Genomic DNA, 53,817 nt, shown 5'->3' with positions numbered 1-53,817 from the left:
ACTGATCGTGCACCCGGACAACAAGATCGAATCCGTCTCCTACGAACCGCGCCCGACACGCCGCCGGGTAGAGGCCCCGGAAACCACCCCCGAGACTGTCGCTCCGACCGTCATCTATACGGTCCCTGTTGCTGCTCCTGAACCAGTACCCGTCCCCGCACAGCCCATCGCTGCGGCAGCGGTGGACCGCCAGCCATGGCCGCCCAACCCCGTCGAGACCGAGCCAGCAACCGAGACTCCTGAGCCTGCCCAGCCGTCGGCCACCGCCGAAGAACCGCCCACCGCAACCGCCCCGGAAGCACCGCTGACCCGGCGCAGCCTGAAGGAGACCTCGTTCCTGGTCAGCGCTCCGGTTTTAGAACCGGCAACACAGGGATGGCGGGGAACGCTCACGCGACTCGGATTCCGGATGGACCCCTCAGCGGAAGAACTCTCTGAGCGGGAGGATATTCGCACGGTCAGCCAGCACTGGCCCGGCCCGCGCACCATCGCGGTGGTGAACCGCAAGGGCGGGGCGAACAAGACCCCCACGGTGGTCATGCTCTCGGCCATCCTTGCCCGCTACAGCGGCGCGGCCACGGTCGCGTGGGACAACAACGAATCCCAGGGCACCTTGGGCTGGCGCACGGAGAAGGGTGCCCACGACCGGAGCGTCCTGGATCTGATCGACTCGTCCCAGTCGCTGCTCTCGCCGTCCACGAACGCGGCCGAAATCGCGAAGTTCGTCCATCATCAGACCGGTGACAAGTTCGATGTCCTGCGCTCAGACGAGAACGAAGAAGGCGACCACGAAGTTACCGCCGAAGAAGTCGATATCGCCCACCAGGTCCTTACCCGCTATTACCGGCTGGTAGTCATGGATTCCGGTAACACCGCCCGGGCAGCGAACTGGCGCCGGATGATCGACCACACCAACCAGCTCGTCGTGCCTGTGACGGCCATCGAGGACCGCGCCGAAGCCGCACGGCTGACGTTGCAGACCCTCGAATCCCGTGGTGGCCACGACGCCGAGCTGGCCCGCAACGCCGTCGTGATCGTCTCCGAATCCACGGACGCCAAGCGAATCATGACCGGAGATGCGCTGAAGCGGGCCAAAGATGAGGCGCAGCGGATCGCGGACGGCTTTGAGCCGTTCGTCCGGGCGGTCGTCAGGATTCCTTACGATCCAGCCTTAGTCAACGGTCCCATCCGCTATGAAGCCCTCCAACCCGCCACGCAGCGGGCATGGCTGGCCGCAGCGGCCGCCGTCGCTGACGGCTTCTAAGCCCCCCCGTCAACGGACCTTGAAAGGAGGAGCCATGCAACAGTCCTTGAACCCCTGGATCACTAGCCCCGCCGCCGACAGCGCTGAAGAGGAAGCGACGGATGCGCACGTGCCGCCTGCGGCAGTGATCAGTGCGCCTCTGAGGGGAATGGTTGAACCGGACGCAGCAGACCGCCTGGGTCGCCGCACTTTGTCAGGTTCTGCAGCGCTGTGGATTACCGGCGCCCACGGGGGAGCCGGTGAAAGCCGAATCGCTGATCTTCTCGACGGGGCACGCGTCACCGATCACTGCTGGCCTGTCCTGCAGGACGGAAGCACACCACGGGTGCTGCTGGTCTGCCGGGCAGACATGCGCGGCCTAACCGCCGCCAGGAGCGCACTGACCCAATGGGCATCAGGGGCCGCACCGGAGCTGGATCTGCTCGGCCTCGCGGTCCTTGCAGACGCGCCAGGGAAGACTCCCAAAGCGCTCCGTGACTTCGCCGCAATCGTCGGCGGGGGAGCGCCCCGGCTCTGGATCCTGCCCTGGGTAGAGGCCTGGCGGCTTGGGGATTCCACGACACCGCCGCCGGCCCGCGAGTACCAACGCTTCATCACTGACTTGGCCGTCCTGGCCACCGACGCCACACCAAGCACCACCAACTGAAAGGTCTCAGGTCTCACCATGAACTCCTTCTCCGCACTTGTAGCAAGCGTCATTCCCAACCCCACCCCGGTCGTCCCGGAGCAGGCCGGCGGGCTGCTTACGATCCTGAACTGGGCCGCGGGTATTGGCCTGGTCCTGGGCGTCCTTGGCGTCATCATCGTCGGCATCAAGCTCGTCATCTCGCTCCAGCGCGGCGAGGGCGGCCAGACCCTCGCCAGTCTCGGCTGGGTCCTAATGGGCTGCATCATCATCACCGGTGCTTCCGGCATCGTCCGCGCCTTCGTCTAACCAGCACCAACAACGGGAGGTTCACCATGAGCCAGTCAACAGAGAGCACCACCGAAAGCAATCCGTTCACCAAACCCGGTTTCATCATTGCTGCCGCGCTGGTGGTCGCGCTGATCGCAGCAGCCATCGTCATCTTCCTGCTCCCCAAAGGACAGGACAACGCCCAACCGGCCCCTGCCTCATCGCCGGACAGCGCCTCCGCAGCCCCTACGAAGTCAGCAGACGCGGCTGGAAAGAGCATCTGCGGACTGCCCTCAAGCACGGAGACAGCCCTGGGAACAGCGCCGAAGTCCAAGTGGGAACTCGTTGGAAAAATGGCCGTACCCACCGATTCCAAGACTTCCGGCCCGGGACTGACCGACGCAGACGGATTCCGGTCTTGCTTTGCGCATTCACCGACCGGGGCGCTCTATTCCGCCATGAACGTTGGCGCACTGGGTTCGGCGGGTTCGCCGCAACTTGAGGTGAAGCTGGCGGACAAGCTCCTCGTTCCGGGCATGGGACGCGACGCTGCTATGAAGGAGGCCGCGAGCTCGAGTGCCTCCAGTGGATCCGACACAACCATCCAGGTCAAGGGCTTCTCCATCAAGTCCTACACGGCCTCGGAGGCCAATGTGGACCTTGCTTTTGAGACAAACAAGGGAGTCCTGGTCCATACGATCCTGTCGATGCGTTGGATGGACGGTGACTGGAAAGTGAAGCCGGCAGACGACGGGGTAACTTTCAGCGGCGTCTCCCAGCTCAGCGACCTCAGCGGTTTCATTCTCTGGTCAGGCGTCTGAGATGGCTGAGTGCAAATGGGGGGAGCTGACATGCGTCGCGGGGAACATCGCAGCCGGAGCAGTTGACGACGCCATAACAAACCTGGCGAAGTCGATCATGGAGGGCATGAGCCAGATGGTGACAACTCTGTCGACCTTCTGGGTGTCCATGCCAACGGTGAACCTTGCCAGCGAGGACGGGGCCACGCCAAGCCCCGTTGTTTCTGCGGTCAATAGCGAATTGTTGCCCTGGACGCTGGTGCTGGCGGTCCTGGCGGTGATTATCGGTGGCATCCGGATGATCTGGGAACAACGCGGAGCACCGCTGAAAGACCTTCTGCGGTCCCTGGTCACTCTGACCTTGGTGTCGGGTCTGGGGCTGGGTGTCCTCTCGATCCTGGTGATCGCCGCAGATGCTTTCTCGGCCGCCGTCATCGACCGCTCCACGGATGGTAAGGGCTTCGCCGATGCAATGAACATCCTCGTGATGACCAACCAGACGGGGGTCGGAGTGTTTATCCTCATCGTCCTGGGATTGATCGGTCTGATTGCCTCCCTCGTCCAGATCGTTCTGATGGTCGTGCGAAGCGGCATGTTGGTAATCCTGGCGGGCATCTTGCCCACAACGGCCGCTTTCACGAACACGGAGATGGGGAATCAGTGGTTCCAGAAGGCTGTCGGCTGGACCATTGCCTTCATCCTCTATAAACCAGCGGCGGCCATCGTGTACTCGGTCGCGTTCCTCCTCATGGGCAACAGCAGCGGGCAGGACGGATTGATCACGTCCATCACGGGCTTCACGCTGATGATCGTTGCCCTGTTCGCCTTGCCTGCGCTGATGCGGTTCGTGACGCCGATGGTCGGTGCCGTTGCTTCCGGCAGCGGCGCAGGGGCAGGTGCAGCGGTTGGGGCGATGGCCACAGGTGCTGTCTCCCTGGGCCGCAGCGGCAGCGGCAAAGGCAATGCCGCACCGACGCCAGCCAGCACGCAAAGCAGCCAGGCAGGCACGTCTCCGAAGGGCAGTGACGGCACGTCGGGTCCCAGGGGAAGCGGCGGCCAGCCGACGCCAGGGTCAACCGGTCCTGGAGGTCCTGGTGGAGCTACCAGCACCGCGGCCGCCGGCAAGGCAGGAACAGGGGCCGGCGCAGGAGCAACAGCAGGGGCAGCAACGGGAGCCAGCGGGGCAGCAGCAGCCGGGCCGGCTGGCATGGCCGTAGCTGCAGGCGCCCAAGTGGCGTCCAAGACGTCACAGGCAATACAAAGGACCGCGCAGGATTCAACCGGGGAGGGCCCCAGTGGCAGCAATTAATACCGAATACAAGGAACCGTCCTACGGCAACTGGCGCGTCCCGCGCTCAGCGGGACTGGGCAACCTCGGCGCTATCGGCACCGGGATTGTCATGGCCGGGCTGTTGCTGGGCATCATCAGTTTCGCCATCTGGGGTCTGTTCCCGGGCCTCGCTGTCCTGGCCGTGGCCGGGGCCAGTGCCCTCCTGCTGACCGTCAAGGACAAGCACGGCCAGTCGGTCGTCGACCGCTTCGGGACCCGGATGAGCTTCCGGCTCTCCAAGTCCTCCGGGACGAATCTCTACCGTTCCGGCCCCCTGGGTGTGACGGCGTGGGGCATGTACCAGCTGCCGGGTCTTGCAGCGAAGTCGACCCTGTACGAGTTCACTGACTCCTACAAGCGGCCTTTCGCGCTGCTGCACGTGCCGACCACCAGCCACTTCACCGTGATTTTCTCCACCGAACCCGACGGTGCCTCGCTGGTGGACCCGGAGCAGGTTGATACCTGGGTGGCGAACTGGGGCGGCTGGCTCGCCGGGCTTGCGGATGAGGCTGGCCTGGACGCCGCGGCCGTGACGGTCGAGACCGCCCCTGACTCCGGGTACCGGTTGCGGAACGAAGTTGAAATGAACATCGACCCGAACGCGCCGGCCTTTGCTCAGGCGATTCTGCGCGAGGTCGTGGGCACTTACCCGGAAGGATCGGCCACGGTCCGGGCCTGGGTGTCCCTGACCTTCAACGCCTCCCTCCGGGCCGGGTCAAAGAAGCGCACACCGGAAGATGTGGCCCGGGACCTCGCCTCCCGCATCCCGGGCCTCTCGGCCCGGCTGCAGTCCACCGGTGCCGGTATTGCCCGTCCGATGTCGGCACAGGAACTCTGCGAGGTGGTGCGGATCGCCTACGATCCTCCGGCAGCACTGATCATTGATGAAGCCCACGCCGCGGGCTCCCCGGTGTCGCTGACCTGGGGTGAGGTCGGCCCCACCGCCACGCAGTCCGGCTGGGATGACTACCGGCACGACAGCGCGTTCTCTGCCTCTTGGACGATGACCGGTGCACCCCGGGGGTCCGTGAATTCCTCGGTCCTGTCCCGGCTGCTGGCCCCGCACGGGGACATTGACCGTAAGCGGATTTCGCTGCTGTACCGGCCGATGGACTCCGCCCGGGCCGCTGCCGTGGTCGAGCGGGACCAGAACAACGCCAACGTCCGCATCACCTCCGGGACCCGGCCGTCCGCCCGCGCCCTGGTCGATGCCCGCTCCGCTGTGCAGACCGCACAGGAGGAAGCTCAGGGCGCCGGGCTGGTGAACTTCGGGATGGTCGTCACGGCCACCGTGACCGATAAGGAACGCCTGGCTGATGCGGTCGCGGCCATCGAACAGACCTCTGGTACTGCCCGGGTGCTGCTGCGCCGCGCTTACGGCGCGCAGGACACCGCGTTCGCGGCATCCCTGCCGCTGGGGCTGGTCCTGCCCAAGCACAGCCTGCTGCCTTCCGAAATCAAGGATGCCCTGTAATGGCCCTCATGAAACTCTTTACTCGTTCGTCCAGGAAGGCAGCTGAGCCGGTAACGGCTGCACCGACGAAGGCTGAGCGCCAGCCACGCGAGGCCGGTCCGGGCTCCCGTGGGTGGGCCGGACGCGGCGGCGGCATAGCCGCCCTCGTCCCGTCCGTGACGGAATACCGGGGAACCACAGTCCAGGTCTGCGGCCTGTGGCCGTTTTCCTCCGGGGCGTCCTCACCCATGATCGGCGTTCCACTCGGACGCCATGAGGAAACCCAGGCCACGGTCTGCTGTGACCCGATCAGCTGGTTCCAGCGGGCACGGCTCATTTCCAACCCCTCCGCCTTCATTCTGGGCCTTCCCGGATTGGGTAAGTCCACGCTGGTGCGACGCATGTTCATTGGTCTCTCCGCTCAGGGCGTCCACCCTCTAATCCTGGGGGACCTGAAAGGCGAGCACGTCAAAGCGGTGCAGGCACTCGGCGGCCAGGTCATCAAGCTCGGCCGTGGCGTTGGGTACCTGAACATCCTTGATCCCGGCCAGGCGGTCGAGGTCGCGCAGCTCCTTGAAGACAGCGGCCACCATGAGGACGCCGCCCGCGTCCGCGCTGACGCACACGGCCGCCGCCTGACAATGGTCGTCTCCCTCATCACCATCAGCCGGAACAACCCGCCCACCGATCAGGAGCAGACGATCCTGGACCGGGCGCTCCGTGTCCTCGATGACCGGTTCGAGGGCATCCCGGTCCTCAAAGACCTGCTGGACGTCATCGTGTCCGCCCCGAATGAGCTGCGCCAGGTCGCACTGGACCGCGGCGACATGGCCGTCTACCTGCAGGAAACCCGCGCATTGGAAGCAACCCTGCTGGGCCTGACCGGTGGCGGGAAGCTGGGAGAAATCTTCTCCCGGCACACCACCAACCCCATGATGCGGGACCGCGCCGTGGTCTTCGACGTCTCCAGCATCGACGAGACCGAGACGGACCTCCAAGCTGCAATTCTGCTCGCGTGCTGGTCCTACGGCTTCGGCACCGTCAACGTCGCCAACGCCCTCGCGGACGCCGGTCTGGAACCGCGCCGGAACTACTTCGTCGTCCTGGACGAGCTGTGGCGGGCGCTGCGCGCCGGCAAGGGCATGGTGGACCGGGTGGACGCCCTGACCCGTTTGAACCGCTCCGTGGGTGTTGGGCAGATCATGATTTCCCACACCATGTCCGACCTGCTCGCGCTGCCGGCAGAAGAAGACCGGATGAAAGCCCGCGGCTTCGTCGAACGCTCCGGCATGGTGATCTGCGGCGGCCTCCCGGCCTCTGAAATGCCGTTGCTGACCTCCGCTATTCCGTTGTCCCGGCAGGAGCAGCAGAAGCTCATCTCCTGGCAGGACCCGCCCGCGTGGGACTCACGTGGGCTCGACGTCGAACCTCCCGGACGTGGGAAGTTCCTGATCAAGGTCGGCGGCCGACCCGGGATCCCGGTCCAGGTTGGACTGACCTCCATTGAGCAGGCCGAGGGATTGAACGACACCAACACCCGCTGGCACGCGCCAGCTGAAACGCTCATGAACCCGGCAGCACCTGCGCTGCCCACCGAAGGAGGAACACCGTGAGCGCACCGAACCGTAAAGGAATGGGCCTCGGGGATGCCCTGCTGGTCTGGCTGGCCATTGGCTTTATCGTCGTCTTTGGCGGGGGGACCTACGCGGCCGCCCACCTCGGCTCCTGGATGGCCGGCATTGACGCGCCCCCTGCCCATCCGATTGATTTGGTTGCTGGGCTGGTCAAGGGCCGGGTGCCCTGGCCAACCCAGTCCACCGTCGCCGCCGCCCTCATGGCCGGCCTAATTTTGTTCCTGGCCGTCGTGGTGCTGGTGGCCTGGAGGAAAGGCGCGTCCAAGCGTGCCCGGGTCGATAAGGCCGCACAGTACCTGGGGCGCGGGAAGTCCCTCGCCGCATTCTCCGAGAAGGGCGCAAAAGCCACGGCCGAGCGGCTGGGCGTGAAGGACACCCCGGGCATCGTGGTGGGCAAGGTGGTCTCCACCGGCCAGAAGTTCATTCAGTCCTGGGAAGACCTCAGCATCGACATCTGGGGACCCCGGACAGGTAAGTCGACCTCACGGGTCATGCCCGCGATCCTGGATGCACCTGGTGCTGTCGTCTCAACCTCGAACAAGCGCGACGTGGTGGACGGCACCCGTGGCGTCCGGGTCCTGACCGCCCCGGTGTGGGTGTTCGATCCGCAGAAGATCGCCCAGAAGGAACCGGACTGGTGGTGGAACCCCCTCTCCTACGTCACGGACGAAGAGAAGGCCTACAAACTCACCCAGCACTTCTCGGTCGGTTCGCGCCTTCCGGGGTCCAAACCGGACGCCTACTTCGACCCGAAAGCCGAAGACATCCTCTCTTCCTACTTCCTCGCGGCCGCGCTGGGGGAGCTGCCCATCACCCAGGTCTACCTGTGGGTGACGGAGCAGGTCAGCCAGGAACCCATCGAGATCCTGAAAGAGCACGACTACGAGCTGCAGTACAAGGGCCTGGAGTCCACGCTGAAGCTGGCCGACAAGCAGCGCGACGGTATCTTCGGCACGGCCGAGAAGATGATCCAGTGCCTCAAGAGCAGAAACACACTGCGCTGGGTCGCCCCGGCCCACGGCGCGTCCGTGACCACGGATCCCCGCCGCCAGTTCAACCCCCACGATTTCGCTGCCTCACAGGAGACGATCTACATCCTCTCTAAGGAAGGGGCCGGCTCGGCCGCCCCACTCACGACGGCACTGACGGTGGCCATTGCCGAGGCCATGGAGGAACGGGCCGAACGCAGCGGCGGCCGCCTGCCGCTTCCCGCGCTGTTCGCCCTGGACGAATTGGCCAACGTCGTCCGTTGGGCCGGCCTGCCGGATCAGTTCAGCCACTACGGCTCCAAGGGCCTGATCGTCATGGCCATCCTGCAGTCCTGGTCACAGGGAGTTGAACTGTGGGGAGAGGCGAACATGCGAAAAATCTGGTCCGCCGCCAACGTCAAGGTCTACGGCGGCGGCGTGGCCGAAGAAGGCTTCCTCCGGGCACTCTCGGACCTCATCGGGGATTACAGCTACACCAACGTCTCTGTTTCCTCGGGAAAGTCGGGTTCCAGCCGTTCCCGGCAGGAGGGCAAGGAGCGCATCTTCGATGTTTCCAACCTCGCTGAGCTGGACCGTGGCCGCGCCGTGGTCCTCGCTTCTGGCGCACCAGCCACCCTGGTCCGGACGCTGCCCTGGTACACGGGCCCGCACAAAGACGCTGTAGAGGCGTCCATCAAGAAATACAGCCCACAACCGGAAGAAGAACGAGTGCCGGTGGCTGCCGCACCTTCCGCCAATCCCTGGGTCACTGGATAGGAGACTCTGAAATGACCATCGCGATCGGCCGATTCAGCGACGCACCCGACACCGACATCGAAGAACCGGGCCCCAAGCCTGGGGAAGAGCAGAAGCCACCGGAACTGGTCTACGGCTCAGCCGAGGAGTTCCTGCACGAGCAGCTGCTACCGACCTACGTCCGCGACGTCGACGGCCGCGCCGCGAAATGGTGCATCGAGTGGTACTTCCATCCTGAAGCTGTCTCTCGTGTGGAAGCGCTGTGGAGGGCCTGGGAACACCTCAGACTCGACGGGGCCACCGGCATCAGCGTGTGGTTCAAAGACCACGCAGACCACCACATGAGCGTACTTCTGGACCCACGAGGGCCGTTCTATAAATGCGACATGCAAAAGCACCGCGACCCCGCGCACCTGGAACCTAAAAAGGCCCCCGATGGCTGGTTCCCAGACGTGCGGACGCTACCTGTATAGAAGGGACAGCAACGATGATGGGGAGGAGGCATCGTATTGGCGCACCTCGAAGTGGGCAGTCCACAGTTGGGGTCAATCCGGGTTATCCACGGCTGGTATTTGGGAGCCGTTGGGGTAGCTCCCTCGGCAGCAGTAGCGGTGGATAACCCATCAGTATTGTCCCCGGCTGCCGGCAGCGGGCCCTACCTTCACCCCAGACACCCACGCGAAGCACCCTCGGCCGGCATGCTCCTTTCCGCGGCAGCCCTCTGTCCGGTTTGAATCTAAGACTCTGCAGCGGGGAATGTGCGGGTGCTGCCTTCCGATCCTATTCTGACGGTGTTTGCCTGGCTGCCTGACGTCAGCTTGGGGTGTGCGCTTTTCTGGAAGTGAACGACATGAGCGGAATATGCTGAAACGCGCCTATGCACGGTTGTGGACATGACTGAGCCGGGGCAGGCGGCGTCGTGCGTGCGTTCCCCCGACCGGTTCTACTGGCGGTGTTGCGGTAAGAAAGAACCATTTCTTGATGGTATTTCCACAGGTTTTGCAACTCCCCGTTTTCGGTGTGATGCAACGACCGCTAGAACTCGCCAGAGACGGGCATTCTGGGTTTAAAATGCCGCGGAGGCCCCAAACTCCACCGGTGGATTCAGGCTAAGGCCGGGTGGTGGCCCCAAGTGCTTTTCGCAGGATATCGATGTCCTCTTGAGTGGTGCCGCCGGAGATCCCTACTCCGACTTTTTCGCCTTTTGTGAGGTTGGTTGGTGCGCCACCACCGAAGGCAATGAGTTTGCTTCCTGAGTTCACGGCGAGTCCGTAGAGCGGCTGGCCGGGCTGTACCTGGTCGGTGAGTTCCTCGGTTGCCACGTCGAAGGAGGCCGCTGTGTAGGCTTTGCGGAATGCCATGTCCAGGGAGTGAAGGGGTGCCCCGTCCATTCTGTGCAGGAGGACCGGGTTTCCGTGGGTGTCAACGATGCTGATGACAATACTCAGGCCTGCATCTTTGGCAGCCTTTTCAGCGGCAGCGGCAATTTTTTGCGCTTCTTCGATCATTTGAGTTCCTTTTGAACGGGGGCGGCTTCTACGTGTAGGCAGGAGTGGGGAGATCGGGGTCCAGCAGACCGTCGGCGGTCAGCTGGTTCCAGAGCTCAGCGGGTATGTCCTGCTCGAGCCATGAATAGTTTTGGTTCTGTTGTTCGATGCTGCCTGCTCCCATGCAGACGTTGGTGATGGCCGGGTGGGCGGCGGCGAATTGGACGGCCACGGCTCCTAGGGGAACGTTGTAGCTGCGGCATACGTCTTCGATGGGCCGTACCTTCGCGATGACTTCGGCGCTGGCGGCAGCGTAGTTGAAGCGGGCGTTGGGTTGGTTTCCCGTGGCCAGGATGCCGGATCCGAAGATCCGACCATTGATGACTGCAATACCTCGATTTTGGCACAGGGGGAGGAGCTCACTATCGGCCTGCTGATCCAGGAGGTTATATGTTCCGGCGATGAGTACGCAGTCGATGTCCGCCGCGTTGGCCGCTTCAATGCAGACGTCGGTCTCGTTGACCCCGATTCCTATAGCGGAGACGATTTTCTGTTCGCGCAGCGACTCGAGTGCTTTGAATGCACCGTTCACTGCTTCGTGGAACCGTTGGAGGTATTGGTCTCCGTGGGTCCATCGGTCGGTGTCGTGGACGAGTAAGACGTCGAAGTGGTCTGTGCCCATTCTCTGCAGGCTGTCTTCGACCTGTCTCATGACACCGTCATAGGAGTAGTCGTATTCCATCCGCATGGATGGTGTTTGCAGCCAGGGTCCAGTGTCGAAGGTCCCTTTGGGAGCGGGGTGAAGAGTGCGCCCGACCTTGGTAATCAGCGTGTAGTCTTCCCGGTCCCGGTCCATGAGGTCGTCGGCAAGCCGATACTCGGCGAGCCCGTGCCCGTACATCGGTGCGGTGTCGAACAGGCGCACTCCGGAATCCCACGCGTGCCGAACCAGGGAGCGTGCCGTGTCCGTGGTCATTACCTTTCCCATGTTCCCGAGGGCCACGGACCCGAAACCGGCAAGGGAGGTGGACCAGCCGGAGCCCCCAAATTTGCGTTGTTCGGTGACATGGAATGGACCCAAGGTCTTTCCTCTCGGGGGCGTAAAGTCAGGGATTTAGCTGTAGACAAAGATCGGGTCCGGAGGCGGTGACGCTTTAATGGGGCCACCCGCGTCTATGGTCAGGACGCGGGTGGCCCCGGGTGGTGATTTAGCGTGCTGCGCCGGTCAGTTGTTCGTTGGCCTTTGTCTGAGCGGCGGAGGAGCGTTCAACCAAGGCTGCGAATTCGTCGCTGGACATCACGTCGGCGTACTGTGCCTGGATGTTGCGCAGGGATTCCCAGTACTGGCCGTAGCCTTCGGGTGTTTCGTGATCGAATTCCGGGTTGCGGCCGTGCGAGTTGACCGGGATGGCCGTCCCGGCGTCGGCAACGACGATGACCTTGTAGCCACGGTCGAAACCGTCGCGGGCGGTGGTGGGGACGCAATTGGCCGTTGAGGACCCGATGATGACCAGGTATTCCGCGTGGTCCTGCATCAGGTACTCGTTGAAGGCGGTTCCGTAGAAGCTGCTGTTGCGGTGCTTCTGGAAGACGGTTTCGCCCTTTTGGGGTTCGAATCCGTCTACGAGCGCCCCGTTCCAGGTGCCGTGGTTGAAGGGGGAATCCGGTTCCTTCCATGACGGGTACTTCAGCCCCCAGATACCGAGGTCGGCGCCGTCAGGGTTCATGCCCCAGAGCGACCAGTTGACCTTCATGCCCTTTTCCCGGGCGAGTTCCAGAATCTTCTTTGCAGGCCCGAGGGATTCCTGGCCGGAGGGAGCGCCCCCGACGCTTTCGATGTAGTCGGCGCCCTTGGGGTCCAGGCAGAGGTTCTGGATGTCCAGGGCGTGAACTACTGTCTTGCTGAGGTCGATGGTGTCCGGGATGAAGCGGTTGGAACGGTCAACGTACTTGTTGAGCTTGTCTTCGAAGGCGGTCATTGTCTTCTTTCCTCTCGATTTGTTTTCAGATGGTCCAGCGCCGGCTTTGAAGTGCCGGATACGGGGTCGTTTGGTTGTCTGCGACGGTCACTGACCGCCCTGCTCCTGTTTGGAGGTGTGGTCCTGGCTGTGTTTGAGGCCGGGGACCAAGTCTTCCCAGTCGTACTCCTGGACGAAGAACTCGGCGGTGCTGTAAGTGCCGTCCATGGTGTCTTTCAGGTTCTTTGGCCCGACGAAACCGACTGTTTTCCAGCCCATCTGGTCCTTATTCCCTCCGTACACGGGGTCGCCGTAGAAGCCTTGGCGGACGTGGAGGCAGAGGGTGTCGAAAAAACTCTTGCCTTCGTCAGTGTTGCCCTGGAGGCGTGAGTAGTAGACCTCCATGGATGTCAGCGACACGGGGACCGGTTTGGGTGCACCGCTTATCTGCTCGAGCACCTCATCCTGGATCTGCTCGGACGCCTCTTTGAAGGAGGGGGCACGCAGTTCGCGTGCCTTCTTGTCCAGTTCATGGATTCCGTCCCTGTATAGGCGTTGCATGTTGGCGTTCCTGGCCCGGGCCGCGTGCGCATCCTTATCCGCCAGTTGCAGGAAACCGCTTCCGTCGGCTGCAGCGTAGAGGTAATCGATGCCGGACAGGTACCTGTCGATGAAGACGATGACGCGCGCTTCTCGGGCCCCCGGATCACGGTCGGTGGGCATGATCCTTGCCGCTGCTGCTTCGATTGTGTCCCATTGGTGGTCGGTGAAGAATAGCTTTTCGGTCGTATCAGGATCGATGTGGATGGGAGCGATTTCCCAGTCAGCTTTTGACACCATTTGTTCTCCTCCTTCTAGGATTTCTTGATCGGGGACAGGGTCAGCCGTTCGGAGCGGCCCTTCATGTAGGTGTTGGCGATGTAGTCAGCGCACCGCCAGGAATGGGCCATGATGGTGAGCGTGGGGTTTACGCCGAGCGCGGTGGGGAAGCCCGCGCCGTCCAGGACGAAAAGGTTTTCGACGGAGTGCGCCTGGCCCCATTCGTTCAGCACCGATGTGGCAGGGTCGGTTCCCATCCGCACGGTGCCCTGTTGGTGGCAGGCGTTTCCGGTGAATTCGTCCCCGAGGTAGACGGGAATCGTCTTTTTCGCCCCGGCCGCCTGGAGGATCTCCTGGTTCTTGTCGATCTGCCACCTGCTCATCGCTATGTCATTTGCATGTGGTTTGTTGGTGATGCGCGCGACCGGCATGCCCCAGGCGTCTTTCACGTTGGGGTCCAGGTCGACCCTGTTGGTCTCCTGGGGCATGTCCTGGAGGATGAAGCCGATCTTCATGGAGTAGTCGAAGTAGTCACGGTCGGCATCCTTCATCGCCTGTCCCCAGGTGGGGCGCCCGGGCATGATGGCGTTGATGGCCTGGCCGATCTGGGTGGTGGCGATGATCCCGCCGCCGATGTGCCCGCGGCTCTCGTCCGTTTCGTAGAAGTGCGTGGATCCGCCGCTTTGGTAGTTTCCGGTCCACCCATGCAGCGGGTCTTCCATGTCCCTGTCGAAGAGTCCAACAGCGAAGATGTATTCGTGGAAGGTGGCGTTCTTTCCTACCAGTCCCGAGTCATTCGCCAGCCCGTCGGGGAACTTGTTTGAGGAGGACAGCAGCATAAGGCGGGCCGATTCGATGGCGCCAAGGGCGAGGATCACCACCCGTGCGTCCTGTTCGATTTCCACGCCGTCCGGGTCGATGTAGATGACTCCTGTTGCTTTTCCGTCCTTGCCGACCTTTACTTCCCGGACGAAGCTGTCGGCCCGGACTTCAAAGTTCCCGGTGGCCAGAGCTTCGGGAATGTAGGTCGTCGCCACGCTGGAACGGGTCTGTGTCGGGTCTCCGTACTGGTTCCAGAAGCTGGTCCGGTTTACCGCCGGCCGGCCGAGAGCGTTACCTTCGGTCAGGTGCGACATCGGCAGCGGGAAGGAATTGATACCAAGCTTGTTGGAGCCTTCATAGAATTTCTTGCCGAAGCTGGTGGGCGGCAGGGGTGCGCTGGGGTAGGCCTTGCTGCGGAAGCCTTCGCCTTTGTCCGCGCCCGTGAGACCGGAGATGCCGTAGCTCCACTCGACTTTTGTCAGGTAGGGCTCCAGATGTTCGTAACGGTAGGGCCAGTCTGCCAGGCTTGCTCCCTCAAGGTCTCCGTGGAGGGAGTGGAAGATGAAGTCAGACACGCGCGGGCGGGGCATCCATCCAGCCATATGGCTGGTCCCGCCTCCCACGTTGGAAGGGACCGGGGAGAAATTGAAGATACGGGCCTCGGAGTTCGCGTCACTGCGCACGGTGCGTGGCATGAGGTTTACATCCGGCCACAGGTAGCTGCGGTTCTGGAACTTGAGCTCGTCACCGGAGTAGTGCTCTTCAGGCCGCAGCCAGGGTCCCTTATCGAATCCGACAACTTTGTATCCGGCTTCACTGAGCACTTTGGCTGCCGGACCGCCGCCGGCTCCCAGCCCTACGATTATGATGTCTACCGGGTCCATTTTTCGCTTCATCGCACGAACCTTTCTTTCATTTAAGTTGGGAAAAGCGGTGAGGTGCTTCGGGTCCCGGTCCGGCCGTGGCGGCCGGACCGGGACGAGGGTCTGTCAGTATTTGCCGGGGCCAGCGAGCACGTTCTTGAGAACGCCCTCGTGCCATTCCGCGTTGGACTTGTCAACGACGCCGGTGGGGATGCGGATGAACTGGCTGATTTCCTGGTTCAGGAACTCGTGGGCGAAGAGGCTTTCAATCATCCGGCTGCCCATCTCGGCACTGTTGACGTCCACCGTCGCGGTGAGTTTGCCGGCCTTGATGGCCTCCATGCCGGAGACCAGGCCGTCGGCGCCGATGGTGATGATCCCGGACGTGCCGTCCCAGTGCTTGAGGCCCCGGGCGTCGATGGCCTGGGAAGCGCCCAGCGCCATGTCTTCATTCTCGCCGTAGATGGCCTTCACGTCCGGGAATTTGGTCAGCAGGTCCTGGGCGGCCGTGAGGCCCTTATCCCTGACGTATCCGCCGTCGGCTTCACCGACGATCTTGAGTCCGGGGTGTTCGGCGATGGCTTTCTTGAATCCCTGTTGGCGCAATTTCGTCCAGTCCGAACCGGACGGTCCCATGATTTGGATGATGGAACCTTCGCCTTTGAGCTGCTCGGCGATGTACTTTCCGGCGAGGTACCCTGACTGCCAGCGGTCGTCGTAGCCGATGTTCGCTACGGTGGACAGGCCTCCGGTGGGGTCTTCGGCCTGGGAGGGGTTGGCCAGTTCCTCGGTAGAGTTGAACTGGTAGAAGTCGATGCCTTTCTCGGATCCCTGCTTGTACAGGGTCTGCATCGTTGCCGCGTTCGCTGCCGAGCAGACAAACACCGCGTCGAACTCCCGGGCGATATAGCCTTGGACAATTCCGAGGGTCTCGGTGCCGGAGTGGGCGTCGTTAAGGGCGCCTTGACGTTCCCACTTCCATTTGACGCCGAACCGGTCCTCGTATTCCTTCATCTTGTTGTGCGCGGCCTTTTCCACCTGTGTGTAAAACTCCGAGAGGATCGGGGGTGCAAAACCGACTTTGATCTCGCGGCCGTTGACGATCTTCTTGATCGCTTCGTCGGGGAGGTAGTCGGTCCCGCCGCCGCCGGCGGCGGCGTTGGAACCTCCGGCGGGCGCGTTCACTGTCGTGCAACCCGTCAGCAGCAGTGCAGCTGCCGTGGCGGTGGAGATAAACGCCAGGCGGGCCTTGCCATAACCGCGACGGCCCGTCTGCGGATTCAGAGTGCGTGAGCTCATCTTTGATGCTTCCTTCACTTGTGATGGTGTCGTTCGAATGCCAAACGGTCGATTGGCAGGTTCATGCTGTAAATTCCTACGCAGGGATCCCTTCCAGGACCATTGCTTTCCTCTGGCGTACCTTGCCGCTGACGACCGCGCTGATGCGGTTGGCCAGGACTGCCGCGACGAGGATGCCGCCGATGACGATCTTCTGATAGCTGGAAGGGACGCCGACGAGGTTAATCAGGTTGACAGCGGCAGCCAGCGTGATTGCTCCGAGGATGGCGCCCAGGATGCGGCCACGTCCGCCTGAGAGTGCGGCACCACCGATGACGGCTGCGGCGATGGCCTGAATCTCGTAGCCGTTGCCCAGGTCGGCAGGGACGTTGGTGTTGCGTCCTGCCATGATGATGCCGGCAACAGCGGCGGCCAGACCGCTGACGATGTATGCCTGCATGCGCACCCGCTCGACGCGTACGCCTGACTGCATGGCTCCGGTCTTGCTGCTTCCCACGGCGAAGAAATGGGTGCCGAGGCGGGTGAATCCCAGGATCCCTCCGAGCACCAGAGCGACGAGGAGAGCGATGACCATCGGCAGTGTAAGCGGGCCCGCCAGGGGGGTCAGGCCGCCGACGATGTAAAACTCCGGGACCATGTAGCCGATGATCGGCACACCCTTGGTCCAGATGTATAGAACGCCGCTGGCGAAACCCAGCATTGCAAGAGTGGCGATGAAGTCCGGCAGCCCGAGTCGGGTGATCAGCAGACCGTTGCCGAGGCCGACCAGAGCCCCCATGGCCAGGGCTGCCAGGAGCGCCGCGAACAGCGGCAGTCCAAAGTTCATGGCGGCTGCGGTGACACCGGCGCAGAGCGCCATCGTCGTCCCGATTGAGAGATCGATGCCTCCCGAGACCAGCACGACCGTCATGCCCATTGCCAGGATCATGACCACCAGGCTGTTATTGACGAGGTTGTAGAGGTTTGAGCCGTTGAGAAAAACCGGTAGGGTGAACGCGGCCAGTAGGCAGATGAGCACCAGCAGGGCAAGCACCCCAAGTGTCGGGTCAACGAGCAGACGGGTGACGACACGGTCGACGATAGTCTGGTTCTTCTGCGATGAGGTCGTTTCCATTTCTCAGTCCTGCTTCCCTGTGCCGAGCAAGTGTGTTTCCTGGAGCTTTACCGGCGCCGGAGGTGTCGGGCCGCCTTTGGCGCGTTTCCTGAAGCTGCCCAGCGCCAACTGCTGGATTCTGCGGTCGAAGACAACGCCGGCAACAATGCAGAGTCCCGTCACGATGCTGAAGTAGACCGGGTCTACGCCGTTGAGCCGCAGGCCTTGCTGAAGAGTGGCGAGCATGAGCCCGCCGGCCACGGCAGCCCAGACTGAACCTCTGCCTCCGGCGAGGCTCACGCCGCCCAGGACTGCCCCAGCGATGGCAATGAATTCGTACCCGTTGCCAAGGAAGGCCTGAACGGCCCCGAGGCGCGAGGCCAGCAGGACTCCTGCTGCGCCGGCGAGCAGCCCGGAGAGAACGAAGGTTCCGAGCCTGACGCGGTTTACATTCACGCCCGCGACATTTGCGGCGCCAGGTGCGATGCCTATGGCAAAGATGCGGCGTCCGAAGACGGTCCTGATGAGGAAGAACTGCATCAGAGCAAATATGACCGCTGCTATCCAGAATCCGGTGGGAACTCCGAGGAAGTTCCCGTATACCAGGTCCGAGAATCCGGGGGTGGTGACTCCCTGGAGTGGTACCTGTTCCGTCAGGACAATGAGCAGTCCGCCGGCTATGTTCAGCGTCGCCAAAGTAACGATGAAGTCGTTGATCCCGAACACGGTGATCATCAGCCCGTTGAATAGACCGAAGACCAGCCCGGTGGCCACGCCGACCAGCACGGCGGTCCACGTCGGTGCGCCGGAGACAAGAGCCCACATGGTTGTACCGGCACTCAGCCCGGCGACGGTACCCACGGACAGATCGATGCCGCCGGCGACAATCACGATTGCCACTCCGACGGTGAGGAGGAGGATCGGGATGGCGTTATTGATGTAGTCGCGGACACTGCCCGGGGTCAGGAATACGGGCGAGATGATCTGAAAGATGACCACGACGAGCACCAGGGCGATGGCGATCGGGACACCGCTGGTGGAAAGAGCGCGGGACGCCGCCCGTGGGAAGTTCATGATTCGGTCCTGCCTGCAGACATTGCGAGGATACGGTTTTTAACGGCTTCGAACTGGCCCGAGACGAGAGCGTGCGGCACATTATCGACAGAGCCAACGAGCCGCCCCTTTTTCATGATGACGACGCGGTGGCTCAGCTCAACGAGCTCCCCGATCTCCGAAGCGATGACGATGGCGGCGCCACCATTTGCCACGAACTCACGGATCAGGTTGTGGACCTCGACTTTCGCGGAAACATCAATGCCCTGGGTGGGCTCGTCGAAAATCAGCAAATCGGGGTTGGTGTTAAGGCAGCGGGCAACAATGGCCTTCTGCTGGTTTCCACCGCTGAGGTTCCTGATTTTTTCCCTCACGTCGGCGGTCTTGATGCCAAGACGTTGCCGGTAGCTTTCCGCCTGCGACACCTCGTCGCGGCTTTTCAGAACGAAGCCCAGCCGTGAGACCCGGTCGAGGCTGGAGATCGAGATGTTTTCCGAGACAGACAATTCCGGCAGGATGCCAAGCTGTTTCCGATCCTCAGGCAGCATCGCCAGGCCCTTTCGGTACGCTGCACTGGAGCCGGAGAATTTCACGGGGTTGCCGTTCCAATGCACCGTCCCGCTGCTGATCTTGTCGATGCCCATAATCGCCCGGGCAAGCTCAGTCCGGCCTGCGCCTGCCAGCCCTGCGATCCCCAGGATTTCTCCCTGGCGGACCGTAAGTGAGATATCACGCAGCACGTAGCTGCGGTTGACGTCCGTGAGGCGAAGAACTTCTTCCCGCGATTCCACTTCAACTTCAGCAAGGGCTGGCGCGCTGCTGGTAGAGCCAAACTCACCGGCAGCGATACCGAACATCATGCCCAGCAGATCATCCACAGTGGTGTCAGAGACGTTGACAGTGCCGACGCGGCGACCGTCACGGAAGACCGTGGCGCTGTCGGCGAGTCCGTAGAGTTCCTCAAGGTGATGGGTGACCCAGATAAGGGATACACCCTTTTCCCGCAACCGGCGCATGTGCTCGAAGAGATTCAGGCGCTCTTCCTCTTCCAGGCCGGATGTTGGCTCGTCGAGAATGAGGAGCCGCGTGTCAAAGGCCAAGGCCTTAACGATTTCGACAACGCGCTTCTTAAGCGCCCCGAATTCGCCGACGGGCAGCTTCAGATCCTCTTGTGACAGTCCGAACTCGGCTGCCAAGGCCCGGACACGCTCTTCCATCCGGCGGCGGTCAAGCTTCACGTTCATGCCAAGGAAGCGGGCATTGACCTCCCTGCCAAGAAAAATGTTGTCCAAGGTAGTCAGGGCAGGGACAAGCGAAAGCTCCTGGTGGATCGTGTTGATTCCGTGCCCAAGAGCGTCACTGGCCCGACGCAGGTCCAGCTGATGGCCGGAGAGCGTAATGGTTCCGCCATCCGGCAAAGTCAGGCCGGACAGGATATTGATCAGCGTCGACTTACCGGCGCCGTTTCCGCCGAGCAGTGCATGGATTTCGGCGGGACGGACCTGGAGCCCGACGTCATCCAGGGCGGTGACGCCCTCATAGTGTTTGCTGATTCCGTCGACGTTGAGCAGTAAACCATCAGCACCAAGGGCTGGGCGTTCTGTCACACGATCGCTCCTTCTCATCGTTGAAAATAGCGTTGAACTGAGATTCCTCAGATGTGACCGCAGTCACCTGAAACCAATATAGTGATATAAAACAACAAATGCAAGGGTGTCTTTTACTGCTCTTGTGAGGCTTGGCAATATCCCGTAGCGGGGCGCCCAAATGGGCCCTATGCACCGCTAGGGCGTTTAGATTGGCCGAATCCCATCTTCTCTCGAGGGCTTTTACCACCCGGCGTGCCAGTGATGGCGCGGGTAAGCGGTGCCTGACCCGGGGAATAAGTTGAGAGGAACGACAGGGTGGGTGCGGCTTAGTCCGAAACTTGTGCACTCTTGCGCGGGGCGTTGTCACTCTCGGGAAGGCCATGAGGCTGACGCAGCGTTCCGTGAGACGGTCTTTGCCAATAAGCGTGGCGCTGAGACCGGCCGCTGTGATTCAGCGTGTGCTGAACCGGAAACAGCTGGTGTGACGGTACTCCTGGCCTGGTGAGAGAACGATGGAGGGGAACCCGGGCAGGGCCGCTGAATCGGGAACGTGCTGGGGCTCCAGGCAAATGGCGTGTCCGGCGGAAAAGGGGATTCCGCTTCGCCCGGTGAGGTTCGGCAACCTGTTGGCACTGTAGACCTGAAGGGTGGGTTCTGTCGTCAGCAACTCCATATGGCGGCCGCTTTCCGGATCAAAGAGACTAGCGGCCAGCTTGAGGTTTTCGTCGGCGCTATCCAGGAGGTAGGTGTGGTCCAGTCCCGGCCATGGCTCACCTCCGTTCTCCGGGAGCAGATCTCCAATACGGCGCTGCCGGCGATAGTCCAGGGCAGTGCCCGCAACGGACTGGGAGGCTCCCGTGGGAATGAGGCCAGGTCCTGTCCGCAGTACTTCCTGCGCGGCAATCATTAGATGGTGGCCGGTCACGGCCGTGCTTCCACCGGCGAGGTTCCAGTAGCTGTGGTTAGTCAGGTTCACCGGTGTGGCTTGGTCGCTCACGGCGTGGAAGACGGTCCAGAGCTCGTTCTTGTCGGAGAGAATGTATTCTGCCCGGGCATGAAGGTTTCCCGGATAGCCCTCCTCCAGGTGGGGGCTGAGGTATTCGAACGTGATGCCGGTTCCACGGGAAGACTCGGTTTTTGCCGCGGACCAGTCAACACGGTCAAAGCCGCGTGATCCGCCGCCGTGGAGGTGATTGTCCCCCTCGTTACGGTCTAGCTGAAGCTCCAGGCCTCGCGAGGCGAATCTTCCGCCCGCAATCCGCCCGGCGACCCGGCCGATCGTGGCACCGAGGTACAAATTGGTCTGCAGTTTGTAGGATTCCAGAGCATCAAAGCCCAGGACCACATTTCCGGCATGCCCGCCCTTGTCCGGGACCTGTAATTCGACGAGGCGTGCACCGAAGCTGCTGACGGTCATGGAGAGACCCTGACCGTTGCTGACCGTTAGCTCATCGTTGCCCATTGGATGCCTTCTTTTCCGGGTCGCTCTTCCACTGGCTGGCGGGCCTCCTGCCCGGCCGATCCGGCCGGGTCGGCCAGGATCTGGGCAAAGGCAAGTTCCGCTGCCCCCACCATGAGGATGTTGGCCCCCAATTCGGGCCTCGAAATAGTCACATCGTTCCAGGACACTGGGAGCGCGTGGCGTGAAACGACTTTATGCAGCCGGTCCGGGTCGAGGGCATAGAGCGATCCCAGGAACCCGCCAAGGATGATCAGCCGGGGATTGAGTATGTTAATCGCGCCACCCAAGGCGACGCCAAGATAATCAAGTTGCCGGTTCACCTCTGAGTGCACCGCGAGGGACTGTGCGGCCAGCAGGGACTGTTCCAGTTCCTCCGTGTCGGCTGAGGAAAGACCGAGGATGTGCAGAAGCGCTTCTCTGCTGACTTCCGCCTCGAGAGTACCGCGGACGCCGGCACTGTCGGCCCGGCCATCGCTGCGGACACGCGTGTGGCCCAGTTCTCCGGCGTAACCGCTGGTTCCGCCAAGCGCCACGCCGCCGGAGATGACTCCTCCGCCAACGCCGCTGGCACCCCCGTTGAGATAGATCATGTCGTCGATGCCCCTGCCCGCTCCAAAGGTTCTTTCAGCGAGGGCGCCAAGGCTTGCATCATTGGCCGCCGCGGTGGGATACCCGGTTGCTTCGGCCAGCATCTCCGTCAGGGGCGCGTCCTGCCACCCCAAATGCGGCGCCAGCCGGACGATTCCCTCGCTTCGGGAAACAAGTCCGGGGACGGCGATCCCGATACCAGCAATCCGCGTGTCCGTTTGGAAGCCCCCCTGGATACCCTCAATGATCGCGGCAGTGATGTTCACCGCTTCCCGGACCGTGGGCGGCTTCTCCGTGGCATACCGAATACGGTTTTGGACGACTCCTCCCAGGCTGACGACGCCGACAGTGACGGCATCGACTTCGGGATTCACGGTGATTGCTACGGTGCGCGGATCAGTTCGCACGATGGAACTCGGACGCCCAACCTGGCTGGTTACTTCCGCGGCCGCCTCCGTGACCAGCCGGAGTTCCATAAGCTCGCCAACGAGCGCGGCGATGGTGGACCGGTTCAGGCCCGTCCTGCGCGTCAGTTCCGTTCGGGGAATGCTTCCGGCGTGATGGACCAGTGTGAGGATCGTCGACAAGTTGTGCTGCCGCACGCTGTCCAGATTGTTCCCCATCCTGCCCGACGTCGGTAGCGCACGCGGCCCACGCGGCACGGGAAGGTTACTCATCGGCACGGCATCTCCAAGCATCTTGCTGCGGAATCCCCAACTGGACACCGTTCCTTCCTAGGGTGAGCGGTAGACAACGAGTCTGTCCACCTCAACCCGCCGCTTCCGAACAAATTAATATGTGGTTTCCTTGAACAAATTGAGGGTTACGTCGTATTCTCTATCTATGACTTCCCTCACATCCGGTCCGATTGCAGGGCGCCCCATCCGCACGGGAGTGCTGGGTTACGGCCTCGCAGGTAAAGTATTTCACTGCCCGTTCATCGGCGCCAGTTCCGACTTTTCACTGGATTTTATTGCAACAAATAATCCAGAGCGCAGAAGGCAGGCGCAACTGGATCATCCCGGGGCCACGATTGTTGCTGATAGCGACGAAATGCTGGCGCATGCATCCGAGCTGGACCTCGTTGTTCTGGCCACGCCGCCGGCCGTACATCTGGCGCAGGGCCTTTCGTACCTGGACCGCGGCGTCGCGTTGGTCGTGGACAAACCCTTTGCGGCTTCCGTGGCCGACGCCGAGCGGCTCATCGCGAGAGCCGAAGAGGTGGACAGGCCGCTGATGGTATTTCAGAACAGGCGGTGGGACGGAGATTTCCTCACCGTGAGGAAAGTCCTGAGCACCGGTGAACTGGGGCAGGTCTACCAGTTTGAATCCAGTTTTGAGCACTGGGCGCCCCAAGCTGAGTCCAAGTGGCAGGATGCCACGCCTGCGGTGCTCGGCGGCGGTGTGGCATTTGATCTGGGCAGCCATCTGATTGACCAGGCTCTCGTGCTGTTTGGCCCCGTCTCCGATGTGCGGGCGGACCTCCGGACCGTCCGGGAGGGTGGTGGTAACGATGATGTCAGTTACATCGATCTTTACCACGATTCCGGGGTCTGTTCCCGGCTGTACATGAGCAGGGTCGGGGCGCAGCCGGGCCCTCGGTTCCGTGTTCTGGGTACGGAAGGGGCTTATGTCTCCTACGGGCTGGACGGCCAGGAGCCTGCGCTGGCAGGCGGCATGCTGCCCACCGACGACAGGTTCGGCAACGAGCCCGAGGAAACGTGGGGAACGCTCGGGGTATCTGCACCCGGTTACCCAACTCCAGTTAAGGTTCCCACCGAGCGGGGTGATTACCCGGCCTTCTATCACGGTGTGGCTGCCGCCCTGCGCGGGACAGGGCCGGTACCCGTCGCGGCACGTGACGCCTTGGAAGTTGTCCGGATCCTGGAACGCATCCACGAGGCTCACAGTGCCCGCGAGGTCCGGTGACTCACGATCACCGGTCGCAGGCCAACACGGCCGAATTCATGGCCTGCGACGTCGGCTGAAGGATCCCGTCCGGGTCCCTTCAGCAACAAGAAGCAAGCGAAACCGAATTTAACCCAACTAGCCCAAGAAGGTGCTACACCATGACAGCACAACCCACACCTGAAGACCGATTTACCTTTGGCCTCTGGACCGTCGGCTGGACGGGCGGGGACCCTTTCGGCGTCGCGACCAGAGCTCCGTTGGACCCCCTGGAGGCCGTACGAAAACTCGCTGACAGCGGCGCCTACGGCATTACTTTTCATGACAACGATCTCGTACCCTTTGAGGCGTCAGCGTCCGAACGTGACCTGATCCTGAAGAACTTCAAGACGGTCCTCGCCGAAACAGGACTCAAGGTCCCGATGGTGACCACGAACCTGTTCAGCCACCCGGTGTTCAAGGACGGCGGATTTACCTCCAATGACCGCGCGGTCCGCCGGTATGCCCTGAGTAAGGTGCTGAGGAACATAGATTTGGCCGCCGAGTTGGGTGCTGAGACCTTCGTCATGTGGGGAGGACGCGAAGGCAGCGAATACGACGGCTCGAAGGATCTGTCAGCGGCCTTGGACCGGATGAAAGAGGGAGTAGACACCGCAGCCGGCTACATCAAGGAAAAAGGCTACGGAATGCGGATCGCCTTGGAACCCAAACCCAACGAACCCCGCGGTGACATTTTCCTGCCGACTGTGGGCCACGGCCTGGCCTTCATTGCCCAGCTCGAACACGGCGACATCGTCGGATTGAACCCCGAGACCGGCCACGAACAGATGGCCGGGCTGAACTTCACACACGGCATCGCCCAGGCCCTGTGGTCCGGAAAGCTTTTCCACATCGACCTCAACGGCCAGCGCGGCATCAAATACGACCAGGACCTCGTGTTCGGTCATGGTGACCTCACCAGCGCTTTCTTTACAGTTGACCTTCTGGAGAACGGCTTCCCCAACGGCGGCCCCAAGTACGACGGTCCCCGGCACTTCGACTACAAGCCCTCCCGCACCGACGGTTACGACGGGGTGTGGGACTCAGCCAAGGCAAACATGTCCATGTACCTCATGCTCAAGGAACGCGCCCTGGCCTTCCGGGCAGACCCCGAGGTCCAAGAGGCACTGAAGACCTCGGGCGTCTTCGAACTCGGCGAGCCCACCCTCTCCGCCGGTGAGAGCACCGCGGACCTGCTCGCCGACAAGTCCTCGTTCGAGGACTTCGACGCCAACAAGGCAGGGGAGCGCTCCTTCGCGTTCATCCGCCTGAACCAGCTCGCTATAGAGCACCTGCTCGGCGCACGCTAAGCGTCAAAGCATCACGAACCGCCGTCGGGCCCGGTCATCGGGCCCGACGGCACCCCACACGTTCCGCGTACATCCGAAGCCTCCTGAAAGAGCCCAGCCATGCCATTGGTCGCCGGAGTGGACAGTTCCACCCAATCCTGCAAAGTCGTCATCCGGGATGCCGAAACCGGCGCCCTCCTCCGACAAGGGTCGGCACGACACCCCGAGGGCACGGAGATTGACCCGGAGCTATGGTGGGCCGCCCTACAGAAGGCCATCGATACAGCCGGTGGACTGGAGGACGTGGCCGCCGTCTCAGTGGGTGGCCAGCAGCACGGCATGGTCTGCCTGGATGCGGACGGGGCGGTAGTCCGTCCCGCGCTGCTCTGGAACGACACCCGGTCGGCCCCCGCGGCGCAGGAACTCATTGAGGAAACCGGTGGCCCCGGATACTGGGCCGAGGCCACCGGAACCGTCCCGGTGGCCTCGATCACGGCCACCAAGCTGCGCTGGCTGGCCGAAAACGAACCGGAAAACGCCGCACGTACCGCCGCCGTTTGTCTGCCGCACGACTGGCTAAGCTGGCGGTTGGCCGGTTTCGGCCCCGGAAGCGGCGCGAAGGGGCTAGCCGCCCTGCGCACTGACCGCTCAGACGCTTCCGGCACCGGCTACTGGTCGCCGACCACCGGCCGCTACCTCCCCGACATCCTGGAACGCACCCTCGGGCACGTCCCGACCTTGCCTCACGTGCTCGGACCATTGGAATCAGATCTGAAGACCCCTTTAGGCGCCCTGATCGGAGCCGGTGCAGGCGACAACGCTGCGGCAGCCCTAGGCGTGAACGCTGGCGTAGGTGACGTCGTCATATCAGTAGGCACCTCCGGTACGGTGTTCGCTGTCTCCGGCACATCAACGGCTGATAAGTCAGGACAGGTGGCAGGATTTGCCGATGCGACAGGAAACTTTCTGCCGCTGGTCTGCACGCTGAACGCTTCACGTGTACTTGACGCAACAGCCCGTTTGCTCTCCATTGACCTTGCTGAACTGTCCCGCCTTGCCCTGTCAGCACCCGCGGGGGCCGGTGGATTAGTCCTCGTTCCTTACTTCGAAGGGGAACGGACCCCAAATCTGCCAGACGCAACCGGTTCCCTTCATGGGATCACACTGGCCAACTTCACTCCAGGCAACGTCGCACGCGCGGCTGTCGAAGGGGTCGTGTGCTCCCTTGCCGACGGACTTGCGGCGCTCACCGATCAGGGAGTGACCGTCCAGCGCCTCATTCTCATAGGCGGAGGCGCCCGCTCCCAGGCCCTGCAAGAAATAACTTCCGCGGTCTTCGGCCTTCCCGTCCATGTGCCCGAACCGGGAGAATACGTAGCAGATGGCGCCGCACGGCAAGCCGCCGGACTCCTGAACGGCCAGCTCCCCAATTGGGCCACCGGGCCGGCGCAAGAAATAGCCGTCGAACCAACACGCGAACTCATTAGGCGTTACCGCGCGGCCGCAGGCCTCGCCGCCCCGGCGCGGACGTAACGTCCGCTGTCGGCCCTTCCGCATGGCCGGGGGAGGAGTCGTTCTCTGCCTTGGAACGGGCCGTCGTCCAGTCAGGCCTTCACTGGGAATCTCAGGTTCAAGGACGCATAACGGACCGAAGCTTCGATGGGCCTCTCCCAGTTGGACCGCTTCCCGCCAGATCTTGGTATCTTTGCCGGCCTGGGGCAGCATTCCGAATGAAACTTCTCATCACCGGCCTTGGCCATTCACCACTGGAAGTACAGTGCGCCGTACGCGCCTGGGCCGCTTGCTGGAGGGCGTTCCGCACGAGCTCCCGGAGCTTTGATCCAGTCATCGAGTTTGCTTATCTCTAGAAGGAATGCCGTGAACAATCTTCTGACGGAACGCAACTGGGCCGGGAACCACATTTTCGAGGCCCCAGTCATCGCCCACCCTGCCAGCGTGGAGGACTTGCAGGAACTGGTTGCCGGCGCTAACCGCGTCAGGGCGCTGGGCTCCCGCCATTCGTTTAATAGCCTTGCAGACTCCTCCGGTACCTTGGCTGTACTTGACCGATTTGAACCCAACGTCATCGTCGACGCACAGGCAATGACGGCAACAGTCAGTGGCGGCACTAGGTACGGCGTCTTGGCTGCCGAGTTGCAGCGCCAAGGCTTTGCGCTGCATAACCTGGCATCCCTTCCCACACATTTCAGTGGCCGGGGCCGTAGCCACCGCAACCCATGGGTCCGGGGACGGCAACCGCAACCTGGCGGCTGCCGTCACAGCCCTGGAAATGGTCACCTCCGACGGCACGATCCTCTCCGCCGGCCGTGGTGACCCTTTCTTTTGAGGGCATGGTGGTGGGCTTGGGCGCCTTGGGCATCGTTACCCGTTTGACCCTCGACTTGGAGCCGAGCTACCACGTCAGCCAAACCGTGTACGAGAACCTGGACTGGGATCTTGTGCTGGGATCTTGTGCTGGAGAATTTCGACAACGTCACCTCTGCCGCCTACAGTGTCAGCCTGTTCACCGACTGGAGCGGACCAAAAATTGACCAGGCGTGGCTCAAACGCAAGACCAGGGCACTCTGTTCCAGAGGCCGAATTCTTCGGGGGGCGGCCAGCCGATCCGTCTCAATTTATCTGGCCTTTTCCCACGTCAAGGTGGCCAACTAAATTGAGACAGGACACCAAAGGTCAGGGTTTCCAAGTTGCAAGGTGGTCTGCGAACCGTTAAGAATCGGAACAATCGACGTAGAAGTCGTCGCCGTCGACATCGAAGTGGACTTGCCGGCCGACAAAGGCGAAGCCCGGACCCAGTTCACGTAGTGTGTCGGTGATCCGGCTAGTCAGGGCCAGTTCCAGTTCGCGCTCAGCCACTTCACCGGAGAGGTCGAGGAATTCGAAGTTGTAGGGGTCTTTAGCCACCTGCTGGGCGAGCTCTGAATCTGGTGCCTCAAGCCGTTGCACAAAGTTCGACGGCGCAGCGCCGGTCCGCTCCATAGACTTGTTCATCATCATGTTCAGGAGGACGTTCCGTGACCAGCCGTACTCTACGGCGGCAGCGGCGTACCAAGAACGCCGGTCCGGAGTCTCCCCCTTATCCAGCAGGACGGTGACGTGGCCCCAGGGCAATTGTGCAACAGGCTGTTGCACAATTGACTCCGGCCAGGCGGCAGCGAACCCTCGCATGTAGAAGAGGTTGCGGCGCGACAGTCCCTTCATCTCCGGGAACTCTGCCCGCAGGTCTTCGGCCAGCCGGCCGATAACACCGCTCCCCCACTGCTCGACCTCTTGACGTTCCAGGATGGTCTTTCCGATGGACCACAGTACAGGTCGATGAGCTGGGTGATAACAGTCCTTATCGCCGCGGTGCGTGCAGCCCGTACCCGGTTTTTGAGCTCACTGAGAAGGTCGGTGTAGCCGGAGGGAAGAGCGAGGTCACGGGCATCAGTCATGAACTTGATCCTATCGACCAAGGCCCATCCGGCATGCCAACTCCCCCCAACAGTCAGGTGCTTAGCGGCTGGGACCGCTCTTGGTGCGTTCTGCGCCGGCCGATATCCCTGTGCGTGACTTTCTGGCCTTTGCGGCGCCCTTGCCCACGGTTACCGCCGCGCTGGGGTGTGTGCCCTCGCTGCGCGCTGCGGCGAGGCGTCCACGAATCTGGGTTTCATTCGCGCCGGTGCTTGCCAGGGAATCTGCGAATTTCTCGTGGTGTTCGGCTGAGCCGTAGTCGGCGGCCGCCGCGCTCTCTGCACCGGAAGCAGGGATCTTCAACTGAGAGCACCGGTGTCCTTCCACCGCGGGCTGTGAGACGAACTCTGAGACTGGGCCACTACCAGATAGCCTTGATAAATGGCCTCATATGAAAGAGAAGCTGCCCCGCGGAGCGCGAGGATGGTCGATGTGGCGAGGCTCGCTGGCGTGTCCCAGCAGACCGTCTCGAGGGTCTTGAACGGGAGCACGAATGTTGGGCCGGAGATCCGCCAGAGTGTGGAGGACGCCGTTCGGAAGTTGAGGTATCGCCGTAACACCGCTGCCCGTGCATTGGTGACGAGCAAGAGCATGACCTTGGGGATCATTTCCTTCGGTCTGGATTATTACGGCCCTTCACTGGCGCTTTTGGGTATTGAGGAATCCGCACGAAGAGCGGGTTACACCATCACCCTCGTCACTGTTTCGGATACTCAACTGACCAGTATGAGTGCAGCCATGAGCCACCTCATCGTCAACGGGGTTGATGGCGTAATAGTTTTCGCGCCGATTAAAGGCGTCCAAGGCGTAATAGCGGCTTTCTCTGATGGCGTACCTGTCGTGAGTTTCGAGCCAGCTGCGGAACACGGTATTTCAAGCGTAGCCCTCGACGAAGAGCTCGGTGCGCGACTTCTAACCCGACACCTGCTGGAACTGGGCCACGAGACGGTGTGGCAGGTCTGTGGTGATCCGGCTTGGGTCGGCACGGACGCTCGAATCCGTGGGTGGCAGTCCGAGCTCGCCGCAGCGAAAAGGGTGGCGCCGCAGCCGATTTTGGGGGACTGGACTTCCGCGTCGGGCTATGCCGCTGGACTGGAGATCGTCAAGAATCCGGATATCACTGCCGTCTTCGTGGCGAACGACCATATGGCAATGGGTGTTCTGAGCGCTTTACGGGAAGAGGGCGTCAGCTGTCCCGCTGAAGTCAGCATCGCGGGCTTCGATGATGTTCCCGATAGCCGTTACTACCAGCCAGCACTGACGACTGTCCGGATGGACTTCCGTGAAGTTGGCCGCAATTGTGTGGAGCGTATTTTGAGCCTCATCGGCGGGACCGAATCGTCTGAGCCGGCAAAGATTCAGCCTGAACTCGTCGTGCGTGACAGTACGGCCCCGCCGCCGCGGAGCGGTCGTCGACCTTAGCCGAAAAGGTCAGGGTTGTCGCCCGTCCGCGCCCCGGTTTCGAGGTTCCTTATGGTTTTGTGATCGTCCTCGTCGAGTGTGAAGTCGAAGACGTTAAGATTTTCCTTCATCCTCTCCGGAGTTACGGATTTGGGGATAACCACATTTCCGAGTTCGACGTGCCAGCGGATCACGATCTGGGCGACACTTCTGGAATGTTTCTGCGCAATCTTGATCAGGTCCGCGTTTTCGAAAACCCGCCCCCGACCAAGGGGCGACCACGCCTGGGTGAGGATGCCCTGCTGGGCATTAAACTCGCGGACGGCCTCATTCTGAAAACCGGGATGCAGTTCGATCTGGTTGACCACGGGCCGGATCTCAGTGTCCGCAATGAGACGCTCCAAGTGGTGTGGCTGGAAGTTGGAGACGCCGATCGATTTGGCCCGGCCATCTCTGAGAATTCTCTCCAGGGCACGCCACGTTTCAACGTACCTGTCCTTTGCGGGCAGCGGCCAGTGGATGAGGTAGAGGTCGACGTACTCCAGCCCCAAGGAGCTGAGGCTGCGGTCGAACGCCGCCAACGCCTCGTCATAGCCATGGTCATCGCCCCAGACCTTGGTGGTGACATGGACCTCCTCACGGGGTAGGCCGGAGCGCCGGAGACCTTCTCCGACTCCCGCTTCGTTCAAGTAGAACGCGGCAGTGTCGATGCTTCTGTACCCGGTCGCCAGGGCGTTGACTACCGCGTCGGCAGCCACGTCGTCGTCCGGGCCGTAGATGCCGAGTCCGATCTGTGGTATCGGTAATCCGTCGTTCTGTACGAGGACCGGGGGGTGGAGCGTGGTTGGCATGGTTTGTCCTTTGCAGCTCTGGTCTAGTTTTCGAAGCCGTCGCGGCCTACTGCGGCCAGCGGCTCCAGCTGGGCCCAGACGCTCTCGGGAATTTCCCATTCTGCGAACCGGACGGTTTGGGCGATGCGTTCGGGCGCGGACATCCCCACGATCGTGGATGCGATGCGTGGTTCGCGGAGTGAAAACTGGAGTGCGGCGGCGGCCAGAGGAATGTCGTGCGGGGCAAGGATCTGCTGCATCTGGCGGACTCGTTCCTTGGTGGCTTCGCTTGCCGGCGCGTAGCAATAGTTGGGGTGCTCGTCCGGGCCTTTGACGAGCATCCCGCCGCCGTAGGGGGCGCCGTTTACGAAGGCGATTCCGCGGCGGTCGGCTTCGTCGATCAGGGGCAGAGCGGACTGGTCCACGAGCGTGTAGCGGTTGTGGCTGATCACTGCTTCGAATTCGTCGGTGGACAGGTAGTTCAGCATGAGATCGATGGGGCCGCCTGCGACGCCGAGGTGCCGGATGACTCCCTCATCGCGAAGTTTGACCAGGGCCTGAAGCGGCCCGCCGGGTGCGATGCCTTCTTCGAAGCTGATTTTTTCCGGATCGTGCAGGTACACGAGTTCGAGCCGGTCCAGTCCCAGCCGTTCTAGGCTCTCCTTCACGGAGGCTCGGACTCTCTCTTCGGAGAAGTCTGTGGTGCCCGGAAGCGGGTCCATTTTTGTGGCGAGCAGGTACCCGTCGGGTAGGCCGCCCGCTCTTTCGGTGGCCATTCCGATCCTGCGTTCACTTTCGCCGCCGCCGTACTCGTTGGAGGTGTCGATGAAGTTGAACGGTCCGCGGAAGACCTCCAGCATGGTCGCGATGGCCTGGTCGGTGCTCACTTCGTAGCCGTATTGAGCCGGGAAGCTGCCCAGGGGGCTGGTGCCCACACAGATCGGTGAGACGGTAAGCCCTGTCTTGCCAAAGGGGCGGTTTTTCATTTTTCGTTCCTCACGTGTTTGTTGTTATTGCTCCCGAGGGAGATGCTGATGCTGCGTCCCACTGAGGGGGACGCAGTACTGGACCTGTGAACGAGTTCGGGCTGCAGCCATGGAACGGGATCTAGCGCCGAACCTTTTATCAGGTCCAGGATCCGCTCGACGCACATCCTGCCCACCTCGCTAAAGTTCAGGCGGATGGTGGTCAGGCCGGGGGCGTAAAACCGCGATTCGGGAACATCATCGAATCCGACGATGCTGATGTCTTCAGGAACACGCCTGCCTTCCTCTTTGAGGGCGCTGAGAACGCCGAGAGCCATCTGATCGTTGGCCGCAAAGACGGCGGTGATGTCCGGGTTCGCCGCGATTTTCCTGCCCGCCAGGTAGCCGGATTCAGCGCTCCAGTCGCCTTCATATTCGACGTGGGCGACACGGCCAGCTGAGGCAAGCTCCGCCCGCCATCCGCGGATGCGGGCCTCGGCACCCAGCCAGCTTGGTGGACCGCTGACGTGCCAGACAGTCTCGTGACCGAGATCCAGCAAGTGCCGTGTCGCCAGGCGCGCGCCGAGTACCTCGTCCACAGCTACGTTGGTTAGGCCCTCGTCCACGCCCGGAGCAAACACCACGAGCGGCACGGCAGTGGGCAGTGCGCTCAATGCTGTCAATGCACTCTGGACGGGTGCCAGGACAATGATGCCGTCAACAGAATCCGCGACGAGATGGTCCAGCCCCCTGCTGATGTTCTCCACCCCCGCCTCCTCGAGGGTGACGAGGCTGGTGGCGTAACCGGCCTTCCGTGCTGCATCGGCGATGCCGAACAGTGCCACGGACGGCCCATATTGGGACAGACCAAAGCTTATGACCCCCAGATTCATGGTCCGATTGGTGGCCAGGGCACGCGCCGCGGTGTTGCGCCGGTATTGAAGCTGCCGGATGGCATCTTCCACGCGCTCACGAATTTGGGGACGCATGTTCGTGTCACCGTTGACCAGCCGGGAGACCGTCTGCTGGGACACGCCGGCGAGCCGGGCGACGTCGATCATTCTCGGGTTGCGGGGCGGCGTGGGTGAGACCTCACTGGACATGGTTGCTGTTCGTTCTCTCTTAGGCTGACGTCGTCTGGTGGCGCCCAAATGCCTTGCTTAGGGCCGCCGAGATACGTTGCACTCCGCCTGCGCTGGAGAGGAACACGGCGATCACCACAACTGCGCCCTTAATAACCAGCTGCGGTTCCGAGGAGATGCCGACCAGGTTCATGATGTTGATAATCGTCGCCAGAATGAAGACGCCGATCACGGCGCTGATCGGGTCCCCCTTGCCGCCCATCAGTGACGCCCCGCCGACTACGACCGCTGCGATCGCGTCCAGCTCGTAGCCCGTTCCGATGAGAGAACTTCCCTGCAGCAGCTGGGCGGCCGCAATGAGACCGGCGAGGCCGGCCAACAGCCCGGAAACGGTGTAGGTGATAAGGAGGTCGCGGTGCACAGGCAAGCCGGATAGCCGGGCCGCCTCGGGATTGCCGCCGATGGCGTACAGTCGGCGCCCCATGGTGGTGAATTTGGTGACGAAGGCTGCAACGAGCGTGACAAGGATGAAGATGAGAACTGGGTTTCGGAGCCCCAGGGTCACGCCGCTGGAAAAGGCGGAGATGAACGAAGTATCCGAAATCTGGATCAAGCTGGTGGACTGGATGATGTAGCTGAATCCCTTAACTATGCTGAGCATCGCCAGCGTGGCAATAAACGGCGGGATCCTGAGCCACACAACCATCAGTCCGTTGAGAAAGCCGGCCAGTGCGCAGACGCCCAGCGTTATCGCGACCGACAATCCCGCGGACATGCCCGTTTGAAGTGTGAGGGCAGAGACCACAGTGGACATCGCCAGGATGGATCCTACGGACAGATCAATTCCGCCTGTCAGGATTACAAAGAACTGACCCACGGCGAGGATCGCGACGATGGCCGAGAAGGCGATCACGTTATTGGCGTTCCGGACCGACAGAAAGTCCGGCGACACTGCCGTTCCGATGATGATGATCGCGAGCAGGACCAGGATCAGATAGCTCTTGGGAAGCAGGCGTCTGACCGTTTCCATGACTGGACGGGGAGCTGCGTTGCTCCGTCCGCCGTTGGCGGGCCGGGGTTCAGTCTGCTTTTCAATGGTGCTGGGATTTGCCAATGTATTCTCCGTCGGATTCGAGGAAACTTAATGGGTTCGGTAGGTGGTTAGGCGATGTGCCCGGCTCGCTCAGGCGAACCGTTCCAGGAGGACCTGCCCGTGCGGGTCAATCTCGTCGTGGTCGAATTCGGCAACCACTTTTCCTCTGGCCATGACCAGAACCCTGTCGCACATCATCGCTTCGGAAATTTCCGAGCTGGCGATAATGACGGTTCCACCGGACCTCGCAAAGTCGCGGAGAAGTTCGTACATGTCTTCCTTGGCGCCCACGTCCACGCCACGGGTCGGTTCGTCGCAGATCAGCAGCTTTGCTGATCTCACAAGCCACCGGGCCAGGATGGCCTTCTGTTGGGTGCCACCGCTTAGCGTCTTCATGGGCTGGCCGATGCTGGAGATCTTCATGCCAAGCTGATCAGCCAGGCCCTGGGCAGCCTTCGCCTCTTGGCGGCTGTTCATCACAGAGAAGCGGCTGAACATCGGAAGGCTTGCGAGGGTGATGTTTCCGCCCACGCTCATGTCAGGGATGAACCCTTCCGCCTTGCGGTCCTGCGGCAATAGCCCGATGCTGCGGCGGATAGCGTCACGGGGCGTGCGGAACTCCACCCTTTTGCCCTCGAAGATAATGGACCCGCGGGTCTTTTCGCGGGCGCCTGCAAGAAGACTCGCCAGCTCGGACTGGCCACTGCCAATCAACCCGGAGATCCCGAGCACCTCACCCTGGTGCAGGTCGAACGTCACATCCGAGATCCTGGTGTCCTGGTGCAGGTCCGTGACGGACATCAGGATCTGATCACTGGGCCCGGCGCCGAGCCGCGGGCTGCGTTCGCCGCTCAGAGCAGCTTCGGCCAACGAGCCGGAGAGGTCCTGACCCACCATGGCGGTGACAACGTCGCTGGGTTTGCTGTCCGCGGTTGTGTACTCCACGACCTTGCGTCCATCCCGGAGGACGGAAACGGAATCACACAGCGAATACAGCTCATCCATGCGGTGCGAAATGTATAGCAACGTGACGCCTTCATCCGCCAGTCCCCGCAGCACTTCGAAGAGCCGGGCCACGTCCGGAAGCGGAAGGGTGGAGGTTGGCTCGTCCAGCAGGAGAATGCGGACGTCTTTGTGCAAAGCCTTAGCCAATTCAACGGCCTGCTGCTCCGCGACTGAAAAGCTGGAGACGGGGCGCCGCACGTCCAGGTCGAACCCGATCCGGGCAAGGGCGGCCTCCGCCTGGCTTTTCATCGCCGCCCAGTCCACCACGGGGCCCTTCATGGGAAGGGCCCCGAGGAAGATGTTCTCGGCGACGGAGAGGCTGGGCACCAGACTCAATTCCTGGTAGATCGTATGAATCCCGGCCTGCTGCGCGTCCTGGGGCGAACGGAAGCGGATTTGTTCGCCGCCGAGGAAAATAGATCCGCCGTCAGGCGTCTCCGCCCCGGACAGGATCTTCACCAGCGTGGACTTGCCGGCACCGTTCTGCCCGGCGAGGGCGTGGATGCTTCCACGACCGACACTGAGGTCAACCCCTTTAAGCGCCTGCACGCCGGGGTAGGACTTGGTGATTCCCTCGAGCCGCAGCTCCGCCTGGGCCAACACGGCCTCATCCATTGCCATGCCGCCCACCGGCCAGATCCAGCAGCGATTCCATGGACGGAAGCACCCGCGACATCATCGGCTTGTCCAGCATCTGATCCACCGTCATGTATGCAAGCGCCTGAATGGTCTGCGTCGGGTTGTAGCCGTGATAGCTGGGGAACTGGCCGCCGCCAATAACGAAGAGGTTGTTCACCTCGTGCGATCGCCCGAAGATGTCCACTACTGAGGTCGCGGGGTTCTCGCCCATCCGGTGGGTGCCCACCTCGTGCGTGGACAGATGATAGTCGGGGTTGGAGGTTTCTTCCCACCACGTTGTTAGGTTCATCTCGGCGGCGATCTTCCGCTTTTGCTTGAGCAGGAATTCGACGGCGCGCTGGTCCATCTCACTCCAGCCGTGGGTCATGCGGAGCACCGGCTGGCCGTACTGGTCCTTGCGGTTCGGATCCAGGTCGACGTACGTCTCATGGGTGGGGATGTTTGCGGTCTGGGAGTACATGGCCCAGATGCGCGTGTAGTTGTCCTTCATCCAATCGCGGAAGCCGGCTCCCCAGCGGGGTGCGTTCTCTGGCATGGCCTGGGCAATTTCCAACGGCTGGTAGTCGCCCGGCCAGCTGATGATCGGGGCGCCCCAGAAGACGCTTGGATCGTAGTCGTGAACCAGTTCGCCGCTGAAGTCCTCGATGGCAGTCGAAGCTACCAGGGGACCCATAAACGGGTTGGACGACTCCGGCGTCAGGCCCATGAAGAAGCCGAAGGCGTGGGTCATCAGGTGCTTGCCGACCTGCCCGTTCTTGTTGATACCCGATGCAAGCATCAGACGGGCGTTCTCCAGGGCGTAGCAGGCCAGGACCACGCGGTCCGCTTCGATGTCAACGGACCTGCCTTGGGGATCGTAGTAGGAAACGCCGGTAGCGCGGCTGCCGTCATTGGACATGTTGACTTTGTAGACACGGCAATAGTCCCGGACTTCGAGATTTCCGCTCTTAAGGCCGTCGGGCAGGGTGGCCACGTGGGTTGAGGTCTTGGCGTTGACGTGGCAGGCGTAGCCGTGGCAGAAACCGCAGTAGGTGCAGCCCGAACGGTCTTTGAAGGGTTCGGAGGCGATGGCCGCTGCCGTTCGGAACGGATGGAAGCCGAGCCGGCTGCAGGCCTCGGCGAAACGCTGGTCGGCCGGACCCTGGCGAAGCGGCGGCATGGGGTAGTCCCGGGCGCGGGGCGCTTCCCACGGGTTCTTGCTCAGGTGCTCCTCACCGGCAATGTTGTTGCCGCGGCCGGAGATGCCCAAGTCCCATTCGACGCGGTCGTAGTAGGGCTCCAGATCCTGGTAGCTGATCGGCCAGTCCTCGAGCGTGTTGTCCTCGGGGAGGAAGTCCTTGCCGAGCCGCTCTTCGATGGTGCTCTTCATCGTGAACTCTGTCTCGCGGAACCTCCAGCAGGCTCCGCCCCAGTGGATAGAGCCCCCACCGGTCCCGAGCGAGGGGGGAAGGTGCAGTGGGTTGACGGTGCCCAGTGGTCCGTCGACCCAGGGCAGGAGCTTTGATGAGTCCTTGCTTCCCTCACGCCATGTCATCGGGTCGCTGGTCATGTTCGGGATGATGGCACCGCGGGCGTAGTACCGGATTTCGTCGAACTTCATCTTGAAGTCCTCATCCGTGTAGGCGGGACCCTTGTCCAGGCAGACGACTTTCAGACCCTGTTGGGCCAGTTCGGAGGCTACGATCGCGCCGGATGCGCCTGCCCCGACTACTATGACATCGAATTTTTTCTGCGCCACGGCGTCACTTCACCTCGTTTGAGTAGTACTGCTTGTTGTCTGTCATCTTGCTCAGGTCGCGGCGCAGGTCGGAGAGGGTTTTGATGACGATGGTTGAAGCGTCAAATCCGGGCTTCATTTGTTCGGCCGTGTAGCCCCACTGGGCTCCGGGGAAGCCCACGAGCTTCCACCCGACCGTGTCGCGATTACCGCCGTAAACCGGGTCGCAGAAGTACCCCTCAACGGTGTGCTCCCGGATAACGGCGAACAGGCGGCGCAGGATCTCCCTGTCGACCCGGACCGATGAGTCCGCGAGGCGCCGGTGTCCGTCGTCGACGATGTCCTGATCGAGCGGTTCAGGCAGCTGCCCGGAGGCAGGCGAGGCAGAAGTCTCGATGACTTCCGGTCCGAGCAGGTCTCGGACGATTTCATCCTGCTGGTCGGTCTCCAGCTCGTGGAACTGGGCGTGGAAGAGGTCGCTGCAGTACCGCTCGAGTTCCCGCAGTCCCAGGCGGTAAATGCGCTGCAGGTTGACGCTGAAGCCGGTCACTGACCGGTCGATGTAGTAGACGACGCCGGCTTCGGTGGCTCCGGCGTCGTCGCCGTTAGCGGGGATAATACGCTCCGCAACGGCTTCAACGGTCTTTGCTTGAAAGTCGGTGAAGTAGGTCAGTGCCATGGATTCGACTGGAGGAGACGTTGTTTGTTTTTGATTCACGATGCTTGTCTTTCGAAGTGGCTCGTCGAGGGACGTAGGCTATTCAGCGGCGCGGACGTAGGTGTCCTGCGGCTTGTGAAAGGTCTTGGCGTTATCGGGCGTGACGAGGCTTGTCTTGATGAATGTTGTCTGCCCGGGGCACTTGGATGAGTCCTTGTTGAACGCCGCCAGTGCCATTTTCACAGCCGTTGCGCCCTGGTCCCACGGCTGGTTGGAAGCGTCCGCCTGCAACGGTCCATTGGGGTCGTCGAGCATCTGCTTCACAGATGTCATGCCGCCGTCATAGCTTCCTTCGATTACGTTGTCCCAGATGCCGGCTGACTTCAGGCCTTGTTCGATGCCGCCCTGCATGACGTCGCTCATGCTGAAAACGATTTTCAGGTCCGGGTTGGACGTCGCCACGTCCCGGATCGGAGACAGGGCAGTGTCGGGCTTCCAGGACCCGTACTTCAGGGGAAGCTCCACGGTCTTGATGCCGGGATATTTGTTGATGACCTCTTTGTAGCCCTGCATAAATCCGCTGTAGCGAAGCTCGCTGATGACGTCACCGGGGAATCCGCCGATGCCGACGAGCTTGAACTCCCCGGTCTCACCAAATTTGGCCACGGCCTTCTTGGCAATGTCAGCCCCGGCCAGGGCGCCGGTGGCTTTCTGGTCTTCGGCCACGTAGCAGAACATGTTCGGAACGAGGGACGGATCGAGGTTCGAGTTGACGGTGATCAGGGGGATTCCTGCCGCCTTGAGTGCCTGCACCGAGGGGCCCACGCCGATCGGATCGTTGGCATTCATGATCACCACGTCCACGTTTTTGGTGATCAGCGTCTGGACATCGGCGTTCTGGCGGACGGTGTCACCGTTGGCGTCCAGGAGCTCGATCTTTGCCCCCATCTTCTCCGCTTCGGCTTTCCCGCCATCCACGAGGGTTTTCCACCAGTCGCTGCCGCTGATTCCCCGTTGGGACCAGCCGATGACGAGGCCTTTTCCTGTATTCTTTTCTGCGGTGTCTCCTGCCGGTGCGGCGCTTGCCCCGCAGCCCGACAGTGCGAGTGCAAGACCCGTCGCCGCCAGCATTCCTGCGAATTGAAGCCGGCGTTTCCCCGTCGGCGATGTTGAACTGCTCATTCCTACACTCCTTTTGTGTTACAGACGCGGTGCCGGATACTGCCGCACCGTCCTCGCAAATTTGAGCAGGCCTTCCAAGGCCTTGCTATTGCCGACAGAGCGATCGCCCAGGTCTCCTACGCTTGACCCGGGCGATCGTTTGCCGAAAGCCGCTACCGTAGATCAACCGAAAAGCAGGCCTCTAGTCGATCGAGGTAAAGACTCCCCGCTGTTCGAGCAGTTTGATGTTGCTGGCCCGGAGTTCGCGTTCGCGGGCCAGCCAGCCTTCGGCCGGCGGCTCGTTGAGGTACTGGTTCTTCGGGTAAATCGGTTCGGCATAGATCGCGGCGTACTGTTCGGTGCGCAAATCCTTGAAGCCGTTGAAAACGCCGTTAGACTGGCGTGCCCTGCGCAGCGCGTCGATGTCGATGACGGTGCTGACGAAGGTGTCGCCGGGGGTGATGCCCGACTGCTCGACAATGATCTGACCCTTGTGGTCTACAATCATGGACTTGCCCCCGAAGAGGTCGTTCAGGACACCGTCCGGACCGATCTCCGGGCCGAGGTTGGGTGCCACGACGACGGCGTTGTTAAACATGGCGTGGGCTTTGTTCTGCGTTTCCCACATCCCATTCATCGTCTGCGGCTCGATGAGCGTTGCGCGGATCAGGATCTCCGCGCCGTTCATTGCCAGGCCACGGGCTATTTCCGGGTAGGCGCCCTCGTGGCAGATGATGTAGCCGATGTTGCCGATGTCGGGGGTCTTAGCCACGGGGTAGATGGCGTCCATGATCCGGCCATCACCCTTCTTCTGGATCCACTCATCCCACAGGTCATGGGGATTGGTGGTGCCCAAGGTGCCGCCTTCAAAGCCGTCGCTGGTGGCCTTGGCGCGCCGGTAAATCACCTCGCCCTGCGGGTTGATCATGAAGGCCACGTTGAAGTAGCGATCCGGGAAATCGTCGTCCGCTACGAGATACAGCTCTCCGGCGATGTAGGTATCAAGTTCGCGAGCTGCCTTGCCCAACTCGTCGGTTTCGGGGCCGGGGATGGTTCGGGCAAACTTCTTCTCTGCCTCGCGGTTCCCGGCAGTGAAGGCCATGTGCATACCCTGGATCGCCATCTCGGGGATAACCACCAGCTTGACGGGGGCGCCTTCGGTAGCTGCCACACCCACTGCCGTTTTCATGAAGCCGATGATGCGCTTCGTGTTCGCCAGCGCATCTTCGGGCTCCCGGATGGGCTTCTGGACGGGGGACAAAGCCACCACGGTGTACGGCTGCGTCATTGGTCAACTCCTTCGTCGAATGCTCGAGCTCGTCCTCGGCTGAGAGCCATGTTAGCGCACACTCAGGGTCCGTCAATAGGGCTTTTGAACAAATTTAAAATGAGATGGGGACAGTATTCGAACCGGATACTCAGTAGAAGTCGCAGGTCAAAGATGGAAGGTCCCGAGCAACAGAATCCCCAGAATCCCCTTGTTTTTAGCGGAATTTTCAGGCTCTGGATCTACAAATCATGTGCGTGCATGGCCTACTGAGGAAACCATTGGCCGAATCCTCGGCGTCTTGCGCAGGCTCCAACAGATGGCTACAGGCGGCCTGAGTGAGCGTTCACTTACCTTTCCCAATTGGGCCAGTTTCTGCTCTAATAAGAGTCTGGTTGTTAGCGCTAACGAAAACTTCAGCCCGCGCATCGGCGGACTGATTATTGGAGGACTTTATGGGCGTCACAGAGGACGGCAGTGAAAACTATGTGATTGGGGTCGATTACGGCACCCTGTCGGGCCGGGCCGTGGTGGTCCGGGTTCGTGACGGCAAGGAGCTCGGCAGTGGGGTGTTCGACTACCCACACGCTGTGGTCACTGAGGTGCTTCCGGCCGACGTGACGGGCGACGGCGCGACGCGCCTTCCGGGCGAATGGGCGCTTCAGGTGCCTGATGACTACCGGGGCGTGCTTCGGCACGCTGTGCCGGCGGCGATCGCGGATGCAGGCATTGACCCGTCAGCGGTGGTCGGTATTGCGACGGACTTTACGGCGTGCACCATGGTGCCGGTCAAGGCGGACGGCACCCCGCTGAACGAACTGCCAGGCTTCGCCAACCGGCCGCACGCCTACGTCAAGCTCTGGCGTCACCATGCGGCACAGGGCCAGGCCGACCGCATCAACGCACTTGCCTCCGAGCTGGGCGAGACGTGGCTTCCGCGCTACGGTGGGCTGATCTCGTCCGAGTGGGAGTTCGCCAAGGGGCTGCAGTTGCTGGAAGAGGATCCGGAAGCCTACACGGAGATGGACCACTGGGTGGAAGCCGCGGACTGGATCGTCTGGCAGCTGTGTGGCAACTATGTCCGCAACGCCTGCACCGCCGGCTACAAGGGCATCTACCAGGACGGAACGTACCCGTCCGAGAACTTCCTGGCCGCCCTGAACCCGCAGTTCAAGGACTTCGTCAGCGCCAAGCTCGACCATACGATCGGCCGCCTCGGCGACGCCGCAGGCTTCCTCACCGCCGAGGCCGCCGCTTGGACCGGGCTGCCGGAGGGCATCGCCGTGGCCGTGGGCAATGTGGATGCCCACGTCACCGCTCCGGCCGCCAAGGCGGTAGAGCCAGGCCAACTCGTGGCCATCATGGGCACGTCCACCTGCCACGTCATGAACGGTGACGTGCTACGTGAAGTGCCCGGCATGTGCGGGGTGGTCGACGGCGGCATCGTGGAAGGACTCTGGGGCTACGAGGCCGGCCAGTCCGGTGTGGGGGACATCTTCGGGTGGTTCACCAAGTACGGCGTGCCGCCGGAATACCACCAGGCTGCGGCGGCCGCGGGTCTGGGCATCCACGAATACCTCACGCAACTGGCAAGCGGGCAGATGATTGGCGAGCACGGGCTGATCGCCCTCGACTGGCATTCGGGAAACCGCTCTGTGCTCGTGGACCATGAACTGTCCGGTGTGGTGGTGGGCCAGACCCTAGCGACCCGTCCAGAGGACATCTACCGGGCGCTCCTGGAGGCGACGGCCTTCGGCACCCGCACCATCGTTGACGCTTTCCGCGACTCAGGGGTGCCGGTGAAGGAATTCATCGTGGCCGGCGGCCTGCTGAAGAACAAACTCCTGATGCAGATCTACGCCGACATCACCGGGCTGCAGCTCTCCACCATCGGCTCCGCCCAGGGGCCCGCCCTCGGGTCGGCCATTCACGCGGCCGTCGCCGCCGGCAAGTACGCGGACGTCCGGGCAGCCGCGGCGGCCATGGGCTCGGCACCTGGAGCCGTCTACACCCCCATCCCGGACAATGTCGCAGCCTACGAGGAACTCTTCCGGGAGTACCGCACCCTGCACGACTACTTCGGCCGGGGAACCAACGACGTCATGCACCGGCTCAAGTCCATCCAGCGCAAGGCAGCCATCCAGCGCAACGACGCCAAGACCTTCCTCACCGAAAGTGTGCCCGCATGAGCTCACTCCTGAACACCCTGGCCCGCATCCGGGCCGAGGTCTGCGCCCTCCACGCCGAACTCACCCGCTACGAACTGGTGGTCTGGACCGCCGGCAACATCTCAGCCCGCGTTCCCGGCTACGACCTCATGGTGATCAAGCCCTCTGGCGTTTCATATGACGACTTGACCCCCGAACTCATGGTGGTTACGGACCTGTACGGCACCCCGGTCACGAGCCTGTCCGCCGATGCCGACGGCGAACCGGCGGAGTGGGACAACCCTGCCCTGACCCCATCCTCGGACACGGCCGCCCACGCGTACGTCTACCGGCACAGGCCGGAGGTCGGGGGTGTGGTGCACACCCACTCCACCTACGCCACGGCCTGGGCCGCACGCGGCGAAGCGATCCCATGCGTGCTGACCATGATGGGTGATGAATTCGGCGGCACCATCCCGGTGGGTCCCTTCGCGTTGATCGGCGACGACTCGATCGGCCGCGGCATCGTGGAGACGCTGCAGGGATCGAACTCCCCGGCCGTGCTGATGCAGAACCACGGCCCCTTCACCATCGGTAAGGATCCCCGATCCGCCGTCAAGGCCGCCGTGATGTGTGAGGAAGTGGCCCGCACGGTCCATGTCGCCCGGCAACTCGGCGAGCCGCTTCCCATCGATCCGGACCAGATCGAATCCCTCTATGCCCGCTACCAGAACGTCTACGGCCGTTAGGCCCCACAAGCTGGCCGTTACCCCCCTCCCCCCACACATAACTTGGCCGTCAGGCCGCACAACCCGGGCGCTAGGCCCACAACTTTTCAGGAGAAACACATGTCCGACGCAAACAGCACCTCCCTCGAGCACTACGAGGTCTGGTTCCTCACCGGCAGCCAGCACCTGTACGGCGAGGACGTCCTGAAGCAGGTGGCAGCGCAGTCCCAGGAGATCGTCGCCGCCCTGAACGAGTCCTCGGAAGTCCCGGTCAAGCTGGTCTGGAAGCCCGTGCTGACGGACTCGGACGCGATCCGCCGCACCGCGCTGGAAGCCAACTCGGATGATGCGGTGATGGGCGTGACGGCCTGGATGCACACGTTCTCCCCGGCCAAGATGTGGATCCAGGGCCTGGACCTGCTCCGCAAGCCGCTCCTGCACCTGCACACGCAGGCGAACGTGGAACTGCCGTGGGCGGACATCGACTTCGACTTCATGAACCTGAACCAGGCCGCGCACGGCGACCGGGAGTTCGGCTACATCCAGTCGCGCCTCGGCATTCCGCGCAAGACCGTGGTGGGCCACGTGTCCAACCCCGAAGTGTCCCGCCAGGTGGGATCCTGGCAGCGCGCCTCGGCCGGCTGGGCGGCCGTCCGGACCCTGAAGCTCACACGCTTCGGCGACAACATGCGCAACGTCGCCGTCACCGAAGGTGACAAGACCGAAGCCGAGCTGCGCTTCGGCGTCTCCGTCAACACCTGGTCCGTCAACGAACTCGCCGATGCGGTGCACGGCACCGCAGAGTCCGACGTCGACGCGCTGGTTGCGGAGTACGAGCGCCTTTACGACGTGGTTCCGGAGCTTCGCGCCGGCGGTGCCCGCCACGAGTCGCTGCGCTACAGCGCCAGGATTGAGCTGGGCCTCCGCAGCTTCCTGGAGGCGAACGGCTCCGCGGCCTTCACCACCTCGTTTGAGGACCTGGGCGCGTTGCGCCAGCTGCCGGGCATGGCGGTCCAGCGGCTCATGGCCGATGGCTACGGGTTCGGCGCCGAGGGCGACTGGAAGACCGCCATCCTGGTCCGCGCGGCCAAGGTGATGGGCGCGGGCCTGCCCGGCGGAGCGTCGCTGATGGAGGACTACACGTACCACCTGGAGCCTGGCGCGGAGAAGATCCTGGGCGCCCACATGCTCGAGGTCTGCCCCTCCCTGACCGCCACCAAACCGCGCGTCGAAATCCACCCGCTGGGTATCGGCGGCAAGGAAGATCCGGTCCGGATGGTGTTCGACACCGACGCCGGCCCAGGCGTCGTGGTGGCGCTGTCCGACATGCGCGACCGTTTCCGACTTGTGGCGAACGCCGTCGACGTCGTGGACTTGGACGAGCCGCTGCCGAACCTGCCGGTGGCCCGGGCGCTCTGGTCGCCGAAACCCGACTTTGCCACGTCGGCCGCCGCCTGGCTCACCGCCGGCGCCGCGCACCATACCGTCCTGACCACCGCCGTCGGCATGGACGTGTTCGAGGACTTCGCCGAGATCGCCCAGACGGAGCTGCTGACCATTGACGACGGCACCACCATCCGCGGCTTCAAGAAGGAACTCGCCTGGAACGCCGCCTACTACAAGCTGGCCGGCGGGCTGTGAACGGAGCCGAATACGGGCTTCGGCACGGGCCGTACACCGCGCTGATTACCGCGCGGGGAGCGGCGGTGCGCGTGTTGCAGCATAGGGGGCGGGACCTTGTGGTCCCGTTCCCGGCCGGCGGGCCCAACCCGCACTTCCGCGGCGTTGTTGTTGCGCCCTGGCCGAACCGGATTCCGGACGGGAAGTACACCTTTAACGGCGTGGACTACCGGGTTCCGGTGAATGAACCGGACCGGGAGTCCGCCCTGCACGGCTTCACCCCGGAGCTCGATTGGACGCTGGAGGCCAGGACAGAAAACACCCTGGGTCTGTCCTGCAGGATCGAGCCGACGCCGGGGTACCCCTTCGCGTTATCGATCACCGCCTGCTACCGGCTGGATGGCGACGGCCTGCATACGGCCGTGACGGCAGCCAATGCGGGGGAGCGAACCGCTCCCTACGGGGTCTGCCCGCACCCCTACCTGCGGGCAGGACCTGCGCCGCTGGACGAATGGAGCCTGGAAGTCCCCGCCGGGAGGTTCCTTGAGGTGACGCCGGACCGGCTGCTGCCGCTTGCCACCCGTCCCGTTGCAGGACACGCATATGACTTCCGTACCGCCCGCGTCATCGGCTCCACTGCGATCGACAACGCCTTTACCGACATTGCGTTCGACGGCGGCGGGCGGGCAAGCGTCGTCGTCCGGGACCCGGGCGGGACCGGAGTGGGCATGGCGTGGGACCGCAGCTGCCCCTGGCTGCAGATTCATACGGCTGACAAAGAGCACCCTTCGCCTAACCGCTTGGGACTGGCCGTCGAACCGATGACCTGCCCGCCCGATGCGTTCAACAGCGGCCAGCATCTGGTGCAGCTCCAACCCGGCGCGTCCCATGAAGCGTCATGGAGCATCTACGCCTCCTGACCGCACGAGTCAACTGCGCGCTGGTCAGAGCGCTGCCTCCGAGGCACGGCGCCTATCGCAAATTACCTTCAAAGGAGCGAAAAATGTCAGTAGAACCGGGCAACAGGCGTCCACCCGTGATGGTGGACGTGGCCAGGTTGGCCGGCGTTTCACACCAGACTGTCTCGCGCGTCCTCAATGCCCATCCGAACGTCAGCACGGTAACCCGAGAGCGAGTCGAAAAGGCCATCGCGGAGTTGGGCTATCGCCGCAACACGGCAGCGCGCAGCCTGGTCACGAGACGCTCCCAGATCATCGGCGTTCTGGGAAGTGACCTGTCCCATTACGGTCCGGCCAATACGCTCCTCGGGGTGCAGCAGGCAGCGCGCGACAAGGGCTATTTCGTCAGCATGGCCAGCCTCGATGAAGTCACACCGGCCGCGATTAAGGACGCCCTCGAATACTTCATGATGCAGTCGGTGGACGGCATCGTCGTCATTGTGCCCCACGAGACCATGTTTGAATCGCTAAGCACCATCAGCATGTCTGTCCCGCTGGTGGCCGTGGGCTTCGGCGTTGACGAGCGGCTGAGCGTCGCCGCGGTGAACCAGCGGATGGGTGCCAGCCTCGCCGTACAGCACCTGCTGGACCTTGGGCATACGGCCATCGCGCATATTTGCGGGCCGCCGGACTGGATCGACGCAGCCGCCCGTATTCAGGGATGGCGTCACACCCTCGCCGCGGCGGGGCTGTCGGATTCAGCACTGATCAGGGGCGATTGGAGCGCAGAAAGCGGCTACCGCGCCGGACTTGAGTTGGCGGCAAGAGGCAATGTCACCGCGTTGTTCGCGGCAAATGACCAAATGGCCCTCGGAACCTTGCGCGCCTTTAACGAAGCCGGCGTGCGCGTTCCAACGGATATCAGCGTAGTCGGTTACGACGACCAGCCCGAAGCCGCCTACTTCGGCCCGCCGCTCACCACGGTCAATCAGGGCTTCAAGCAGCTGGGGGCCCGCTCCGTGCAGATGCTCCTTTTCGATATGGCCACCGGCCACTCAGGAGCATCCTTGGTCGTAAACCCGAAGCTCGTTGTTCGATCCTCAACAGCCCGGCCATCGCCCGGGGCGTACGCCCCAGGGGCCAAGGTGGGCTAAAGCCTGATCCTGGCACAGCAAAACTCTGCGCCGTCGAAACCCCAACCAGCCGCAAAGGAAAAACCCACCGCGTTACCCCTCACCGAACGCATCAATATCTATGGACAAACCGCCACGCCCTTGATGGCGCTGCCCCGGTTCGCTCCATGGACTTGTTCAAGATCATGTTTAGGAGCACGTTTCGGGACCATCCGTACTCGACAGCGGCACACACGTACCAGTCTCTGTCGTTCTGGGTCGGGAGCTTATCGAGCAACACCGTGATGTGCCCCCATGGCAATTTGCGCAACAGGCTGTTGCGCAATTGAGGCGACCGTCCAGGCCTTGGCAAAGGTGGTCATGTATTGGAGGTTCCGGGGGAGAACCCCTTCATCTCAGGGAATTCGGTACGCAGGTCCTCGGCCAACCTTTTGATGACGCTACTGCCCCTCTGGCTATCCTGCTGTGCCCGCACGTCATTCCCGATGGACCAGTACAGCTCGATGAGCTGGGTGATAACAGTCCTTATCGCCGCGGTGCGTGCAGCCCGTACCCGGTTTTTGAGCTCACTGAGAAGGTCGGTGTAGCCGGAGGGAAGAGCGAGGTCACGGGCATCAGTCATGAACTTGATCCTATCGACCAAGGCCCATCCGGCATGCCAACTCCCCCCAACAGTCAGGTGCTTAGCGGCTGGGACCGCTCTTGGTGCGTTCTGCGCCGGCCGATATCCCTGTGCGTGACTTTCTGGCCTTTGCGGCGCCCTTGCCCACGGTTACCGCCGCGCTGGGGTGTGTGCCCTCGCTGCGCGCTGCGGCGAGGCGTCCACGAATCTGGGTTTCATTCGCGCCGGTGCTTGCCAGGGAATCTGCGAATTTCTCGTGGTGTTCGGCCGAGCCGTAGTCGGCGGCCGCCGCGCTCTCTGCTTTCAGACCCTGGTCCTCTAGCCGGCTGTCGTTGCCGGTGACACGGTTCTCGATCTCGCGGCCGAGTCCTTCCATCCGGGCGAAGAGTTCATTCTCGGCTCGTTCGTACCGCTGTTCCACTGACGTCCGCTCGGAGCCTTTGAACCCGCCCTCTGCCAGGAGCTTGGCCTCGTGCATCTCCTTGGCCGCCTTCACGAACGCAGGATCCTCGAAGTGCGAGTCACCGGCACCGTTGGCGGTCGCGGTGGTTTCCTTCCGCAGCTGGTCAAGGTCGGGACCGTTGATCCCGTCCTTGCCGATAAGGAACAGCCGTTCCTTCACGATGGCGTCTGCTGCTTCCAGCGCCTTGGGCGTTTTCGCTGAGTGGGCGGTCTGCAATGCCTGCGCCAGCTCCGGGTTGGCCAGGTACTCGACTGGCACCTGGTGGCGTTCCATTTCCGGGGCCAGTTTCGCGGCCTGTGCGCGGAGTTCTTCGGCGCGGGACGCTGCAATCAACTGCATGCTCTTCTCGTGTTCCACGGCCGCTTTGCGTGTCTCTTCCTGGCTGCGGGCCAGTTCGTCCTGCCGGTCCTTCTCCGTGGTGATCGTCTGGATACCTGATTCCAGATATTCGGCGTCCGCGCCGACGTCGTGGGTGTCGATGCCGTAGCGGGTGAGGACTTCCTGACGGATCTTCTCGGAGGCTGCCAGCGCTGCCGGGTCGTGGTTCTTCCATCCTTCGGCTACGGCGTGTGCCGTGGCGATGTCGCTCGGCTGTGCCTTGTCCCACCACTGGTCCTTCTCCACGGGTGCCAGTGCTGCATGCGCGGTACTGCGTTCGGCAGCGAGGCGCGCCTGGGCTTCGTGCGCTGCCTGGGCGTCCTGGTGTTCCTGTTGCCGCTGGCTCTCCTGGCGCCGGCGTGCCAGTGTTTCGGCAATGCGTGAGGCGATCATCAGCGACTGCCGAAGGCCGCCGTCCAGGACGTCATCCATTCCATCTGATTCACTCATGCTGTTCCCCTTGCAGTTGGTGGTGGTGGTCTTTATCGGTCGAGGCCCGACCCGGAGTCGCGCCGGCTGGGCTGGGAGGTCTTCGTCGGCGTTGGCGTCGTTGGCATCGCGGATCCGGGACGGATGGGTACCATTCCGCGCCGGGCGATATCGATGGCCCTGGGCGCCACTACAGCCTCAGGGGCCGGCTGCTGCCCGGCACCCACCAAAACCGCCTTAGGCATGGTCGCGGTGAACGGCGCCAGCTGCTCCTCGACCACGGATCGAATGCGCTGAGCCTCACGGGTCCGCCCGGACTGGGCATGCATTTCATACACGGCAAAGGCCGTGTTGATCAGCTGCACCATAAGTGCCGTTTGCGCAGCCGTCTTGTTCTTGCTCGAGGCGGCCATGAACAACATGGCAGTACCGGCAATCGATGGGAGAGCGACGGGTTTGCTGTGCTGCCGTGGCGCGCGCAACTGCGCGGTACGGGACAGCTCAGCAGCGGTGGCCGCCAGCGGTCCGGGCGTCGGTTCAAGCCGGTAGGACCATGCCGCGAACGCTCCTGATACTTCCCGTGCAGCCTTCGCCCAGGTCGCGTGATCGTCACGTGGGATGGTGCGCAGTTGGTCCGCCAGTGCGGTCGCGTTGCGGGTGTACTCCACCCACGCTTCCGCTGGCGGCGTTGCGTTCTCGGGTCCGGTTCTGGAGACCGTGCGCTTGTTCCGTGCCGCCGCGTTCCACTCCGCTGCGGCTTCGGTTGCCAGGTGCGGGGTGTCGAGCCATTCTTCGCGGAGTGCGCCGAGTTTCAGGTCGGAGGCGAGGGTCCCGCCGCCGAACCAGATTGGCCGTTCTCCCTGCATGGGGCGTTCGGCTACGGAGTACCCGACGATGACGTCGGTGGTGTTCTTCGCGTAGCGCGGCCGGACCAGCAGGCCGGTGTCGCGGGCCCGGCGGACGAACTCCGCTTCGGTCGCTGAGGCGCTGGCGCTGGCACGTACTTTCCGTGCCAGCGATGACCGGTGCATTTCGCGGTCGTCCCTGATGGCGGTGGCTTTCTCGGCCGGGTCGTATCCACGGGTGGCGTGCACGGTGGAGAGCTGTTCCAGACCGTACTTGACCTCCAGCTCACGGCACGATTCTTGCGCCTTCTTGTAGTCACCATGGGTGGAGGCTTTGGTGCCGTCCTCGCGGACGAGAGACACTGCCAGGTGAATGTGGTGATTGCCGTTCTCACTCGTGCCGTGGTTCACCGCGGCCCATCGACAGGGAGCCTTGCCGCTGGCTTCGGTAAAGCCCATGGAGTCCACGAAGTCGTTGGCGATATCGCCCCACTGCTGGTCAGTCAGTGCGCCTTCTTCGGCGCGCAGGCTCAAGGAACAGTGCCACACACTGGCGTCCTTGTACCCGACGTGGACGCGCTCCCTCTTGGACGCGTCCCACTGCATGTCTTTGATCTGAACCGAGACGTCGAACAACTTGCGCGGCTGATCCAGATGCTTGGCGATGGCCAGGGCGTCGTTGCGGTCCAGCACACCGTCGTCGTACCACGCCATGATGGCCGCGTCGCCGGCAACCAGGTGCGGGTCCGTGTGTGCATTCTTTGTCTTGTTGGCGTCGGTCGATGCCAGGTAAACCATGAGCCCGCCCATGCGCGAACCGCGAGTGATGTTTGGGATCATCCCTACATCAACCCCTCAATCGTGCGGTCGATGCGCATGGCCACGGAGCGGATGAACTTCAGCGCTTCCCGGGCTTCAACGGGGAACTCGCTGGTCGCGTTCGCCTGCCGAGCGAGCTGGTTGATGTTGTTCGAGGAACGGGCCAGAAGATTGTGGAGGGACATCAGTTCCGCAGCGATGGCGCGGCGTTCCGTAGGTGAATCGGAATGTTCCGAAAGTGCTGACGAAATAAGCAGGTTCGGAACCGTGACCTTCTCACGCTCAGCCCTGGCAACGAGCGCGGCTTCTTCCTCCACGGTGACCCACAGGTCACGGCGCTTCTTGGTGCCGGCGGGAGTGTTCTCCCGGCGTCGGCGCGACAGATTGGAACGGTGAGTGAACTCCTCATCCGACATTCCAATCCATCCCTTCAAAGGCCCAGCGCAGCGACCCCGAACGGGGACCACACTGACCAGTGTGCCGCACACGACCGCCAGTGTCGAGGACGACAAGCCACTTACACCCGTGTAAGTGTATAGCTTGCTCCGCGCGGTTCCTCCGCGCGGTTCGCTTTGCTCGTTTTTCTGCACCTTACGCGGCACACCCTGAAACCTGATCCTCAATGGCGCGGCGCACCGATAGAGTCGGGCATATGGACATCAACGACATTGCCGCGAAAGCGGCCGCCAAAATCGACGCTGCCCGCGACGTGAGAGTGAACGCCGTAAAAGCCGCTGCTGCCAGCGGTGTGGAGCTTCTGGAGGCAACACAACTACTGGCTGCCGCAGAGCAAAAGTATGCAAAGGACTACCAGTCCGCGTTACGAGCCGACTGGACTGAGTCGGACCTTCGTGGTTTTGGTCTGGACGCACCCGCCAAGAAGGCAAGCGGCCGTCCGCGCAGTGGCAAAGCCACACGGCAGACGAAGTCGGACGATGATTCACGCGAACCGTCGTCAACTCAGACATCGGGCACCGAGAGTCAGTAACCCCTCGCCCACATGGGCACGGCAAAAGCTAAAACCTTCGGGCTTTTCCCGCACACATCTGGACGACGGGACCCACCCGACCGGCTGCACACAACCACCACGTCACCTCGGTCAGGTATCTCACCCTGGGTTAGCGTTGTCTGTGCACAGCCTCGGTTAAGTGCGGGGCTGAGTACGGACAGGTTTCCCATGGTCCAAGCCACCATCTGCCCGGCCAACCCTTCGTGATGGCTGCCTTTTCTTCAGCCGGGAACACACATTGTTGAGGCTCCGCACCGGGCAGGTGCGGAGCCTCCTGTGTTTCTGTGGATGGCTTCCAAGGCCGGCCGAAAACGTGGATAGCGGGTGGCCGGGACGACGGGTCTTGAACGGTTAAACGGAGAAAGGCCGGCACGTTGGCCAGCCTTTCTCCGCTCCTCGGCAAAGGAAATCTATCTGCTTCAGCTTAGCTGAAGATAATCTGTGGTACGCAGCGGATCGGGGTACGTCATCGTTCCCGGTTATGGCGCCACTCATGGCTGCATTTTGGTGGTCGCGTTGAACGGCGGTCCGCCGCTGGTGAGTAAATGCTGTGGTTCGCCCTGGGCGGCGGACCGCCCGACTTTGGAAGGTTCCTGGCCCGGTAGTGGTGAGTGGCCGGGGGCCTTGCCGGGCGGTGGGGGTTCCGCCCGGCAAGTGGTTCTTATGCCGCCGTTTCCTCCTCGGCTGGCTTGCCGCTGTCGAGGATCAGATTCTCAACCTCGCTTGGCGTGTATCCCCAAGTGACCAATTGATTCAGGTAGTCCCTGTGGGGCTGAGACGAGGACCGCCACGAGTCCTTGGCGATCGTCTTCTCATACCCGGCGCAGACGAGTGCGATCAGGGAGAACTCGGGCCGTGCCGTGGATTTGCCCACGTGATCCCGCAGCGGGTTCCATCCCCATCGGCCGGACTCTTCCGACTTCGCGCCGACCATTTCTGCGGCCACCGTTCCCTCGTAGCCGCTGGCCGTCTCGGAGTGATGCGTGATCGCGTGAACGGTGAAGTACTGCCAGCCCTTCGGAGCCTGCTTCTTCGCCAACAGGTTCTTCACGAACTCCCGGCGTACGGTCGTGGCCGAAACCATGGCCTTATTGTTCGCTATCAGGGTCTTTCGCTCGGCCTTCTGCTCGTCGGTCATGGGGCCTTTCTGCGCGTTGCTGCCGCCGTCGTAGCGTTCGTACTTCGGCGTGAAACCCAGTTCCTTCCATCCGGTGATGGCAGGAGTCGGGTTATGCTGGCCCCGGTAGTCGGTGCTGACCACATAGGCGTTGGCGTCGTCGTCGGTGGCAGGTTCTCCGTCTGCCCGTTTGGCTGCCGAGACGTAAAGGTTCTCTTCGTCGGCGTAGTGTCCGGCATCCGCAACGACGGTCTTGCCCTGGGCCTCCAGTTCGGCGATCAGCGTGGCTAATGCGGCGGCACTTTCGCGACGGTCGCGCAGCAGCTGGGCGACGTGGAGCAGCTGGTCGGGTTCGTCCATGATGACCGATTCCAACTCGGCGAGGGCGTCCTCGTTCCCTTCGAATTCGGCCATGATGAGAGCGTCGTCGATGCTCCACCCTTTGCCCAGGGCGGTATCTCCGGCCTGTGATGCTTTGGCCTTCAATGCTCCATCGACGGTCGTCTTGGTCCGTCCGGTCTTCTTCGCGATCGCCGCCGCGGAAACCCCGATCAGGGACAGCTGGTGGTACGCGTCCGCTTCGTCCGCTTCGGTCAGTTCCGCGCGCTGGATGTTCTCCACTACCTGCGTCACGATCCTTTCCGCGTCGTCCGGGCTGTCGGTGATCATGACAGGGATCAGAGGGCGGGCGGCTTCCACCGCGCCACGGGTGCGGCGCTGTCCCATCAGCACGTGCACGGTGCCGTCGTCCTTGCGGTGAGCGATCACCGGTTCCAGTACGCCGTGTTCTTTGATGCTGGCTACGAACTCCTTGGTCAGTCCGGCGTCCTTGCGGACGTTGGTGTCCACGGTCAGGGTTGCCGGGTCGAGCCATTCGAGTACGGGTGTTGTGTTCATGGTGTTGCTCCTTCTTGCCGAGAAGTTGGGTGAGTGGGGCGACCAATGGT

The 53,817-nt window shown here is 62.5% G+C and carries 44 protein-coding genes and 2 pseudogenes; 19 read left to right on the top strand and 27 right to left on the bottom strand.

The genetic code is table 11. The features are described 5' to 3' along the window. The 9 genes from QK290_RS14405 to QK290_RS14365 all read left to right on the top strand — a co-directional run. On the top strand, window positions 1–1,264 hold a 1,264-nt coding region (locus tag QK290_RS14405), incomplete at its 5' end, for a chromosome partitioning protein ParA (protein ID WP_282331327.1). 34 nt (window positions 1,265–1,298) lie between these two features. Then, on the top strand, window positions 1,299–1,910 hold the full coding sequence (locus QK290_RS14400) for a DUF6668 family protein (RefSeq protein ID WP_282331326.1): 612 nt from the start codon (window positions 1,299–1,301) through the stop codon (window positions 1,908–1,910). Window positions 1,911–1,928: 18 nt separating this feature from the next. Continuing rightward, window positions 1,929–2,198, top strand: coding sequence for a hypothetical protein (locus QK290_RS14395; RefSeq protein WP_193343111.1), 270 nt, complete (start codon window positions 1,929–1,931; stop codon window positions 2,196–2,198). A gap of 26 nt (window positions 2,199–2,224) precedes the next feature. After that, entirely contained in the window at window positions 2,225–2,980 is a 756-nt protein-coding gene (locus QK290_RS14390) for a hypothetical protein (protein ID WP_282331325.1), read from the top strand. Between the two features lies 1 nt (window position 2,981). Continuing rightward, window positions 2,982–4,268 (top strand): hypothetical protein, encoded by a 1,287-nt coding sequence (locus QK290_RS14385; protein WP_282331324.1) that lies wholly within the window; start codon window positions 2,982–2,984, stop codon window positions 4,266–4,268. Next, a complete protein-coding gene (locus QK290_RS14380; RefSeq protein WP_282331323.1) occupies window positions 4,255–5,763 on the top strand; it encodes an SCO6880 family protein in 1,509 nt (502 codons plus the stop codon). Before QK290_RS14385 ends, QK290_RS14380 begins: the two co-directional genes overlap by 14 nt. Continuing rightward, complete coding sequence (locus tag QK290_RS14375; RefSeq protein WP_282331322.1) at window positions 5,763–7,355, top strand: ATP/GTP-binding protein; 1,593 nt, start codon at window positions 5,763–5,765, stop codon at window positions 7,353–7,355. The genes QK290_RS14380 and QK290_RS14375 overlap by 1 nt, the downstream gene beginning before the upstream one ends. Next, a complete protein-coding gene (locus tag QK290_RS14370; RefSeq protein WP_282331321.1) occupies window positions 7,352–9,121 on the top strand; it encodes a type IV secretory system conjugative DNA transfer family protein in 1,770 nt (589 codons plus the stop codon). The genes QK290_RS14375 and QK290_RS14370 overlap by 4 nt, the downstream gene beginning before the upstream one ends. 11 nt (window positions 9,122–9,132) lie before the next feature. Then, window positions 9,133–9,573 (top strand): DUF4913 domain-containing protein, encoded by a 441-nt coding sequence (locus QK290_RS14365; protein WP_282331320.1) that lies wholly within the window; start codon window positions 9,133–9,135, stop codon window positions 9,571–9,573. A 636-nt stretch (window positions 9,574–10,209) separates the two neighbouring features. Here QK290_RS14365 and QK290_RS14360 read toward each other — a convergent pair. The 11 genes from QK290_RS14360 to QK290_RS14310 all read right to left on the bottom strand — a co-directional run bounded on the left by QK290_RS14360 (window position 10,210) and on the right by QK290_RS14310 (window position 22,735). Beyond that, window positions 10,210–10,608, bottom strand: a complete 399-nt coding sequence (locus QK290_RS14360) for a heme-binding protein (protein WP_282331319.1) — start codon at window positions 10,606–10,608, stop codon at window positions 10,210–10,212. Between the two features lie 28 nt (window positions 10,609–10,636). Next, the gene (locus QK290_RS14355) at window positions 10,637–11,668 is read right to left on the bottom strand and encodes an aldo/keto reductase (protein ID WP_282331318.1); all 1,032 of its coding nucleotides are present in this window, start codon (window positions 11,666–11,668) and stop codon (window positions 10,637–10,639) included. A gap of 127 nt (window positions 11,669–11,795) precedes the next feature. Further along, entirely contained in the window at window positions 11,796–12,566 is a 771-nt protein-coding gene (locus tag QK290_RS14350) for a cysteine hydrolase (RefSeq protein ID WP_282331317.1), read from the bottom strand. An 87-nt stretch (window positions 12,567–12,653) separates the two neighbouring features. Continuing rightward, a complete protein-coding gene (locus QK290_RS14345; RefSeq protein ID WP_282331316.1) occupies window positions 12,654–13,385 on the bottom strand; it encodes a gluconate 2-dehydrogenase subunit 3 family protein in 732 nt (243 codons plus the stop codon). A 14-nt stretch (window positions 13,386–13,399) separates the two neighbouring features. Next, complete coding sequence (locus QK290_RS14340) at window positions 13,400–15,082, bottom strand: GMC family oxidoreductase (RefSeq protein WP_282331315.1); 1,683 nt, start codon at window positions 15,080–15,082, stop codon at window positions 13,400–13,402. A gap of 93 nt (window positions 15,083–15,175) precedes the next feature. Next, complete coding sequence (locus QK290_RS14335) at window positions 15,176–16,348, bottom strand: sugar ABC transporter substrate-binding protein (protein WP_282331314.1); 1,173 nt, start codon at window positions 16,346–16,348, stop codon at window positions 15,176–15,178. A gap of 76 nt (window positions 16,349–16,424) precedes the next feature. After that, on the bottom strand, window positions 16,425–17,462 hold the full coding sequence (locus QK290_RS14330; RefSeq protein WP_282331313.1) for an ABC transporter permease: 1,038 nt from the start codon (window positions 17,460–17,462) through the stop codon (window positions 16,425–16,427). Window positions 17,463–17,465: 3 nt separating this feature from the next. Further along, on the bottom strand, window positions 17,466–18,515 hold the full coding sequence (locus QK290_RS14325; RefSeq protein ID WP_282331312.1) for an ABC transporter permease: 1,050 nt from the start codon (window positions 18,513–18,515) through the stop codon (window positions 17,466–17,468). Beyond that, window positions 18,512–20,101 carry a sugar ABC transporter ATP-binding protein gene (locus tag QK290_RS14320; protein WP_282331311.1) on the bottom strand — a complete coding sequence of 530 codons (1,590 nt, stop codon included), beginning with the start codon at window positions 20,099–20,101 and terminating at the stop codon, window positions 18,512–18,514. Before QK290_RS14320 ends, QK290_RS14325 begins: the two co-directional genes overlap by 4 nt. A gap of 433 nt (window positions 20,102–20,534) precedes the next feature. Further along, window positions 20,535–21,545: an aldose epimerase family protein gene (locus QK290_RS14315; protein ID WP_282331310.1), complete on the bottom strand. Its 1,011-nt coding sequence runs from the start codon at window positions 21,543–21,545 to the stop codon at window positions 20,535–20,537. Next, on the bottom strand, window positions 21,527–22,735 hold the full coding sequence (locus QK290_RS14310) for an ROK family protein (protein WP_282331309.1): 1,209 nt from the start codon (window positions 22,733–22,735) through the stop codon (window positions 21,527–21,529). Before QK290_RS14310 ends, QK290_RS14315 begins: the two co-directional genes overlap by 19 nt. Before the next feature lie 241 nt (window positions 22,736–22,976). On the opposite strand from QK290_RS14310, the gene QK290_RS14305 reads away from it, so the two are divergent. The 3 genes from QK290_RS14305 (at window position 22,977) to xylB (ending at window position 26,902) form a co-directional block, all read left to right on the top strand. Next, window positions 22,977–24,062 (top strand): Gfo/Idh/MocA family oxidoreductase, encoded by a 1,086-nt coding sequence (locus QK290_RS14305; RefSeq protein ID WP_282331308.1) that lies wholly within the window; start codon window positions 22,977–22,979, stop codon window positions 24,060–24,062. 140 nt (window positions 24,063–24,202) lie between these two features. Continuing rightward, the gene (gene xylA, locus QK290_RS14300; protein WP_282331307.1) at window positions 24,203–25,390 is read left to right on the top strand and encodes a xylose isomerase; all 1,188 of its coding nucleotides are present in this window, start codon (window positions 24,203–24,205) and stop codon (window positions 25,388–25,390) included. Between the two features lie 99 nt (window positions 25,391–25,489). Further along, window positions 25,490–26,902 (top strand): xylulokinase, encoded by a 1,413-nt coding sequence (gene xylB / locus QK290_RS14295; protein WP_282331306.1) that lies wholly within the window; start codon window positions 25,490–25,492, stop codon window positions 26,900–26,902. Window positions 26,903–28,114: 1,212 nt separating this feature from the next. Here xylB and QK290_RS14290 read toward each other — a convergent pair. Next, window positions 28,115–28,824 (bottom strand): annotated as a pseudogene (locus QK290_RS14290) (PDDEXK nuclease domain-containing protein); the annotation flags it as partial. A 61-nt stretch (window positions 28,825–28,885) separates the two neighbouring features. Beyond that, window positions 28,886–29,146, bottom strand: coding sequence for a hypothetical protein (locus tag QK290_RS14285; protein WP_348994472.1), 261 nt, complete (start codon window positions 29,144–29,146; stop codon window positions 28,886–28,888). Between the two features lie 78 nt (window positions 29,147–29,224). Between QK290_RS14285 and QK290_RS14280 the strand changes: the two genes are divergently transcribed. Then, window positions 29,225–30,265, top strand: coding sequence for a LacI family DNA-binding transcriptional regulator (locus QK290_RS14280; protein WP_348994663.1), 1,041 nt, complete (start codon window positions 29,225–29,227; stop codon window positions 30,263–30,265). Here the strand turns inward: QK290_RS14280 and QK290_RS14275 are convergent. The 9 genes from QK290_RS14275 to QK290_RS14235 all read right to left on the bottom strand — a co-directional run bounded on the left by QK290_RS14275 (window position 30,262) and on the right by QK290_RS14235 (window position 40,682). Then, window positions 30,262–31,095, bottom strand: coding sequence for an aldo/keto reductase (locus QK290_RS14275; protein ID WP_282331304.1), 834 nt, complete (start codon window positions 31,093–31,095; stop codon window positions 30,262–30,264). The genes QK290_RS14280 and QK290_RS14275 overlap by 4 nt on opposite strands. 23 nt (window positions 31,096–31,118) lie before the next feature. Continuing rightward, window positions 31,119–32,060: an aldo/keto reductase gene (locus tag QK290_RS14270; RefSeq protein WP_282331303.1), complete on the bottom strand. Its 942-nt coding sequence runs from the start codon at window positions 32,058–32,060 to the stop codon at window positions 31,119–31,121. Then, window positions 32,057–33,100 (bottom strand): substrate-binding domain-containing protein, encoded by a 1,044-nt coding sequence (locus QK290_RS14265; RefSeq protein ID WP_282331328.1) that lies wholly within the window; start codon window positions 33,098–33,100, stop codon window positions 32,057–32,059. The genes QK290_RS14270 and QK290_RS14265 overlap by 4 nt, the downstream gene beginning before the upstream one ends. A gap of 61 nt (window positions 33,101–33,161) precedes the next feature. Beyond that, on the bottom strand, window positions 33,162–34,235 hold the full coding sequence (locus QK290_RS14260) for an ABC transporter permease (protein ID WP_282331302.1): 1,074 nt from the start codon (window positions 34,233–34,235) through the stop codon (window positions 33,162–33,164). A 69-nt stretch (window positions 34,236–34,304) separates the two neighbouring features. Continuing rightward, a complete protein-coding gene (locus QK290_RS14255; protein WP_282331301.1) occupies window positions 34,305–35,840 on the bottom strand; it encodes a sugar ABC transporter ATP-binding protein in 1,536 nt (511 codons plus the stop codon). Continuing rightward, window positions 35,827–37,596 carry a GMC family oxidoreductase gene (locus tag QK290_RS14250; RefSeq protein ID WP_282331300.1) on the bottom strand — a complete coding sequence of 590 codons (1,770 nt, stop codon included), beginning with the start codon at window positions 37,594–37,596 and terminating at the stop codon, window positions 35,827–35,829. The genes QK290_RS14255 and QK290_RS14250 overlap by 14 nt, the downstream gene beginning before the upstream one ends. A 4-nt stretch (window positions 37,597–37,600) precedes the next feature. After that, window positions 37,601–38,293 carry a gluconate 2-dehydrogenase subunit 3 family protein gene (locus QK290_RS14245; protein WP_282331299.1) on the bottom strand — a complete coding sequence of 231 codons (693 nt, stop codon included), beginning with the start codon at window positions 38,291–38,293 and terminating at the stop codon, window positions 37,601–37,603. A gap of 39 nt (window positions 38,294–38,332) precedes the next feature. Beyond that, a complete protein-coding gene (locus QK290_RS14240) occupies window positions 38,333–39,415 on the bottom strand; it encodes a substrate-binding domain-containing protein (RefSeq protein WP_282331298.1) in 1,083 nt (360 codons plus the stop codon). Window positions 39,416–39,596: 181 nt separating this feature from the next. Then, window positions 39,597–40,682 carry a nitrilase-related carbon-nitrogen hydrolase gene (locus tag QK290_RS14235; RefSeq protein ID WP_282331297.1) on the bottom strand — a complete coding sequence of 362 codons (1,086 nt, stop codon included), beginning with the start codon at window positions 40,680–40,682 and terminating at the stop codon, window positions 39,597–39,599. 434 nt (window positions 40,683–41,116) lie between these two features. Here QK290_RS14235 and araB point away from each other — a divergent pair, with 434 nt between their 5' ends. The 5 genes from araB (at window position 41,117) to QK290_RS14210 (ending at window position 47,209) form a co-directional block, all read left to right on the top strand. Further along, window positions 41,117–42,850 carry a ribulokinase gene (gene araB, locus QK290_RS14230; RefSeq protein ID WP_282331296.1) on the top strand — a complete coding sequence of 578 codons (1,734 nt, stop codon included), beginning with the start codon at window positions 41,117–41,119 and terminating at the stop codon, window positions 42,848–42,850. Then, complete coding sequence (locus QK290_RS14225) at window positions 42,847–43,557, top strand: L-ribulose-5-phosphate 4-epimerase (RefSeq protein WP_282331295.1); 711 nt, start codon at window positions 42,847–42,849, stop codon at window positions 43,555–43,557. The genes araB and QK290_RS14225 overlap by 4 nt, the downstream gene beginning before the upstream one ends. A gap of 99 nt (window positions 43,558–43,656) precedes the next feature. Then, window positions 43,657–45,177, top strand: coding sequence for an L-arabinose isomerase (gene araA, locus QK290_RS14220; RefSeq protein ID WP_282331294.1), 1,521 nt, complete (start codon window positions 43,657–43,659; stop codon window positions 45,175–45,177). Further along, on the top strand, window positions 45,174–46,076 hold the full coding sequence (locus QK290_RS14215; RefSeq protein ID WP_282331293.1) for an aldose 1-epimerase family protein: 903 nt from the start codon (window positions 45,174–45,176) through the stop codon (window positions 46,074–46,076). The genes araA and QK290_RS14215 overlap by 4 nt, the downstream gene beginning before the upstream one ends. An 83-nt stretch (window positions 46,077–46,159) precedes the next feature. After that, a complete protein-coding gene (locus QK290_RS14210) occupies window positions 46,160–47,209 on the top strand; it encodes a LacI family DNA-binding transcriptional regulator (protein ID WP_282331292.1) in 1,050 nt (349 codons plus the stop codon). Window positions 47,210–47,300: 91 nt separating this feature from the next. On the opposite strand, the pseudogene QK290_RS14205 reads toward QK290_RS14210, so the two are convergent. The 4 genes and pseudogenes from QK290_RS14205 to mobC form a co-directional block, all read right to left on the bottom strand. Continuing rightward, a pseudogene (locus QK290_RS14205) lies at window positions 47,301–47,810 on the bottom strand (DUF1016 N-terminal domain-containing protein). A 61-nt stretch (window positions 47,811–47,871) separates the two neighbouring features. Next, window positions 47,872–49,101, bottom strand: coding sequence for a hypothetical protein (locus QK290_RS14200; protein ID WP_282331291.1), 1,230 nt, complete (start codon window positions 49,099–49,101; stop codon window positions 47,872–47,874). Between the two features lie 32 nt (window positions 49,102–49,133). Beyond that, a complete protein-coding gene (locus QK290_RS14195; RefSeq protein WP_282331290.1) occupies window positions 49,134–50,765 on the bottom strand; it encodes a relaxase/mobilization nuclease domain-containing protein in 1,632 nt (543 codons plus the stop codon). Window positions 50,766–50,767: 2 nt separating this feature from the next. Beyond that, a complete protein-coding gene (mobC, locus tag QK290_RS14190) occupies window positions 50,768–51,160 on the bottom strand; it encodes a plasmid mobilization relaxosome protein MobC (RefSeq protein WP_282331289.1) in 393 nt (130 codons plus the stop codon). A gap of 236 nt (window positions 51,161–51,396) precedes the next feature. Between mobC and QK290_RS14185 the strand changes: the two genes are divergently transcribed. After that, window positions 51,397–51,732 (top strand): hypothetical protein, encoded by a 336-nt coding sequence (locus tag QK290_RS14185; protein WP_282331288.1) that lies wholly within the window; start codon window positions 51,397–51,399, stop codon window positions 51,730–51,732. Window positions 51,733–52,414: 682 nt separating this feature from the next. Here the strand turns inward: QK290_RS14185 and QK290_RS14180 are convergent. Then, on the bottom strand, window positions 52,415–53,767 hold the full coding sequence (locus QK290_RS14180; protein WP_282331287.1) for a ParB/RepB/Spo0J family partition protein: 1,353 nt from the start codon (window positions 53,765–53,767) through the stop codon (window positions 52,415–52,417). Window positions 53,768–53,817 lie beyond the last annotated feature (50 nt).

The organism is Pseudarthrobacter sp. AL07, assembly GCF_029960665.1.
Taxonomy (GTDB): Bacteria; Actinomycetota; Actinomycetes; order Actinomycetales; family Micrococcaceae; genus Arthrobacter.
This window is presented reverse-complemented; position numbering and strand designations above follow the sequence as displayed.

Excerpts from the sequence above, each read along its gene's own strand:
- QK290_RS14330 (WP_282331313.1), bottom strand. The coding sequence starts at position 17,462 with ATGGAAACGACCTCATCGCAGAAGAACCAGACTATCGTCGACCGTGTC.
- QK290_RS14350 (WP_282331317.1), bottom strand. The coding sequence starts at position 12,566 with ATGACCGCCTTCGAAGACAAGCTCAACAAGTACGTTGACCGTTCCAAC.
- QK290_RS14225 (WP_282331295.1), top strand. The coding sequence starts at position 42,847 with ATGAGCTCACTCCTGAACACCCTGGCCCGCATCCGGGCCGAGGTCTGC.
- QK290_RS14390 (WP_282331325.1), top strand. The coding sequence starts at position 2,225 with ATGAGCCAGTCAACAGAGAGCACCACCGAAAGCAATCCGTTCACCAAA.
- QK290_RS14255 (WP_282331301.1), bottom strand. The coding sequence starts at position 35,840 with ATGGCAATGGATGAGGCCGTGTTGGCCCAGGCGGAGCTGCGGCTCGAG.
- QK290_RS14270 (WP_282331303.1), bottom strand. The coding sequence starts at position 32,060 with ATGAAAAACCGCCCCTTTGGCAAGACAGGGCTTACCGTCTCACCGATC.
- QK290_RS14360 (WP_282331319.1), bottom strand. The coding sequence starts at position 10,608 with ATGATCGAAGAAGCGCAAAAAATTGCCGCTGCCGCTGAAAAGGCTGCC.
- QK290_RS14345 (WP_282331316.1), bottom strand. The coding sequence starts at position 13,385 with ATGGTGTCAAAAGCTGACTGGGAAATCGCTCCCATCCACATCGATCCT.
- xylA (WP_282331307.1), top strand. The coding sequence starts at position 24,203 with ATGACAGCACAACCCACACCTGAAGACCGATTTACCTTTGGCCTCTGG.
- QK290_RS14335 (WP_282331314.1), bottom strand. The coding sequence starts at position 16,348 with ATGAGCTCACGCACTCTGAATCCGCAGACGGGCCGTCGCGGTTATGGC.
- QK290_RS14375 (WP_282331322.1), top strand. The coding sequence starts at position 5,763 with ATGGCCCTCATGAAACTCTTTACTCGTTCGTCCAGGAAGGCAGCTGAG.
- QK290_RS14180 (WP_282331287.1), bottom strand. The coding sequence starts at position 53,767 with ATGAACACAACACCCGTACTCGAATGGCTCGACCCGGCAACCCTGACC.
- QK290_RS14185 (WP_282331288.1), top strand. The coding sequence starts at position 51,397 with ATGGACATCAACGACATTGCCGCGAAAGCGGCCGCCAAAATCGACGCT.
- QK290_RS14265 (WP_282331328.1), bottom strand. The coding sequence starts at position 33,100 with ATGATCGACGTCGCCCGGCTCGCCGGCGTGTCCCAGCAGACGGTCTCC.
- QK290_RS14385 (WP_282331324.1), top strand. The coding sequence starts at position 2,982 with ATGGCTGAGTGCAAATGGGGGGAGCTGACATGCGTCGCGGGGAACATC.
- QK290_RS14235 (WP_282331297.1), bottom strand. The coding sequence starts at position 40,682 with ATGACGCAGCCGTACACCGTGGTGGCTTTGTCCCCCGTCCAGAAGCCC.
- QK290_RS14365 (WP_282331320.1), top strand. The coding sequence starts at position 9,133 with ATGACCATCGCGATCGGCCGATTCAGCGACGCACCCGACACCGACATC.
- QK290_RS14315 (WP_282331310.1), bottom strand. The coding sequence starts at position 21,545 with ATGGGCAACGATGAGCTAACGGTCAGCAACGGTCAGGGTCTCTCCATG.
- araA (WP_282331294.1), top strand. The coding sequence starts at position 43,657 with ATGTCCGACGCAAACAGCACCTCCCTCGAGCACTACGAGGTCTGGTTC.
- QK290_RS14275 (WP_282331304.1), bottom strand. The coding sequence starts at position 31,095 with ATGCCAACCACGCTCCACCCCCCGGTCCTCGTACAGAACGACGGATTA.
- QK290_RS14280 (WP_348994663.1), top strand. The coding sequence starts at position 29,225 with ATGGCCTCATATGAAAGAGAAGCTGCCCCGCGGAGCGCGAGGATGGTC.
- QK290_RS14240 (WP_282331298.1), bottom strand. The coding sequence starts at position 39,415 with ATGAGCAGTTCAACATCGCCGACGGGGAAACGCCGGCTTCAATTCGCA.
- QK290_RS14340 (WP_282331315.1), bottom strand. The coding sequence starts at position 15,082 with ATGAAGCGAAAAATGGACCCGGTAGACATCATAATCGTAGGGCTGGGA.
- QK290_RS14200 (WP_282331291.1), bottom strand. The coding sequence starts at position 49,101 with ATGAGTGAATCAGATGGAATGGATGACGTCCTGGACGGCGGCCTTCGG.
- QK290_RS14305 (WP_282331308.1), top strand. The coding sequence starts at position 22,977 with ATGACTTCCCTCACATCCGGTCCGATTGCAGGGCGCCCCATCCGCACG.
- xylB (WP_282331306.1), top strand. The coding sequence starts at position 25,490 with ATGCCATTGGTCGCCGGAGTGGACAGTTCCACCCAATCCTGCAAAGTC.
- QK290_RS14195 (WP_282331290.1), bottom strand. The coding sequence starts at position 50,765 with ATGATCCCAAACATCACTCGCGGTTCGCGCATGGGCGGGCTCATGGTT.
- QK290_RS14400 (WP_282331326.1), top strand. The coding sequence starts at position 1,299 with ATGCAACAGTCCTTGAACCCCTGGATCACTAGCCCCGCCGCCGACAGC.
- QK290_RS14395 (WP_193343111.1), top strand. The coding sequence starts at position 1,929 with ATGAACTCCTTCTCCGCACTTGTAGCAAGCGTCATTCCCAACCCCACC.
- mobC (WP_282331289.1), bottom strand. The coding sequence starts at position 51,160 with ATGTCGGATGAGGAGTTCACTCACCGTTCCAATCTGTCGCGCCGACGC.
- araB (WP_282331296.1), top strand. The coding sequence starts at position 41,117 with ATGGGCGTCACAGAGGACGGCAGTGAAAACTATGTGATTGGGGTCGAT.
- QK290_RS14210 (WP_282331292.1), top strand. The coding sequence starts at position 46,160 with ATGTCAGTAGAACCGGGCAACAGGCGTCCACCCGTGATGGTGGACGTG.
- QK290_RS14325 (WP_282331312.1), bottom strand. The coding sequence starts at position 18,515 with ATGAACTTCCCACGGGCGGCGTCCCGCGCTCTTTCCACCAGCGGTGTC.